Raw genomic sequence first — 57,108 nt, 5'->3', positions numbered from 1 at the left:
CGATGCGCCCTGATGGCGGCCTACGGCATTTAAGCAAATCGAGAATTACAGGCTGAGTTGCTGGCCGACGAGATGCGCGTAGAGGCTGCCCTTTTCGAGCAGCGAGGTATGCGTGCCGAATTCGACTATCGCGCCGCGGTCGAGCACCATGATGCGGTCAGCATTCTTCACTGTTGACAATCTGTGAGCGATGATGATGGTGGTGCGGCCGCGGCATGCGCCTTCGAGGTTGGCCTGAATCGCGCGCTCGGACTCGACGTCGAGCGCGCTGGTCGCCTCGTCGAGAATCAGGATATCGGGGTCGCGCAGGAGCGCGCGCGCGAGCGCGATACGCTGGCGCTGGCCGCCCGACACGCTCATGCCGCGCTCGCCAACCTTGGTGTCGTAGCCGAGCGCCATTTCGCTGATGAACTCGTGCGCGCCCGCGATTCGCGCCGCCGCCACGACGCGCTCGAAAGGGGTGTCGGGATCGCCGAGCGCGATATTGTCGCGCACCGTGCCGCTGAACAGAAAGACATCCTGCGGCACCACACCGATCCGGCGGCGCAGATTGCGCCGCGAGAGATTGCGCAAATCGTGGCCGTCGATAAAGACGCGCCCTTCCGACGGCGGATAGAGCCCGAGTATCAGCTTGGCGAGCGTGGTTTTTCCCGAGCCCGAGCGCCCGACCACGGCGACCTTCTCGCCCGGTTTGAGATCGAAGCTCAGGTTCGCGAGCGTCGGCCGATCCTGGCCCGGCGCGTAGCGAAACGAAACGTTCTCAAAGCGAATCTCGCCTTCGACCTTGGCCAGCGAAAGCAGCGTGCGCGAGTCGGACTCCTCTGGCGACGCATCGAAGATATCGTTGAGGCGTTGGACGGAATTGCGCACGTCCTGAAGGTCGGCCCATGAATCGCTGAGGCGAATGACGGGCTGGATCAGATTCGATGCGAGCGCGGTGAAGGCCACGAGCTGACCGATTGTCATCTGATCGGCCAGCACCTGCCGCGCCCCGTACCAGAGCATCAGCACCGAGGCGAGCGTGGACAGCAGGTTGGCGCCGGTCGAATAAGCATTTTCGAGGTTGGCCTCGCGGCGGCCGAAGATAACAGAATCGACAAACAGGCTCTCCCACTTCCAGCGCACCGGCGCTTCGACCGCCATCGTCTTCACGGTCGCGATTCCGGTGATCGATTCGATGAGATACGACCACTGCTCGGCGTGCTTGGTGAACCATTCCTTGCGATTGCGCCGAATCGACGGCGTGAAGGCGATCGTGAGCAGCGCGAATATGGGCAGGATCGACGCGACGACGATGGTCAGCTTCAGATTGTAGTAGGCGAGAAAGCCGAGGTAACCGAGCGCGAGCGATACGTCGAGGACGAGGCCCGGAATCGTACCGACCATCGCGGTGCGGATTTTTTCGTTCTCATCGACGCGTGAGATGACGTCGCCAACGCGGCGCAGATCGAAAAAGCGCATCGGCAGGCTCATCACGTGGCGCAGAAAGTTGCCGAGCAACCTCACGTCGGCGTGTGTCGCGACGTGGATCAGCAAAAGGCGGCGCAGGCCGTTAGTTGCGGCCTGGAACAACGCAATCAGGATCATCCCAACCAGCAGCATGTTCAGCAGATCGGCGGCGCGCAGGCCGACAACGCGATCGATGATGACCTGGGTGAAGAGCGGCACCGCGAGGCCGAACACGTTGAGCAGCAGCGACGCGGCAAGGATCTCAGCGATGAGCGCTCGATACGGGCGCAAGACCTCGACGAAGCGGCGGTACGAATTGCGGATTTTCGGGGTGCCCTTGAGACGCTCGGTCGGCGTCAGCTCGAGCGCGCGCCCGCTCCACTTGCGGCGGAATTCATCGACCTCAACCTTGCGGATGCCGATGCCCGGATCGCCGATCACGACGCGGCCGTTTTTCGCCTCATACAGGACAACGTAGTGAAATCCTTCCCAGAGTATGATCGCCGGCGTGTTGATTTCGGCCAGCGCTTCGAACGAAAGCTGCACGCCGCGGGCGTGAAAGCCCAGCGTTTCGGCGGCCTGCGCGAGCGACCACATCGACGCGCCGTCCTGATCGGTGTTGGCGAGGTCGCGCAGGCGCGCGACGCCTACCGGCACGCCGTAGAACTTCGAGATCATCGCAAGGCATGCGGCCCCGCAATCGGTCTCGTCGTGCTGCTGGACGAACGGATACGCGCGCAGAAAACGGCGCCATCCGGGCTGAGGATTGCTGAGCCGCGACTCCGCCTCTTCTTCGGGAGCGGGAGCGGGCCTGGAATCGACAACGTGCTCCGGCGCTCCGCGATGGTTGTTGTGATGGGTGTACGACGCGGCGACCTGCTCGAGATGGCGGCGGAACTGCGGTGCGCCGGCGGTGATCTTCGCGAAGGCCTCGCGCGAGAGCGTGTACAGATTCGTTTTCGTGCGCGCGACCACGGTCGCCGTGCGCAGGGAGTTGTGCGCGAAAGCAATCTCGCCGAAGAATTCGCCAGGACCGATGGCGCGGATAATGTGCTCGTTGCCGTTGTCGCGCGTTGCAACTTCGAGCATCCCCTCGCGCACGATATAGAAGCGGTCGGGAATCTCGCCTTCGTGAACTACCACCGCGCCCGCCTCGACCGTTCGCTCGTCAAGCTGCTCGAGCACCTGGCGCAGCAGCTCGGCGGGCACCGCCGCCATCGCGGTGAACTGGCGGAGAAAATCGCGCGTGCTGAAATCGCGCAGGAAGCGCTCGAGCGCGACGCGAACGTGAGGATGCGCGCTGACGAAGCTCAGGAAATCCTCGCGGCTCAGCCGCAGCAGCACGAGATCCTCGGCGGCCCTGACGGTCGCGGTGCGCGGCACGTTCTCGATGAGCGCGATCTCGCCGAAATGGTCGCCCCGCTTCATGACAGATAGTGAAATTTCGCGCCCTGCCGGATCGCGCCCGATCACGCGCGCGCGCCCCGACGCGACGACGTAGAAGGCATCGCCCGCATCGCCGCGCTCGAAGAGAGTCTCGCCCGCGCTCAGAAAGCATTCCGTCATCTGGGCCGCCAGATGCTCCTGCTCGTCCCTGGTCAGCAGGGCAAAGGGGGCGGCCTGTTCGAGAATTGCGCGGCGTAGCTCGAGATCCATCGGTTAGCTATCTGTGCATGATAGTATGAAATCCGTCAATTAGAGTCTGCTAGCCTAAGTTCGATTCATTTGGACACGTCGAAGTTAGCGCCAGCGAATTGGCGAGGTAGTTGCGCAATGGCCGAGATTGAGACTCCTGAAAAGTCATCAGCATACGTTCACGCCGGCGAGACCGGGATCGAAGCCAACGAAATCCTGCTCGAGTTGAAGTTCGATCCGGCGGGTGAGTTTCTGACCGCGCTTGCGCGGCGCAAGGTGGCCGTCGCGATCGCACGCAAACGGAACGTCAGCGTCGACGAAGATGAAATCGAAGCCGCGCAGATCGAGTTCTACACCGAGCGCGATCTGTTCGAGGACGAGCAAATCGCGCAGTGGCTCGCGATGATGCATCTCGAAGCCCACGACGTTCGCGCGCACGTGAGGGAGCTGGCGCTTATCGAGCGCGCCGCACTCGAGCTCTTCGACGATGCAAAAGTCGCCGACCGATTCGCCGGCGAGCTGCACTCCTACGAGCGCGTCACGGCCGAGGCTTTCGAGTTTTCCACGCTCGGCAAGGCGCGGGAATTCATTCTGGCTGTGCGGGAAAATGAACTGATCCCGGCCGGCGGCGCCGCGCTCGAGATGATGCGCCGCACCGCTCCCGAAGAAATCGCAGCCGAGCTCTTCTCGGCCGAGGCCGGCGATCTGTTTGGCCCGTTCGAGAAGGACAGCGGCGCCTTCGGGGTCTTGATCTTGCGCGAGCGCAAGGATGCCGTCCTCGACGACGATCTTGTCGCCGAGATTCGCGAGCAGATGTTCGATGAGCTGGTGGAGACGGAGCTGGCGCGAAGTCCGATACGCTTTCTTAAATAACAGCTTCAGGCAACCTCACTCTGAAATCGAGTAACCGCGCCGGATGCGCCGGATCGGGTCGAGCACCACGTCGAGGATCGTGCGCTTATCGACGACGATCTCGGCATTTAGCGCGAGCCCCGGCCGCACTGGCTCGGGGCCGTGCGCGCCCTCGAGGGTCAGCCGGTCGGGCTTTATCCAGGCGCGATACTTCCCCGATTCGTCGGCGTCCGGATCGACCGCAACCAGCACACCCGGCAACATCCCGAACTGCTGAAACGGGTATGCATCGAGCTTCATCCTGACGGGGAGCATCGGCTTGACGCGGCGCATCGAGGTGTTCGGGATCCAGATCTCGGCCATGAGCGGCTCGTCGCCGGGCAGGATCGTCGCGGCGACGTCGTTGGCGGCAAGAAAGCGTCCCGGGCGCAGCGCCGCGATCGTTGCGACGACACCGGCGGTGGGCGCGGTCAAGATAGTCTTCTGCTTGACCTCGACATCGCGCGTAAGTTTGATTTCGAGTTCCTTGATTTTTTGCGCCGTCTCCGCGCCCAGGCGCTGGTCCTGTCGCGCCTCGGCCGCCGAGCGGGCCAGATCGGACTGAAGCTGCGAGACATGCGCGTTGGCCTCGGCGACCTCGCGCTCCTTGGCCTGCAATTCGAACAGCGACACCGCGCCGCCATCGAAGCCTTCGTGCAGTTCCATCGCCTGCTCGGCGGCGAGCTTCGAAACCTTGCGCTCGCTCGCGACTTCCTCGCTCAGATTAGCAGTGGCGCCTTGGAGGGTTTCAGCGCTCTCGGCATAGCGAATCGATTCCGCGCGCGCCTGGTCGAGCTCATGGCGGTCGGCGGCGGCATCGGCGACTTCGCGAAACGAGTCGATTTCAAGAATTGGTTGGCCGGCGGCGACCTGGGCTCCCACCTCGACCATGATCTTTGATACGACCCCGCCCTGCGGCACCGATAACCTGACGGGCTCGGCCATCGGGGCGAGACGGCCATCGGCGCGCACAACGACGTTGAGCCGGGTGACTGAGGCCCAGGCGATGCCGACGACCAGCAGCAGCGCGACCAGGTAGAACAATCCGCGCGCCGCAAGCACGCTCAGCCCCGGCAGCGTGCGATCGTATGAGGCGGTTACGCTGGCTTCGATCGCCGCAGGTCCCGGCACTGAAACACCTCACACTGCCCTATGTTCCGGATAATCAAGCTGAACTCCGATAGGACGGTACGACTATTCGTAGGCTGCTTCAAGCTCGCTTATGCATTAGAATCGTTTAAGCTGCCTTGCCATCCGAACGATCCGTTAGAATGTTTCATAGTGCAGTCAAAGCATAAGAGAGCAAATTTAGTTGACACTAGATTCAAACAAATCCTACATTCCCTGACAGACCGCGATGCGCAAGTTAAAGTTCGAAGTTGCAGATTAGGGCTATAACCGCCGCAGGGGGGAGAGCCGGCGCACAACAAAGAGAGCTTTGATTGGACGACTCCAACCCTCTCGGTACGCGATCTCGCTCGATAGCATCGAAGCCACTCAACGCGCGCTCCTGCACCATCGCGCTTGCCTTCCACACTCAAACCAACGATGCGCGGCACTCGGCCGCGAGCGATTCGCTGAGTGCCGTCGCCTGCAAACATTCTGTTTACGTTCGCGGAAGCCGTTCCAGGACGAGCTTCGTGTTCGACAATCCCCAAGGAATGGACTGAGGAGGTCCGGCTATGAAGGCAAAAAGTTCGAAGGCAAAGACGCTGACCAGCAAGGCCATGAAGAAAACCAAGGGTGGACTGGCCGCCGGGGCGATCGAGCAGGGCAAACTCCAGGAATCATTGTCCGCGACGATGGACCAGAGTTTTGCCACCCCGCAAGACAGCGCCACGCTCAACGTCCTCAGAAGGCGTTAATCATCGGACGGCAATTCAAAACGGACCAAGGAGGTCCAGTTATGGCCAAGAAAATTTCCAAGAAACCCATGACCGGCAAGGCCATGAAAAAGACCAAGGGCGGACTCGCGGCGGCAAAATACGATCAGGCAATCGCCGCCAGCGCGGAGTCGATGAGCACGGCGGCAGCGCTCCAGAGCTCAATGGCGAACCCTTCCCTGGTCAGTCCGGCAGCGCTCAAGGGCAAAATCGCAACCAAGTAGCGGCGGTCACCCGGAGTTAAAGACCAAGGAGGTCCATGCATATGGCTAAAGCAACAAAAGCAAAGAAGAAACCCATGTCCACCAAGGCGATGAAGAAGACCAAGGGCGGACTGGCCGCTGCATCAATGCAGGCCGCGATAAAGAGACCCGTCGTAAAGGCGCTCTAAGCCGAGCGGATGGCTGGCCGGGGTCTGCCCGGCCAGTACTATCCAGACTACGAGCATCAGGCCCCACCGGCGCGCAGCGAGCGAACAGAACCGACGAGGGGAGTCGTTATGCCTCAGTCCGGAACGATCACGCTGCTTTTCACCGATCTCGTCAGCTCAACCGAGCATCTGCAGCGCGCGGGCGACGAGACCGGCGAACGCCTTTTCCGTGTTCATCACAAGCTGATCAATGATGCGATCGAAGCCGGCGGCGGTCAGGAGCTGCAATGGCTGGGCGACGGCGTACTGGCCGCGTTTTCATCGACCGCCGATGCGGTCCGATGCGCAATCACGATGCAGCAGACTGCGGGCCGCGGTGTCGGCAGCATCAAGTTCGAGATGCGGATCGGCATCCATCTCGGCGAAGTCCTGCGTCGCGAGGGCGGCTACTTCGGCACGCCGGTCGTTATCGCGCGACGGCTATGCGATCGCGGCGACAGCGGCCAGATTCTCTGCAGCAGGCTCGTCGCTGACTTGTTGTCAGCGCGCAATTCCTTCGGCTTCCGCGATCTCGGTGATCTCAAGCTCAAAGGCCTGGCAACCCCGATCGGAGTCTGCGAGGTCATTTACGAGCGTAACGATCCGGTTGCGATGCTCACCCGCACGCCGTTCGTCGGGCGCGCCGCGCAACTGAAACGGCTCACGAGCAAGCTGGACGAAGCTTTTCACGGCCGCGGCGCAATCACGATGCTGCGCGGAGAAGCCGGCATCGGCAAATCCCGGACGCTCGAGGAATTTTCCGACCACGCCCGCCAGCGCGGCGCCGTCGTGCTGCGCGGCGCGTGTTACGACGGCGAATGGCAATCGCCTTACGGTCCATTTGCCGAAGCAATCGTCGATTACTCGCATTCGGCGCCCCGCGCGGATTTCACTGCCGCGCTGGGCAAGCGCGGTTCGATCCTCGCGCGCATCGCACCGTCGATAAGCGACGCGATTGGCGACGAGGGCGAACCGGTGAGCCTCGACAAAGACGAAGAACGCTTTCGCCTCTTCGACGCCTTCGGCGAGTTTTTGAATTCGATCGCGCGGACTAACCCGGTGCTCCTCATTCTCGACGATCTGCACTGGGCCGATCGCGGCACGGTCGCGATGCTCAATCACGTTGCGCATTTCATCGCGGCCAGTCCGATTCTTATGATCGGCGCGTATCGCGACGCGGAGGTAAACCGCAGCCATCCGCTTTCGGCGACGCTGGCCACACTGAGCCGCATCCGAAACTCGGAAACGATCGCGCTCAAGGGATTGCATCAGGATGAGCTAGCGACCCTGCTCGAGTTGATAGGCGATGCCGGCGCGCCGACCGAACTGATCGAGGCATTGCTCGCCGCGACCGAAGGCAACCCGCTCTTCATCCGCGAGCTGCTGATGCATCTCGTCGAGGAACGCAAAATCCTGGGTGAGGGTCAGGGCTGGAGCATGAAGCTGAGCGTCGATGAGCTCGGCATTCCCGAAGGCGTCCGCCAGGTGATCGGCACACGCCTGGCGAAGCTCTCCGACGAGGCTAATCGCCTGCTCTCGGTTGCTTCGGCCTTCAACGGATCTTTTGCCTTCGACGTCGCCGCGGCCGCCGCCGAGCTCGATGAGCAGACGGCGCTCGGCGCGCTCGACGAGGCGCTTGACGCGCAGCTTCTGCGGCCTGGTGCGAATTCCGAGGTCTTCGATTTCACCCACGCGCTGATCCGTCACACGCTCTACTCCGATCTGAATCCAGCGCGGCGCACGCGGTTGCATCGCCGGATAGCCGAGGAGATGGAGCGCACGTGGGGTGAGCGCGCGTCACATCATGCGGCCGAAGTTGCGTTCCAGTTCTGGCGCGGCGCGGCGGCCTCGGGCACCGAGCGTGGCGCCGAATACGCGATCTCGGCGGCCGACAATGCCGAGTCGGCGTACGATCACGACGACGTCGCGGCGTTCCTGCGTATCGCGCTGGAACTGCTGCCGGAGAAAGATCGCCGGCGCACGAAGCTCTTGATGCGGCTCGCGTCGGCATTGGCCTGGACATTCCGCGGCGAGGAGTCGGTGAGCATCGCGCTCGAAGCGGCGTCAAGCATCGCGGCTAGCGAGGGAAGTGATCGCGCCGCCGATTATTGCGAATCGGTCGCGCGCGAGCTCTTACGCGGGGGCAGCATCGAGAGCGCGTGGGCGCTTGCGCGCGAGGGTCTCAACTACATCGGTCCGCGTCGCGATATTACGTGGGCGAGCCTCGACGAAATCGATTGCTATCGCGCCGACGGCGAGGATCCGAACAATCCGGGCACCACGATGGACACGCCGCGCACGCGCGAGCGGCGCGCGGTGCTCAGGAAAATCTCGTCCCAGCAGGCGTCGTCGCGGCGCATCGACCAGTATCCGTACGACTCGCGCGAGGAGATCCTCGCCGATCCGTATCGTGAAGGAATCCCGCTGCTGCTGCTCGCCGGCGATTGCCGAGGCAGCCTGCCCGTATGGGCACAGCGCGCGGCCGAGGCGGAGCGGAGCGGGCGTATCGCCCTGGCGATGGACTCGTGGACGTTCGTCGCGCGGTGCCAGATCTCGCTCGGCGATTTCGCAGCGGCGCGCGCATCTTACGATCGCGCGATTGCGATGGCGGCGCGCGTCTCGGGCAATCCACTCCCCCTGCTCAACTTGCTGTCAACGCGATTCGACTTCCTGCTGGCGCTCGACGATGGTTATGACGAACTGACGCAGCTGCCCGGCGAAGCCGAACTCTTCGCCAATCCGCCTCCGCAGTTCAAGTGGGCGTTCGCCGCGGCCTGCGCCACCAACGCGCTGTTGCTGGCGCGGCGCAATCTGCCTGAGCCTGCGCTCCAGGTCATGCCTCCTGCGATTGTAGGGCTACAGCGCGGCGCGCCATGGGGACTGACGTACAGCCTGATGGCGGCGGACTTGGCCAACGTGCTTTGGGAGCTCAACCGCATCGAGCACATTGACGCGATCGAAGCCGCGCTGCGCGACAAGGCGCTTCGCACCGATTTCCGTTTCCCGATGCGTGAGTCGCGCCTTTCATTGGCCCGCATCTGCGCACTCCATAAGCACTACGACGAAGCCGTGCAATGGTTCGATAGATCACGCCTCGTGCTGGATGAAATGGGATGGCAGCCGCTGCGCGCGATCGTCGATTACGATCAGGCCGTCATGTACCTGCGCCGCAGTTCTGACGGTGATGCTGCTCGCGCCCAGCAATATCTCAAGCTTGCCCAGGAACAGTTTCGCCGCATGGGAATGACCGGCTTCATCAAGCGCGTCGAGGCGCTCGAAACGGGCGGCGCGTATCGTACGGCGCCGAGCTCCGTTCACGCCTGAACCGCAGAGCCCGCGTGATTGATCTGTGACCGCATCAGACTCGATGACACTGATGTTCACCGAGCTGGTGAACTCCTCGCTCGGTCCGAACGCAAACGAGGAAGCTGAGGAGCATCTCTTCCACGTTCATCGCAAACTACTCACCGACGCGGCGCAGGCGGCGAACGGTCAAGAGCTGCAATGGCTTGGCGAAGGCATGCTCGCCGGATTTCAATCGAGTGCCGACGCGGTGCAGTGCGCGATCGCGATCCAGCAGTCCGCGCGGCGGCAGATCGAAGGATTTCGTCTCGAACTGAAGATCGGACTCCACTTCGGCGAACTACGTCGTCGCGATGGCGGTTATTTCGGCAATGCGCTCGGCGCCGTGCAGCAGTTGTGCGAACAAGCCAAGCCCGGGCAGATCAGATGCAGCGCCACCATCGTCGAGCTGCTGAGCGCCCGTTCCACCTTCTCCTTCAAGAAGGTCGGCGACACCGAATTGCGAGGAATGCCCTCGCGCAGTGCGATCTACGAGGCTGCATACGACTCAAACGATCCGGCGGCGATGCTCAATCGCACGCCGTTCGTCGGCCGCCAGAGCCAGGTGAAGCGTCTTTCGGCGCGGCTCGAAGAAGCGACCAACGGACGCGGCAGTATCGTGATGCTGCGCGGCGAGCCAGGCATCGGCAAGAGCCGCCTGCTCGAAGAGTTCAGCGACCTCGCGCGGCGTAGCGGCGCGACAGTTCTGCGCGGCGCCTGCTACGACGGCGAATGGCAGGCGCCCTACAGCCCCTTCTCCGAAGCAGTGACGGAATACGCGCGCCATGCTGACCGCGCCGAGTTGAGCGCGACGCTCGGCAAGCGCGCGTCAATCGTCGCGCGCATCGCGCCGACCTTGCACAGCATCATGCGCGATATCCCCGAGCCGCCGCGGCTCGAGCCCGAAGACGAGCGCTTCCGGCTCTTCGATGCGGTCGCGCAATTTATCGTCGCCGCCGCACGCAACACGCCGCTCGTGCTGATACTCGACGACCTGCACTGGTCCGATCGCGGCGTAGTTGGGATGCTCAATCACGTCGCACGAATCGTTGCCTCGAACCCAATTCTCGTGATCGGCGCGTATCGCGACGCCGAGGTCAATCGAAAACATCCGCTGTCCGGCGCACTTGCCGCGATTGCCCGCTTGCGCAACTACGAAAACCTCAAGCTCGACGGCCTCAGCGACGAAGCGCTCGCCGACATGCTGGAAATCATCGGCACCCAGGGCGCACCGGACGCGCTGATCGCGGCGCTGCGCCAGGCGACTGAGGGCAATCCGCTTTTTATCCGCGAGCTGCTGCTTCATCTGCGTGAGGAAGGAAAGATCCTCTCCGGCGGCCAAGGCTGGGGTTCAGAATTCAGGGGCGACGATCTTGGCATCCCCGAAGGCGTGCGCCAGGTTATCGGCCGCCGCCTTGCGCGATTGTCAGAGGATGCAAACCGGCTTCTTTCGGTGGCAGCCGCCTTCAACGGATCGTTCGCATTCGACGTGGCAGCGGGTGCCGCTGGCTTTGACGAGCGCACCGCGCTGACGGCGCTGGATGAGGCGCTCGAAGCGCAACTGCTGCGTCCGAGTGCGATTGCTGACAGCTTCGATTTCACGCACGCGCTGATTCGGCAAACCCTTTACGCGCAGCAAAATCCGGCGCGCCGCGTCAGACTACATCGCAAGATCGCCGAAGAGATGGAACGGAGCTGGGGTGAGAAGGCGACGCATCACGCCGCCGAAGTCGCCTTTCATTTCCATCGCGCAGCGGCGGCATCCGGCACCGGGCGCGGCGCCGAATACGCCATCGCGGCGGCAGACAACGCCGCGGCCGCATTCGGCCACGACGATGTCGCGGGCTTCCTGCGTATCGCGCTCGAGCTGCTCGCGCCGAGCGACTCCCGCCGCGCCTCACTCCTGAGCCGTCTCAGTTTCGCGCTGACCTGGTCACTCAACGCAGAAGAGGCCCTTACTACCGCACGCGAGGCAGGAGCCTTGATCGTGACGACCCAGGGCGACGACGCTGCCGCCGACTTCTATGAGCAAGTCGCGCGGGCGATGTTCAATGCGGGGCTGACTCGCGGCGCCTGGGAACTCGCCAAGGAAGGGCTGCGCTTTATCGGCGACCGGCGCGACATTGTGTGGGCGAGTCTCACCGAAATCGACATCAACCGCGCGGAGGGCGAAGATCCCGATAACCCCGGGATCATGGTCGATTCACCGAACGGCCGCCGCCTCGCCGAAGTCTTGTGGCAACTACCCCACGATCAGTTGGACGCACGAAACATCGAGTTGATCCACCTGTCGCGTGCGGAGATCTTCAAGGATTCGGCGCCGTCGGCGCGCATCTACATGCGCACCGGCGCCTACGCCGCGGCCCGGGAACGCTGGCAGCGCGAAGCCGTCGATTGTGAGATGCGCGGCGCGTTGGCGCGGGCGCTGCGCGCGTGGGCAGGAGTCGCGCGATGCCATACCGCACTTGGGGAATTTGCCCAGGCGTCTGCGGCGCTGGACCGCGCCTTGGCGGTCTCGGCGCGGATGCCCAATCCATCATTTGGCGCGATGGCGTTGCAGGGTGCTCGCGTCGAATACTGTCTCGCGCTCGAGGAAGGATGGCATCAACTGGACGCGCAGGTGCGCGGCGAGTTCAGCGTGGCTCGCGACTTGCCCTTGATGGCCATTTTCAGAGCGTTCGGACCTGAGGGTAAGTGGATGCTGTCAGGATCCTATGCCTACTGCGCCGGCTTGTACGCATGTATAGGACAGCGCGAGTTGTCGCTGGAGCATCTGAACCTGGTGCCCGAAGCGATAGAGCGCGGCGCCTCATGGGGCGCGAACTACATAATCACGGCTTGCATGGCCGCGACGACACTGTGGATTCTGGGCCGCACAGACCACGTCGAAGTCATCGAGCGCAACATCCTGAAAAAGGTCGTCGAACCCGACTTTCATTTTCCGATGAACGACGGCCGCCTGTCGCTGGCCCGTCTGAGCGCGCTCCAGGGCCGCTTCGAGGAAGCATCGCAGTGGTTTGCGAAATCACGCCAGGTGCTGGATGCAAATGGCGCGCGGCCGCTGCGGGCAATCTCCGACTACGATGAGGCCCTGATGTACTTAAGGCGCGGGATGGCGGGCGATCGGGAGCGCGCAACCCCCTGCCTCGACCGAGCTCTCCGGCAGTTTCATGAGCTGCAGATGAGTGGATGGATTCTTCGTGTGGAACAGCTTGCGATGATGGACACTTGAGCGCGCGCCTGATAGCTAGCATCGGCGCACCGAGCGGAAGAAAGTTTGCCGCGTGCCATTGAACCAGTGATCCAAAGCCGGCCGTCGCTCTTCATCAGCGTTATCGTCTTTCAACTTGTTGCCCTGGTGCTTGCGGCGGTCGCCTGCGCGGCGGCTCCTCTCGGGGCAGATCCTCCAGCGTCGGCGGCCGACGATTTCAAGCCGCGATACACGGAGCCCGATACTTCTATTGTGCCGCCGCCCGGCGCGACGCGTCTTCCAGTGCGCGTTGGTCTATACGTTCTTAATCTCGTGTCGCTCGACGAGGTCCATCACACATATATATGTGCGGGCTACCTGACCGAGACCTGGAACGACCCGCGACAATCGTTCACCCCCAGGCCAGGCGAGGGCGCTGTCCGCTATTACCAGAAAACCGACGTATGGTTTCCGCTCGTTCAATTCGACAACTCAACGGAGCCGCGCACCGTCGCCGCCTTCACTCTGGCGGGCAGCGCGGACGGCACGTTGCGTTACACCGAAAAGTTCAGCGTCAAGCTGTCAACGAATCTCTTCTTGCGATCGTTCCCGTTTGACGAGCAGGAACTCGAGGTTTATGTGCATCCCTTTACGGAGCAGACCCGGCAGCTCGTGATCACCGCCGATCCCGAGTCGACGGGCGCCTCCCATGCGTCGTACACTCCCCTGCCACTGTGGACGACCGGCCCAGTTACGTTCCGCTCGATCGCGGGCGAGGTGGGCGAAGGCGATCGCGCGCCGTCGCACGTGGTCTTCGGAATCCATGTGAAGCGGCATTCCGAGTATTACGTGTTCAGGATTTTCCTGCCGCTGTTTTTGATGGTGTCGATTTCGTGGGGTGTGCTGTGGATTCCACCGAGCGATCTCAACAGCCAGCTCCTGATCTCGGTCACGACGGTGCTGACGCTGGTCGCCTTTTCGGTCGCGGTCTCTAACGTGCTTCCGCCGGTTCCCTACCTCACCTTCTACGACAGTTTCTTCCTGGTCAGCTTTTTCTTCATCATGCTGACGATTGGCGAAGCCATCATGGTGCATCTGATGCACGGACGAAACCGCGCGCAGGCGCTCAAGGTGCGTAGCCTGACGCGGCGGTTATTCCCGCCGGCGTTCATCTTCACGGCATTGTTGATGGCGGTCATTTTCCTGCACTGAATTTCTTGTCCATACCGCGCCGGGAGCTTCACTCCGTGGCAGAGCGCGTGCTAATCGGCATCCTGAAGCACGCATTGCAGGAGGTCGTCGCATGAAAGCCGCAGTCTATTACAAAAATGGCGCGCCCGATGTTCTCAAGTACGAGGACGTTCCTGATCCCAAATGTCATCCGAGCGGCGTTGTGATTCGCGTCGAGGCCGTCAGTATCGAAGGCGGCGACACGCTCAATCGATGGCGCGGCGCGCTCACCAGCGTCCCACATATCGTCGGCTACCAGGCGGGTGGCGAGATCGTCGAAGTCGGCAAGGATGTGAAGCATCTACGCATCGGACAGAAAGTCACGACCGTGTTCGGCGCGGGCTCGCATGCGGAACTGCGCGCGGTCGCGGCGCGCAACGCGTGGCCGGTGCCTGATGGATTCGACATCAAGCTGGCGTCGGCGATCCCCGTTCCGTTCGGCACTGCCGACGATTGCCTCTTCGAGTTCGGCCATCTGAAGGCCGGGGAGACCGTGCTCGTGCAGGCCGGCGCGAGCGGCGTCGGCGTCGCTGCGATCCAGCTCGCCAAGCGCGCGGGCGCCACTGTTATCGCGACCGCGTCGAGCGACGAGCGCCTCGAACGGCTGCGCCCGCTCGGCATGGATCACGGCATCAATTACAAGAACAGCGACGTCGCCAAGTCGGTGAGGAAGCTGACCGACGGCAAAGGCGTCAACCTCGTCGTCGATCCGGTCGGCGGCTCCACCCTCCAGGGCAGCATCAACTCGCTGGCGTATCGCGGCCGCATCTCAATGGTCGGCGCGGCCGGCCGCGAAGCGATGACGGTCGACGTGGGTCCCCTGATGGGCTTGAACGCGAGTCTCAGCGGGGTGTTCCTCGGCGCCGAGATCGGCACCGATCGCGCGCACAACATGATCCAGCGCCTCGTCGATGAAGCCGCGCGCGGCGAACTCAAAGTCGTAATCGATAAAACCTTCCCGCTGTCAGAAGCAGCCGCCGCACACGCATACATAGAAAGCCGCCAGGCCGTGGGCCGCGTCCTGCTCATTCCATAGTCGAATCGCGCGCTCTTAGCGAAGCGAGAGCTTGTCGCCGATGTCTATGTGTTCGCACGAGTCGTGATCCATTCTTCGTCGCGTTCGCTTAGTTCTCGAACGCTCAGGTCGTGGAAGATCAGATCTAACGTGTGACCGTTGGTTTCGATTCGGACTTCGTGCATCGGCTTGCCCAGCCGAGCGGCCCATTCCCGGGCGGGCGCTGATTCGTCGACATAGCTCGCACCTGGGTAGGCAAGCAGACAGCGGACTCCCCATACCTTGCCGTCCGGAGCACCGGCCTGACTCCAGGCGCCGTAGTCGGTATAGATATCCTCCCATGATTCTTGCCAACACCGATCGGTAACCGAAGTGACTACTGCGACAGAGGTGCAATGGGTGAAGCGATAGAGGAATTGGTACTTGTTGATTTCCGCGACGATATCGTAGTCGCGCAGAAACGGCGCGAAGCCATGCCTTATGATGCTGCTATCGAACAGCGGCTCCTGAAGCGCCTTTCGCATCTCATCGATAGTCATAATAATCGCTCGCCTCTCCTGCGTGCTCGATGGATCAATCTCAACTCGAGTGCCATCATGAGCCATCTGCGCCTCAATGCGTAGCAGGTGACCGTTTGAAGATTGCGTAATTGAATGAGTAATCCGCCGCGCCGCTTACCTCAGAAGTAATTGATGACATTCGCGCTCATGCCTACTCATAGGCTGAACGCGGCTCGTGGAGCCGCAATTCAGCAAAGGAGTATGGCTATGAGCAACATCGCCGAGTTGGTCGCAGGATACATCGCAGCGTGGAACGAGCGCGACGCGCGCAAGCGTCACGATATCATCGCGCGCACCTACAGCAACGATGCAGTCTATATCGACGCGCATCGCAACGGCGAAGGTCACGAGGGCATCAGCACGATGATCGCGGGCGTGCAGGAGCGCTTCGTCGGCTACAACTTCAAATTGAGGGGCGCGATCGAAGAGCATAACGGCAGAATTCGCTTTCAATGGGAAGCGGGCGGCACGAAAGACGCCCCGCTCCACTTCGTCGGCACCGACTTCGGCATCGTCGGCAACGACGGACGCCTGAAATCGATCACCGGCTTCACCGACGAAGCCCCCGCACAGCCGCAACAGTAAAGCAGAAATGGCGGATGAGGCGCGAAGTGCCTCATCGGCCGCTCGTCGGGTGCCGCTAGCCCAGTTTTGAGGGTCGCTTGGGGCCCAGCCTTTTTACGCCCGCTAACCGGACGGCTTTGCGCGCACGCCCGAGATCGTATTGCTGTTGCATCGAGAGCCAACGCTTCGCAGACAGATGGGCGATGTGAAATCAGCGGTCAGCTTGCGCTGCGCGCCTGGCTTCGTTTTCTGACGGGTGGAACGGGCTCACAGGCGGGGCCGTCGTTGACGGCGAACAAGTTGCGGTGCTGGTCGATTTCGGCGATGGCCCAGTCGCACCAGCGGATGTTTTCTGCCATCCAGTCGAGGCCGCGGCGCAGCGTGAAGTAGGCGAACATCATGTTTGCGTTCCCGTACTCGGTCTTGCGCGCGAATACGGCCTGCTCGATATCGCGATAGAACGCGAGGTACTTCCGCCAGCCCTCGCGCTCCTCGACGAGCTTCTCGCGCGCGCCATCCGCGCCGAGATGTCCGAGGAAGCGGCACCTGAGCAGCGGCGCGTGCTTGAGTTTCACGCCTTCGAACGGGCTCTGCATCCATTCGAGCAGCATCGCCTGGCCCGCGGGCGTGATCGTGAACAGGCGCTTGTTCGGACGCCCGCGCTGGATCACTTCGCGGCTGCGAATCAGTCCCGCCTGTGCCATCCGCTCGAGCGTCGGATAAATCTGCCCCGGATGCGCATGCCAGTAATGCACCATCGATTCGTTGAAAATCTTGACGATGTCGTAGCCGGAGATCTCCGGCACTTCGGCGATAACGCCGAGCAGCGCGTGCTCGAGCGTCGCCTTGATTGCGCGCGGCGCGCGCCGCGGCTTCGTCGCCACGGCGCGCGCTGCTACGTGTGAGGTCTTTCTTACTGCCATCGATTCCTTACGCGGGAACCCAGTTACCGTGGAAGCCGAACGGCACGCGATGCGGAGCCTTGATGCGCGCGACCGGCGCGCCGCCGAAATTGCGCGCGTCGAGGATCGCGAGCTCGCTGGAATTGACCGCCGGATCGTACCAGACGGAAAGCACCCATCCGTCGTCCTCGTCAGATGCAGCATTGCGCGGCACAAACACGGGCTCGCCCGGCTGCTTATTGCCGCCGAGATCCTGATTCTCAATCTTGCCGGTCTTGTAGTCGCGCTTGGTCACGACGTTAAAGCCAACCAGTTCCTTGCCGTTCTGAGCGTGATGCGACCCGAAGTAGCCATAGCGATGCTTCCTGCCGGCGAGGCGCTCGTCAAACCGCGGGAACTCGCTTGACTGATCGTCAACCTGGTTCTGCTTGAGCGATCCGTCGCTGAGACCGAGCGTCCATCGCCACGGCAGGGGAGGATTGCCGAATGAGTTGCCGGTCATGTCGAGCGCGCCCATCCGGCATCCGTCGACGATGAGCTTGCCGTCCTCTTCATATGCGTTGAGGAAGTGAAACACGTAGAACGCGTCGTCGTGAAACCACTTCACCTCGCCCGTACGACGATCCATCGCGCCGATCCGAGTGCCGTGCTGCGGCTCCCATTGCAGCATCGGCCCGCCGTTAGCCATGTTTTCAATATGGAACACAGAAGGACACACGAAGAATATCGCGTAGTTATCAGTCGCGATGAAGTCGTGCATCATCACGGGCAATCCGCTGTCGATCGGACGCGACTCGACGAGCTTGCCCTGCCGATCGGCGCGGTACCAGGTGACGTAGGGCGGAAACGGCTGATAGCCGAAGAACAGCAGATCGCCGCTCACCGGATCGAACTTTGGATGCGCGGTGACCGGGCCGGTCATCTTGCCATCGAAGTCGTACATGCCGACCGTCTCGAGCGTCTCGGGCTTGAGTTCGTGCGGCAGTCCCGCTTCCCACAGCGCGAGGAGGCGATTGGCATAGCCAATGATGTTGGTGTTGGCCGCGTTCTTCATCGGCGGCATATCGGGCGGCAGCTCGCCTTGCTGCTGGAGCAGTCCGCCGTAGATCGCCCGGCCCGCTTTCATCTCACCGTTGAGCCCGGCCGTGTGGACGTAGCGATTGCGATACGCGGCGCGGCCGTCGCGCAAGATGAACGCATGCGTCATGCCGTCGCCGTCGAACCAGTGGTAGCGGCCGAGCGGCTGGAAATGCGGATTCGGCCCGATGCGATACAGCGCGCCGCGCAGCTCGCGCGGGATCTCGCCTACGACCTCGAGGTCGTAGGCATCGCCCTCTTCGCGCCACGGTGCGTAGTTGCCGTTGAGAAAAGGATTATCCGAGTTCCACATTTTGAGAGTCTCCTTGCGATGGCCTCAGTTCAACCTTTTCATAGTTCAATATTGAACTAGAGGCAAGTGGTTAAGCGCAAATGCTTCCGCATGTCGAAGTGATCAACTGCCGCAGCGCGATTGCATGCACGCAGCGGGGATCATGCGGTTGAAGCGGACACGGGCGACCTTTAAGATCGGATCATGATGCGCGATGCGATCCTGCTCGTCGCGGGGCTCTTCTCGTGGACGATTGTCGAGTACGTCGTTCACGGCGCGCTTGCGCATTCGCATCGTACCTTCGTTACGAAGATCCACGGCATCCATCATGGCGATCCGCATCGCGTGTTCACGATTCGCGCCTGGCCGTGGGTCGCGATCGTTTACTTCACGAGCCTCGCCTTTCTCGGAATCTCTGCGCCGACGATCTACCTCAGCGGAATCATCGCGGGCTTTCTGGCGTACGAGTTTCTGCACTACCGCTTTCATTTCGCGGAGCCCAGCAGCAATCTCGAATCGTGGCTGCGCGCGCGCCATCTGGCGCATCACACCGGCGCGCCGAACGCTTATTTCGGTGTAACGACTCCGCTCTGGGATCGTGTCTTCGGCAGCGAGCCCGAGGCCGCGCGTCGCGCAGAGCTCGAGGCGCGCGCATCTAAAATGGCGCCGCTGACGGGCCGCACCAATATCGAGCGCATCACGCGCCGCTTCAGATTCAGCAACTAGTATTCAGCCGCACTGAAGTTGACTGGCAGCTATCTTGCTTCATGTCTCAAGTCGAGATATTGAGGGCTAATCGTGTACGAAGGATCGATCAGAGGCTCGCGCGGCGCCGCCGCCGCAGGAGCAAGACTGCATCTGATGCAATCGCGGCCGGCGCCGGAGACCGTCGAGGCATCGCGCCCCAGGATGGACATCAAGTTTCCGATCCTGGGCTTTCTGATGGAGCACGAGGCGACGGGCTACGACTTGCGTCGTCGCTTCCTCGATCCGATCGGCTTCTTCTATCGCGTCAGTGACGGCTCGATTTATCCCGCGCTGAAGAAGCTCGCGCGCGAGGGGCTCGTCACGGTGCGCAACGAAAAACACGGACACCGCACGCGCAAGGTTTACTCGATCAGTCCCGAGGGCAGAACCTGGTTCAAGCGGATGCTGCGTCAGCCGGCCGAGCCGGTTTTCGTTTTCGACGAGATGCAGATCAAAGTGTATTTCGCCAACAACGATCCGGCCGCCGCGCTCAGTCATATCAACAACACGATTCGCGAGGAGACGGTCCACGCATCGAACCTGCGCGCGCTCGTCACCAAGATGCGCCGCGAGAAGGCGAGCCCGTTTCGCCGCATCGTCGTCGAGCTCGGCCAGGCCGTGCTCGAAGCCAAGGCTCGCGTGCTGACGCGGCTGGCAACGGAATTGCAAAACGAAATCCGGTCATTCGCGAAGAAGCCGCAGGCGGGACGCACTCCGCGCGCGGCAATCGCGAAGTAGATCGTAGATGGGGAGGGACTGATGGATACCAAGTTCGCTGTCGATCTCGAGCACGTGATTCGCACCTACAAGCGCGATGAGTTTGAAGTACGCGCCCTCGACGACGTTACGATCCAGATTCCGGAGGGCCGCTTCGTCGCGATCATGGGGCCTTCGGGCTCGGGCAAGACCACGATGCTGAACCTCGTCGCCGGCATCGACCATCCGACCTCGGGCCGCGTCGCGGTCGGAGGCGAAGAGATCACCGGCATGAAGGAGCGCGATCTCGCCGCGTGGCGCGCGCGTCATATCGGATTGGTATTTCAATTCTACAATCTGATTCCGGTGCTCACCGCGTTCGAAAATGTCGAGCTGCCGCTGCTGCTGACGCATCTGAGCAAGGCCGAGCGGCGCGAGCACGTTGAGACCGCGCTCAAGGTCGTCGGTCTCGCCGATCGCATGGATCACTATCCGCGTCAGCTCTCGGGCGGACAGGAGCAGCGCGTCGCGATCGCGCGCGCGATCGTTACCGACCCGACGATCGTCGTCGCTGACGAGCCGACCGGCGACCTCGACGCCAAGTCGGCCGAAGACATCCTGTCGCTGCTGGTCGAGCTTAACCGCCAGTTTCACAAAACGATCGTGATGGTCACGCACGACCCGCGTGCCGAGCGCTACGTCGATACCGTTTATCGCCTGGACAAGGGCATTCTCGCAGGCGTCGAGCCGGGCAAGGGCGGCGGCACTCCGGCCGAAGCCGCGGGAGCCACGGCCTGAGCGGATGGAGTTCGCGTGATGAAGTACGCGATGCTGGTGCTGAAGAATCTGACGCGCAGCAAGCGGCGCACGATCCTTACCGTGTTGTCGATTGCTGTCTCGCTGTTTATTTTCTCGGCACTGGTCAGCCTGCCGACCGTCGCCAATCAGATTCTGAGCGACACGGCCTCTTCGGTGCGCGTGTCCTGCCACAACAAGGCCGGCCTCACCTACAGCATGCCCGAGGCCTACAAGCAGCGCATCCAGACCACCAGGCATGTCGTCGCGGTAGTTCCCGAGAGCTGGTTCGGCGGGATCTACCACGAGATGTCCGATCAGTTTCCCAATCTCGCGGTTGATCCGGATAGTGCCGAGGCAATGTGGCCCGACTGGGGCGTCACGCACGATCAGTGGGAGCAGTTCCGTTCGCTGCGCACGGCGTGCCTGGTCGGCTCGGGTACGATGAAACGCTTCGGATTGCACGTCGGACAACAGATTCAGCTCCGCGGCACGATCTACCGCTTCAACGTCACGCTCAATATCGTCGGCGAGCTGCAGGGCAAGGCGCCGCCCAACTTCCTGATCTTCCGCCGCGACTATCTGGAAGAATCCGAAGGCCGCCCTGGTTTCGTCGATAACTTCTGGGTGCGCGTCGACAAGTCCGAGAACGTGCCGACGGTGATCGCCACACTCGATGAAGGCTTCGCCAATTCTTCCGCCGAGACGCAGACCGAGACTGAATCGGCGTTCGTCGGACAGTTCCTGAATGGCTACCGGCTGTTCTTCCGCTTGGCCGAGATCCTGGGCTTCATCGTGGTCGTGACGATCGGCATGGTTGCCGCGAACACCGCTGCGATGTCGATTCGCGAGCGCCGCGGTGAAATCGCGGTGATGCGCTCGATCGGCTTCACTTCGAGCACGATCCTCTCACTCCTGCTGAGCGAGTCGCTCGTGATCGGCCTCATCGGCGGAATCATCGGGTGCGGCGCCGCCTTCGTGGTGCTCAAAGTTTTCTCGGTAGGGGCGCCCGCGATGGGCGCACTCAGCGCGATCCAGATGCCGCCTTCGATACTGATCGAAACTCTGATCATCGCGGCGATAATCGGGATCCTGAGCGCGCTGTTTCCGGCGCTCTCTGCCTCCCGCCGCAACATCGTCGATACCCTGAGGACGGTTGCCTGATATGGCAGTGCCGCTGAAATACAACCTGCGCAGCCTGCTGGTGCGCCGCGTCTCGACCCTGATGACTGGTGGTGGAATCGCGCTGGTGGTCGCGGTGTTCGTGATGGTCATGGCGATGGTGGCGGGACTCAACTCCGCAATCTCCGACACCGGCTCGCCTGACAATCTTATCGTCATCCGGCGCGGCGCGACGACCGAGACCTACTCCTCGATCCAGCTTCCGCAGTTCGACGCGATGAAGTTCCTGCCGCAGATTCGCCGCGACAAGGATGGCGCTCCGCTCGCTTCGCCTGAGCTGCCGGTGCAGATGCTGATGCAGAGGATCGGCGGCGGAAGCGACAATATCGTCATGCGTGGCGTGCTGCCGGTCGCGCTCGAGGTTCACGACAAGGTTCATATCGTCGAGGGCCGCATGTTCAACCCCGCGGTCAACGAAGTAATCGTCGGCAAGGGGCTCGTCGGGCGCTACGAGAACTGCGCGATCGGCTCGACGCTTCATCTCGGGCGCGGCAACTGGAAAGTCGTCGGAATCTTCGACGCCGCGGGCAGCTCGTTCGAGTCCGAAGTCTGGGGCGACATCCATAATGTCCAGGACGACACGCAGCGCGGCGCATATTACGCCGACGTGCGCCTCAAGCTGCAGCCGGGCGCCGACCAGGATGCGCTGATTCGCCGCATCGCCGACGATCCGCAGATCAACCTGCAGGCTGAATCCGAGCAGGAGTACTACAAGGACCAGGCGGTCGTCGCGAACCAGATGCGCGTGCTGGGGATGGTCGTCGCCATCGTCATGGCAGTCGGCGCGATCTTCGGCGCGATGAATACGATGTATGCTGCGGTCTCCACGCGCACCACCGAGATCGGAACTTTGCGCGCGCTCGGTTTTTCGCCTGCGGCTGTAATGACGTCGTTCCTGACCGAGGCGTTGATGCTGGCGCTGGCGGCAGGCGCGCTCGGAATCGTGCTGGCGCTGCCGATTAACGGGTTGTCAACCACGTTCGGCAACTTCATCACATTCTCAACCCTGGCGTTCAGCTTCCGTGTAACGCCGCGTATAATGACCGAGGCAGTTGTCTTCGCCGCCGTGATGGGCGTGTTCGGTGGATGGTTGCCCGCCCGTCAGGCCATGAAGATGCGCGTCGTCGACGCGCTCAGGAGCGTATGACGTGGCAGCAGATCCCCCGCGCAGCCCCAATATCCGTGAGCTGGAATCGCTCAGAATCTCGCGCGCGCCGAAAGCCGTGCCGCCGAGCCGGCTTCTGCCCTATGTGATAGGGGCAGCGGCTCTGATAGTCGTCGGGGTGATCGGATTCGTCGTCTATCAGCGCACGCTCGGCCGTCCGCCCGAGGTGCAGACTGCGGTCGTGACATTCAAGCAATCGGGTCAGCCGGGAGTATTACTCACCGGCTCGGGCTATATCGTCACCAAGGACAAATACATCGTTATCGGCACCAAGATTCAGGGCCAAATTGTGCAGGAGCCGATCGAAGAGGGAAAAATCGTTCACGTCGGCGACTTGCTCGCCAGGATCGACGATCGTGACTATCAGGCTAATCTACGCCAGGCGCGATCCGACAAAGAACTGGCGCAGGCCAATCTGGTTCTGAAACAGGTGCGGGCAAGACGCTATCGCGATCTCTACACACAGAAAGTCGCGACCAAAGACGAGCTTGACGACGCCGAGAATCAACTGGCAGTGGCGCAGGCGACGCTCAATCATGCCAACAATGCGATCGACTACGCCAAATACTATGTTGATCTCTGCGTAATTCGATCCCCGCTCAACGGAATCGTGCTTACCAAGTATCGCGAAGTTGGCGACACGATTAACTACGGTGGCGATATCCAGGCTGGCGGTGGCACGTCGGACATCGTGCAGCTCGCCAACACCGACGACATGCGCGCCGAAGTCGATATCAACGAAAGCGATATCGCCAAGGTCACGATGGGCGAGCCGGCCGAGGTTATTCTCGACGCATATCCGGACAAGCCATTCGCGGCGCAGGTCGTGAAATTGTATCCCGAAGCCGATCGCCAGAAGGGAACGGTCAAGGTTGCAGTGCACATCATCGATCCGGATCTCGCAATCATCAAACCCGAGATGAGCGCGAAAGTGACCTTCCTCGCGAGCACACCGCAGACCCAGGAAACGCCTCTGGTACTCGTACCGAAAAAGGCGCTCCTCTCGGACGGCAATCCCAACGCGGTCTGGGTAGTGCATAATGGCGCGGCGATTAAGACCACAGTCACCACCGGCCGCGAATTCCAGGATGGCGTCGAAGTAAAATCCGGCCTGAGCGGCGGCGAGATGGTGATCGTCGTACCGCCACCGAATCTGCGCGACGGCCAGCAGGTAACTCCGGTTCAATCGTAACGCTCGACCTCTTTAGCTCGATCGTTAAGCTCGCCCGCCAAAAACGGGCGAGCTTATTTTTTTCGCCTTCGCTGTAATCCCTCTCCCTGACCAGGGAGAAGGCTGGGTTGAGGGTATTCTGGATCTGGGTTTCACATGCTCAGAGAAAGATCCAGGCGACCCTCACCCGGCGCCGCGATGCGGCGCCGACCTCCCTCTGGTCAAGGGGAAGAATTCCGGGGGGAGCGAAAATGTAGTTTTACAAAGCTCTCCTGATCAGGTCTTAAGACGACGCGGTAGTTGGGGAACCTCTGCGGCGAATTGTACTATTGACCTGCTCTATTGTCGCAATAGCGTCTGTTCGCAGATTTCACGACATATAATTTATTACTGTAGTAATAAATACCTATTCACTTAATCGCGTTAGTGCACGATACAGAAAAGTTGTTTCAGGAACGCAACTTCCGTTGACCTCATTTATCCTCCTCAGTATAAGGGCCTCCCTTGGGATCAGGCTCGGGTTCTGAGATTGGCCGAATTGTAAGCGAGTCGGCATTGTTTGAACGGGGTCGCGCCGCTTCTCGAACCGAATCGAGACTCGGCGCGGTATTGGGGGAGATTGTCATGCGGAGAGCGTGGGTTACTCGGTTCATTCCGAGGGTGGTTTCGTGTCTGTCTTCCGTTCTTTTGATTTCCATCACATTTGCAGCCGGTAAAGCGCTCGCGGGACCTGCCAACAAGCAGGCGTCGCAGCAACCGATGAATGTGCCGGTTAATCTCGATGGCTTTGGCGCGCCGCTGCCAGGTGTCGCGAGCAACCAATCGGATCTGAACATATTTGCGACCGGACAACTCAACTTTAAGGAAGTCGAGTCGCTGCCGCAGGTGGGGCCGGTGATGAATGGGATCTCATGCGCGGGGTGCCATTCGCAACCGGCGATCGGCGGCGGGGGCCTCACCATCAATGAGATTCGCGTGCGCAATAACACGCAGCCGGGTCCGGTACATATTTTCGCGGTCGATAATTTCCTTCGTAATGGACCGGAGACGCAGGGCTCGAACACGATCTTCGCAGAGGGCGTCGAAGCCGAGCCGCTCGGATGCCAGATAACTGCGCCCGGATGCCAACTGAGCGCGTGCCAGCAACTCGAGGCGCAACGCACTACATTCCAAGCGGGGCTGCCGACCTGCGACACCACAAGCGCCAACTACCAAGGCGGAGAAAATTGCATCGTCGGCCGCGCCGCAGTGCAGGTGTTCGGCGATGGTCTGGTCGAAGCCGTCGCCGATTCGACTTTCGTCCAACTCGCCAAAAATGAGCCGAACCCGATTCAGGGCACGGTCAAATACGTCACTGAAAATTTCCTGAACACCGCGCACGTCGGGCGCTTCGGATGGAAGGACGATCACGCCATGCTGCGCGGCTTCGCTGGCGATGCGTATCTAAACGAGATGGGCATCACGAATCCTGACAATCAGCAAGAAGTCAGCGAATGCGCTGCAAACCTCACAGCATTCGGAATCCAACTTGAAACGCCATCCAACCAGGAACCCGAGGACACGATCGATCCTGATGGACGCGCCGATATCGATCGCTTCGCGGACTTCATGCGAGCACTCGCGCCTCCACCGGAACTCACGCAGACCACGGCGGCGAACACCGGCTCGGCGCTATTCAACAAACTAGGATGCGCGGGATGCCATGTCGCAAACCTCACGACGGCCTCCAATCCCGCGAATTTCATTCCCCCTTCGACTGGCGGAATCGCGATTAGCTCGTCGCTTAACAAGACGCTCGCCAACCAGACTTTCCATCCCTATTCGGATTTCCTCTTGCACGACATGGGCTCGCTCGGCGACGGTATTACATCAGGCGCAGCCGGTCCTACGCTGATGCGCACCGCTCCGCTTTGGGGAATTCGCGGCAAATCTCAGTTCTTACACGATGGACGCGCGGGCGATATTCCGACCGCGATCAGTCTTCACGACGGACAGGGCAAAGCCGCCGCACGGGCCTTCGAGGCGTTGTCGACGCAACAGCAGCAGAACCTGGTGAGCTTCCTCAACACGCTCTGAGTGACTTCGGGGTTCACTTGGTGACTATCGGACTGCGCGATTCGAGCCTGGGCGCGCTTATCAGCCGCGCCCAGGCAGGATCGCATGAGGCAATCGAGGAAATAGTCATTCGCTACCGAGATCGGCTGATGCGTTTCGTTCGTGTTCGCGATCGAGGCGACGCGACCGAGGACATTTGCCACAGTATTTTAGTCAGCGTGATGACCGGGATCTCGAGTCTGAAGGAACCGGAATCATTCGAGTCGTGGTTATTTCAGATCGCGCGCAACGCCTGCCTGGAATCGGCACGCCGCGAGAGGCTCCGTCGCATCTTCATTCCGATCGAGCGCAAGCATGAAGACTTTCCGCTGACGGCTTCGGAAATCGATGCAAAACTCGACGAATTCAAAGCCGTCGTCGATAAGATGCCGGATTCGCAACGCGAACTGATCCTGATGCTGCTGGATCGCGATCTGTCGTACGAGGAATTAGCCACTGTAACCGGAACCACAGTCAGTTCAGTAAAATCAAAACTGTTCCGCGCCCGCGCATTCCTGCGACAGAATCTTTCTGTGAACTGATAATTCCGTAACCCCCTCTCCTTATCCTAGGAAAGGTCCATGGAGAGGTTACAATCTGGTAGTCAGGAAATATGTGCCATTTCACAACTGAGTTTCTGAGGATCGCTGGGCAAAAGAGCAAGGCGTTAGTTGAATTCGATACGTTGAACCTCTCCCTTGCCCTCTCCTGGGATAAGGAGAGGGGACCAGAAACATCAGGAGAGGGATCAGAATAGGATAGTCCGAGAAGATACTAGTTCCATGGAAATACTAGTGAAGTTGCGCAGCGAGGTTTAGTAATTCCTGGAGGGTTTGGTTGTAGCGGTAGAACTTGTCTTCTCTTAGTTGGTCGGTCGATTCGAGCCACATTTCTTCGCCTACCAGGGCGAGCGAGCTTAGCGTGTGGCGTAGCGACGGGCGGCCCGATTCGGTGATCTCGCTCAGCATCCTATTCCATACTGAGCGCTTTGCGCAGATTACGAAGTCGGGGTCGAATGCTTCGAGGTCAGTGACTATCTGCGCTTCCAGAACGCGATAGCCGTCGATCGCGACTCCGACCAGCGTCTCGCCGCCGTTGCCCGATTCATCGGGCATCACGCGAATGACGAAGCGCGTCTCGGCGTAGCCGAGGCGCTGAAACAAAGCGCCCTGGGCCTCCATCAAACGGCCCAGGGCGAGAAACCAACCTGGCTCAGGAAACGACGGCATCTTGTTTTACTTCAACCAACTTCGAAAAGTCCGTCGGCAGGATGCATCGCGGGCGCCGATCGAGTCCGGCTGAATCGCAGCGCTGCAGATACTCGTGAATGATCTTGCGCCAGAGCTGCCCCTGCAGCTCCATGCCCTTGTCGAAATTCTTGACGCCGCCGCCCATCAGAATCGCCATCGGCTCGACGAGCTCGGGCACGCTAAAGGTCTCGAGCAGTATCTTTTCCGCATCGTCGAGCTGCTCGTGGATCTCCTCGGCAACCGCGGGATTCGCCTTGAGCTGCGCCCGCAGATGCATCGTACCGTAGCCGACGTGACGCGATTCATCCTGCATGCAGCGGCGGAAGATCTCCTGGTCAACGCGGCTCGGCGCGATGAACTCGCCTTGGCGGAACATCGTGAGCACGAAGCCCTCGCCAAGGAGATGCAGGCGGCCGGTCTGCGCCGAGAAGCTGGGAGCATCGAAGATGCGCTTGAGCGAGAGCTCGCTGAGCGGGCTCGCGGTTCCAAGGCCACCGCCGTTGGCGAGCGCGCGCTTGCGGAACACGTCGGTATGGCGCGCCTCGTCCATCGCCTGCGTCGCGAGGAACATCTTCACTTCGAAGAAATCCTGGTTCATGTGGCTCATCCATCGCGTCGGCGCGTCGGCCGCGATGAATTCAACTTCGGTCAGGAAGGTGCAGAGCTGGCACATCGCGCGCTCGAGATCGTCGGGCAGCGGCTTGAGCTCCGACCATGGGATATCGCGCGCCGAGCTCCACTGCCGTGCGACGGCTTCTTCGTAAAGCTCCGCCGCGTTCTCGGCCCACACTTCGGCCTTTTCGTTGAGGGTGAAGCCGAGCGACGGGAGTCCCTCGGGAATCACCGCGCCGCGCGGCGCCATCGAGCGATGCTCTGAGCCGTGCTCGGGAACGACGCCATAGCTGCCGATCTCGATGTCCTTGAGGCGCAGGCCGAGATTGCCGGGCTTCGCACGCATGCCCCACTCGCCCATGTTGTTCATCCAGGCGAGGTCGGGCGTACCAGTCTCGTATAGCTTCTGCAGATAGCCGGAAGGCTGCAATTTGATCCGCGCATCGGAGCCGATTCGTTCCTCGTCCTTGATATGCACCGCGCCCATCAGACACCTCCTGGAGCGTCGTAGATGAAGAAGCCCTTATACTTTGGAGCTATCAAACGAATTGTTTGATTGTCAAATGATTTACTTGAGCGGGTCCCTTGCCGACGCCGCGTCGGTTGAGTCTCGCGATTTGCGCGCCGATTTGCGATGTGGTTATTGAGGACAACCGGAGGAATCGACGATGGCGGAGACATTCGTACTTGTTCACGGCGCATGGCATGGCGCGTGGTGCTGGGCCGCGGTTATCAATCAGCTCGAGCAACTGGGCGATCGCGCTTATGCGGTCGATCTGCCGGGACACGGGATGAACTACGCCAATCGCGCCGAGGTCACGCTCGACAGCTACGTGAACTCGGTCGTCGACTTTATCGAGAAACGCAACCTCACTGACGTCGTGATTGCAGGGCACAGCCTCGGCGGTTTGACGATTCCTGGCGTCGCCGTGAAGATTCCCAAGCGCATAAAACAGGTCGTATGGGTGACGGCGATCGTCGCGCTCGACGGCCAGCCGTTCGTTGATCCGCAGTCCGCGATAGTTCAAGGAGCGGCGCAACTTCCTGAGCGATCGACGCCGATCGCTGCGATGGGCGACGATTTCCTGAAAGGACTCGCCAACGACATGGATCCGGCGGTGCGAAAATTCGTGCTGAGCGCGCTGAGCCCGCAACCAATCGGGCCAATGACCGGCATCGTGCCGATGAACGCATACTTCGCGACGGGAATTCCGTCGGGCTACATCGTATGCGAGCGCGACGCGACGCCGATCGACGGCGGCAAGGAATGGCATCCGCATTTCACGAGCCGCCTGTGCAACCCGACGCTCAAGTTCATCAACTGTGGTCATGAAGTGATGTTCACGGCGCCGGTCGAATGCGCAAAGGCGCTGCACGAACTGGCGATGGGCAAATAATTCGTCGCGTCAGCGACCGACGATCACGCTGACGAACTGGTCGGCGTGAGCCGCGATCGAGAAATCACGTTCCACGAATTCGCGCGCGACGCGGCCCATGCGCTGGCGAACCTCGGGATCGTCCAGGCGTGCGATTGCATCGATCCATTGATCGGTCGTGTCGGCGAGAATTCCGGTGATACCCGGCTTCACCATCATCGGATGAACGCCGACGCGATTTGCGATCACCGGCAGACCCACGGCGTAGTACTGTAGGATCTTGAATCCGCACTTACCCCGGCTCCATCGATCGTCAGGGATCCAGCTCACGCCAATATCGCTCGCCGCAAGATCGCCGGCTTCGGTTTCGAGACTCCAAGTCTTGCGAATGAGCGGTGGGCGCTCAAAGTCCGGGAAGCGATCGCAAATCAGTTTCAAGCTGAGCTTCGGAAAGCGCGCGCCGATCGCCTCGAACAGCGCGCGCTTCTGCTCGATACCCTGGAGCGTGCTCGACGATCCGATCCATACGAGCTCGAGGTTCTCGCGTTCGCGAGGATTCGCGAGCTGGTAGTGCGCCGGATCGAGACATGTCGGAATCACGCGGACCGCGTCGCGCCGCCCCCCGCTTGCGATCGCCTGCTCTTTCAGAAAATCGTTACCCGCGATTACCGCATCGGCCGCCGCGACGGCATTTGCGAAACGCCTCTCTTTTTTGCGTGAGGCGATCCCCTTTGCACTGTACGAATCGTTGCAGAACACGGCGTCGTCGAAATCGAAGATGAGCCGCTTCGAGCGCGAGCGCAGGACTTTAAGTTGATATCCGGGGAGCAGGCGGCGCTGCAGGATTACCGCGTCGAAACCCGGCACGATTCCGAACAGGCGCATCCGCTCGATCGGACCGCGCGGTATCGCCTCGACGCTCAAGTCGCATCCGCCCGCGCGAAGCGCAGGCGCGAACGCCTCGATACGATAGCGCGAGCTGACGTGACCCGGAGTCTCGATTAACGCAAGCGCCTTCAAATCAGGCGCAAGTTATACTCGCGCCGCGCCTTAATGATAATAACGCCCACCCGCGCTCATCGCCTGTTGCACCTCGCCCATCGGGTAGTTCATGCCGCTGCGTAGGCCATTGATCATGCCGGTTATCTCCCGGATATGAGCCTGGTAGTCACGGCCTTGCCAGTGTCCCGGTGAGTTGCGGAAGTCGATCTCGTCGCGTTCCTTGGCCTTCTCGAGCTGGCCAATGAGGTTGCTCTTCTGCGAGCTGCTCAGCGCCGCGGTTGTCCCTTGCGGTCCGTAACCGTAGCCAGGACCGTAACCTGAATGGGGCTGCCATTGCGCGAACGATACCGCGGGCGCGGCAATACAAGCGAGCAACAGAGCGGCGGAGATTTTCATACGATACTTCATTGACCCTTCCCTCCTAGCACTTCCATCACAGCGGATAGCGCGCGAGCAGGCCTTTGGCTATTACCAGCGCCTGGATTTCGTTGGTCCCCTCACCGATCATCATCAGCGGCGCATCGCGGTAATAACGCTCGACCGGGAACTCCTGCATGAAGCCGTAGCCGCCCAGCACCCGCATCGCATCGAGCGAGATTTTCGCGCACGCCTCGGAGGCGAACAGCTTCGCCATCCCGGCTTCGACGTCGCATCGCTCGCCCGCGTCTTTTTTTCGCGCGGCGTTGGCAACGAGGAGCCGCGCCGCCTCGATTCTCGTACCCATGTCGGCGAGCAACAACTGCACCGCCTGATGCTGACAGATCGGTTTGCCGAAAGTGGTGCGCTGCTGCGAGTAACGAATCGCGGCCTCGAACGCGGCCCGCCCTACTCCCACAGCTCGGGCCGCAACGTTGATACGGCCGACCTCGAGTGCGCTCATCACCTGTTTGAAGCCTTCGCCCTCGCGCTCGCCGATAAGATGCGCCGCTGGAACGGCGACATCCTCGAACGTGACCTCGCACGTATCGACGCCCTTGTAGCCGATCTTCTTGAGGCCGGCGCTGACTTGCGGCCCACTCGCGTTTTTCTCGACGGCGAACATGCTGATACCAGCGTAGGCTGGCTTGGCGCGCGGATCGGTCTTGGCCGCGACCGCCAGCATCGTGCCGTTCTTTGCATTGGTTATGAACATCTTGCTGCCGTTGAGCACATAGTCGTCGCCGCGGCGCACCGCCGTGGTCTTAATAGATTGTACGTCGGAGCCGGCGTGAGGTTCCGTGAGCGCGAGGCCGCCGCGCTTTTCGCCGCGCGCCATCGCGGGCAGGAAGTATTTGCGCTGCGCGTCGGTGCCGTGGTGCGTGATAACAAACGCCATGATCAGATGGCTGTTGATCACGCCCGCCAGGCTCATCCATCCCCGCGACAGCTCCTCCATCACGCGCGCGTAGGTCTGGAAGCTGAGGCCGAGGCCGCCATGCTCGACCGGTATCGTCGCGCCGAAGAGCCCGAGCTGTTTCATCGTCGCAACCATCGCATGCGGATACTCGTCGCGATGCTCGAGGTCCGACGCCGCCGGAATTACATCGCGCTCAACAAAGCGCCGCACCGCCTCGACTATGTCCCGGTCAATCTGCTCTTCCATCAGAATCACTCCAGGTTGTTCAGCCTCACACGAAATTCGTTTAGCAGATCGTTACGCGGGCTTGCACGGTTGATGACGATGCCCTAGAGTAAGTGTCAATCTGACGCAAAGTAACGCCGGGAGGATGCTGCGGAAGCGGGATACGGGCGATGCTTGCAGGGGACGAAACATGGAAGCCACTTCGGATACGATCCTCACCGGAAGCGCGTTGCGCGACAAACTCGCCGTGCTGGGCCAGGACCAGTACAGCCTCGACGCCTGCGAGCATTACGCGGATATCATTGCCGAGATCAAACGGCTGAAGGCGCAGCGCCGCGCCGTGATCCTCGCGCACAATTATCAGCGGCCGGAAATCTTCGAGGTCGCCGACTTTATCGGCGATTCGCTGGAGCTCGCGCGCAATGCTCGCGACGTTCGCGACGCGGACATTATCGTGTTCTGCGGCGTGCATTTCATGGCTGAGACCGCCAAGGTGCTGAACCCCGAGCGGATGGTGCTGCTGCCCGATATGCGCGCCGGATGCACCCTCGCAGACAGCGTCACGGCCGAGGCTCTCGCCGAGCGCAAGGCCGAGCTGCGCAAGATTTATCCCGACCTGCGAGTCGTTTCTTATGTGAACTGCACCGCCGACGTTAAGGCCGAGTCCGACTCCTGCTGCACGTCGGCCAATGCGGTCAAGATCGTCGAGCGGATCGATTCCAACAATATCCTGTTCGTGCCCGACCAGAACCTCGCCGCCTACGTTCAGAGCAAATCCTCCAAGAACATCATTTCATGGGACGGCAACTGTTACGTTCATCATCAGATAACTCCGGCCGAGGTAGAAAAGGTCAAGCGGGCGATCCCCGGGATCAAGGTCCTGGCGCATCCGGAATGCCGCCGCGACGTGCTCGAATTGGCTGACGCGGTACTCTCGACAAGCGCGATGGTTCGCTATGCTACCGAGAGCGACGCCGACAAGTTCCTGGTGGTGACGGAGTGCGGACTTTCAGATCGCCTGCTGATGGAGATCCCGGGCAAGCACTTCTACAAGGCGTGCAAGCTATGCCGCTTTATGAAGATGATCACGCTGGAGGGGACGCTCGACTCGCTGCGCAACCTGCGGCACGAGATCGTGCTGCCGGAGGACGTGCGCCTGGGCGCGAAGCGCGCTCTGGAGCGGATGCTCGACCTCAGCGCGTAAGCGGCCGCACGGGCGGCGCCGCTGCAGTCTCGACCGCGGGCGACACGGGCGGCCTCGCGCGCCCGATGGTCGCGGTCGATACCGTTCTGTTCGCGATCAAGGACGGTCGTCTCAAGACCTACCTCGTTGAGCTGCGCGGCGGTCCGTCGCGCGGCAAATGGGCGTTTCCCGGCGGACTGGTTCGCGCGGGCGAGATGCTCGACGAGGCGGCGCGACGCGAGCTTTACGATTCGACGCGGCTCTCCGAGGCATACCTGGAACAGCTCTTCACCTTTGGCGATCCTTCGCGTGATCCGCGCGCGCACGTCGTGTCCGTCGCTTACATGGCGTTGATTTTCGATCCCGCCGCAGTTGGCGCGCCCTCATCGAGCAAGTACGTGGGAGGCGAATGGTTCGAGGTAGGCGATCTGCCACCGCTCGCGTATGATCACGCGCAGATGGCGGCCTATGCGCTGAAAAGGCTCAAGTCAAAGCTCGAATACACTAATATCGCCTATGCGCTGCTGCCGCGTGAGTTCACTTTTGCCGAGTTCGAGGACCTTTATGCGATGATCCTGGGACGCCCCCTCGATCGGCGCAATTTCCGCCGCCGCGTGATGACGATGGGCCTGCTGCGCGAGCTGCCGCATACACGGCGCGGACCGCATCGTCCGGCGGCCCTTTATTGCTTCGCGCAACAGAGTCTTAAGTTCATCCAGATGCTATAATAAACTTTGGTAGTAGATGATGTTTAAGGGCAACAAGCTCGTCATGGCACTGCTAGGCGGCCTGATGGTCGTCGGAGCAGTCGCCTATTTCTCCTACGGCACTTCTCATCCTGCTCCCGCCCAGGCTGCCGCGCCGAGCGAGGCCGCGGCGGCCGAGCAACTTCGCTTGACCCTCGATCCCGCGCGCTTCATTGGCGATGTGCGCAAGGCATATCAGGTCGCGCAGGACGATCCCGCCCTGCTCGCTCAGCTTCATTGCTACTGCGGATGCGACAAGGCTGACGGGCACAAGAACCTGCTCGATTGCTATCGCGACGAGCACGGATCGCATTGCGAGATCTGCGTCGGCGAAGCGCTCGACGCGGAAGCGATGGCCAAGCGCGGGATATCGGTCGGGCAGATTCGTGATGCGCTGCGCGCGCGATACTCCCACGGAGATTGAGGCTTGGTCGGACTGGTTTCGGCGTACATCGAACACTTCACGTATGTGGGGCTGTTCGCCGTCCTGATGATGTGCGGCCTCGGCCTGCCGCTGCCTGAGGACGTTGCGCTGCTCGCGGGCGGCTATCTCATTCATCGCGGGATCACCCGCTATCCGCTGACGCTCTTGGTATCGCTGCTCGGCGTCGTGTCGGGCGACAACTCGCTATTCTTCCTCGGCCGGCGCTTCGGCTCGGGCCTGGTCCGATATTTCGGCGTGTCGCGGCCCGGCAGCCAGATGCAAATCGAGCGCATCAAGGGCTTCATGGAACGCCATGGCCATCGCGCCATTTTCTACGCCCGATTCCTGGCCGGTTTACGCGCCCTCGTGTACCTCTCGGCCGGCTCGTTCGGCGTGCGGCCCGCAGTGTTCCTGATCTATGATTTGCTGGGCGCGTTCATCTCGGTTCCGATCGTGGTGTCGCTCGGATACCTGTTTGGCAAGCAACTCGAGATGGTCGTGCATTATCTCGGCGGCTTCGAGCGCTTGTTGCTGATCGTGGCGGTTCTCTGCATCGGGCTGTATGCGACTCGGATGCTGGTGCTGGCGGAGCGGAGAGAGCCGCAGGCATAGACCGCGCGCGATCGCGCCTGGGCTCGGACGGCCGGGCACAAAGCGATGAAACTCAAATTTCCCGCCCTCAACCTCAAAGCCAAGCTGATCGTACTGATCGTCGCGCTCCTCGCGCTGACCCTGGGCGCCGAGGTTTGGGTCAGTCTCGGCACGCAGCAGGCGATCGTCGATACCACCCAGGAGAAAGTCAAAGACCTGGCGCGCGCGATCCAGATCAGCGTCGAGCAGCTCACCTCCGTCGGCCCCGTCGATCGCGACCGTTTGCACGACTACGTAAAGAGCCTGCACGCGAGAGGTTTCGAGGTTTCGATCGCGTCGTCGCAGAACCTCATCATCAACAGTTCCAACCCGCACCTCATCGGCGCCGCGCTCAACACTCATACCTCGGATCTGCTGACCCCCGACCAGCTCAAGCATCCCGATGAGCTGGTGAAGATTCCCGGCGATCGTTTCGGCGACGAAGAAAATCGCACCACGGTGTACCTGATACCGGTCGAAGTCGAAGACCACTTGCTGGGATATGTGCAGGTCGCGGCGAACTTTGCCGACTTCGCGCAACCGCTCGCGGAAAATCGATCGCATCAGATTGCGATCGCGCTGGCGATCTTTGCGCTGGGCCTCGTCTTCGCATACGTGCTCGCCGATCGCTACGTCGGACCGATTCACGCGGTCGCATCCGCCGCACAGAATATCGCGGCGCGCGGCCTCGAAACCGTGCCCGAAGCCAAACGCGGCGACGAGATCGGACTGCTCACCAGATCGTTCAACGAGATGGTCGGGCAGTTGCGCCGCGCGCGCGAGCGCGAGCAGGAGCTCAACCGCCTCGAACGATTCACTGCGCTGGGCCAGCTCGCCGGCGGCCTCGCCCACGAAATCAAAAATCCGCTCAACTTTCTGAGCCTCGCGCTCGATCAGCTTCGCGCCCGCTACTCGCCGGCTGAGAAGCCGGGCCGCGACCAATTTGTGCGCCAGATCTCGATCATGAAGGATGAGCTGCATCGGCTCTCAGAGCTGGTGCAAAGCTTCCTGCAATACGGCAAACCGATCGAGATTCATCCGGCCCCGACTGACGTGAAGCAGCTCGTTGACGGCGTCGTCGCGCTCTCGGAATCGAAAATGAAAAGCCAGGGCATCGAGCTCGTCGAGGACATGGACGGCGTGCCGACCGTGCTCAACGTCGACGCGGAAAAGCTGCGCGCCTGTTTTATCAATGTCGTGGCGAACGCGATCCAGGCGATGCCCGACGGCGGCACGATGCGAATCGGCTTTGAGCGCAACAACGGCAGCATGGTGCTCAGGTTCTCCGACACCGGCGAGGGCATTGAGCCCGAGGTGGTCAACAAAGTCTTCGAGCCCTTCTTCACCACCAAGCGCGAGGGAATCGGGCTCGGCCTCTTTCTCTCCAAGGCGATCGTTGAAAAGCACGGTGGCACGATCCAAATCGGCCCCAATGGCGCTGAACGCGGAACGACGGTAACCTTCACCTTCCCGCTTTCGCGGATGAGCAGAAACTGATGAACCAGGCCTCGGTACTCGTCGTCGAGGACAACGATCTCGAACGGCAGATAACAGTCGAAACGCTGCGCGAAGAAGGCTTCGGCGTTGAAGAAGCCGCGATGGGCAAGCGCGCGATGGAACTGCTGGCGCTCTCGCGCTTCGATGTCGTCCTCACCGATCTGATGATGCCGGGGATGTCGGGTGACGAGCTCCTTGGCAAGGTGCGCATGACCTATCCCGGCAGCCAGGTCGTGATGCTGACGGCGCACGGTACGATCGAAAGCGCCGTGCAGGCGATGAAGAACGGCGCGTTCTACTACCTGACCAAACCGACCGATCGCGAGACGCTCGTGATGACGGTCGCGAAAGCGGCGGAGCTCGCGAACCTCCAGCAGGAGAATCTGCTGCTCAAGCGCCGCCTCGAGGGCAAGCTCGAAGCCGAGGGAATCGTCGGGCAGGACCCCGCCATCCAGGAAGTGATTCGGATGGTGCGGCGCGTCGCGCCTTCCAACTCGACAGTTCTGATCCAGGGCGAGAGCGGCACCGGCAAGGAAGTCGTGGCGCGCGCGATCCATCGCCTGTCGCCGCGGGTGGCGCGCCAGTTTGTCGCGATCAACTGCTCGGCAATTCCCGATACGCTTATCGAGAATGAGTTGTTCGGCCACGAGCGCGGCGCGTTCACAGGCGCCAACGAGCGCAAGATCGGGCTCTTCGAGAGCGCCGACAAATCGACGCTGTTTCTCGACGAGATCGCCGACCTGCCGCTTGGCTTGCAGGCCAAGATTTTGCGCGTGATGCAGGAGCGCGAGATCCGCCGCGTCGGCGGCAACGAATCGTTCCGTGTCGATGTGCGCCTGGTCGCCGCGACCAACAAGAATCTCGCTGAAGAAGTTGCCGAGGAGCGCTTTCGCGAAGACCTCTACTATCGCGTGAACGTCGTTACGATCACGCTGCCGCCGCTGCGCGATCGTCGCGGCGATATCCCGCTGCTCGCGAATCACGCGCTCGCCAAGTTCGGCCATCTCGCGGAAGGACGCGCGATCGAAATCAGCCGTGAGGCGATGGAAGTGATGCTCGATTACGCCTGGCCCGGCAATGTGCGCCAGCTCGAATCTGCGATCGAACGCGCGATCCTGTTGTGCGAAGGCGACAAGATCATGCCGCGCGATCTGCCGCAGGAAGTGCTGTCGCGCAAGACAACGGTGAAGCCGGGCGAGCGTCAGCGCAGCGACAAGTTCGAGATCCCGGCCGACGGAATCAACTTCGAAACCTTCGAGCGCGACCTCATCCTGCAAGCCATGGAAAAGAGCGACTGGGTAATCGCCAAAGCCGCCAAGATGCTCGGCATGAGCTACCGCACCCTCCAATACCGCCTCGACAAATTCGATCTCAAACGCGGCGAATCAAAACCCCCTCCGGCCGAAGTGAAGTAGTCAACGACGGCCCGGATTGTCTTGTGCCAAAAATGTGGCGGTTGATTGTCTTTCTGTCGGGTCCGCGTCAGGGCGCGTTCAGTGCCGTTACAGGTGAGCGGGTGTCGCTGCGGCTGGCGGCTCTCTCCAGCTTTGGCCCCTGCTCGCTAATCGTTTGCGGCGTTGCGCCGATCCACAGCTAGTCACATTCCGGGCACGTTGGTTGCACCGGTGGACAGGGCTGCGGGTTGGAACTTTGCCGGACGCGGGAGGAGCTGCCAATGCTCTATCGAACGCTCCAACGTAAAGATGACGAGCCTGGGCTCGACATGACCCATTTGCAGGCGGCCTATGCCCCGCGCGGTCTCGGACGAGTCGTCGCGATTATCAGGCAACTGGTTTTTGCCGGCGATCCGCTGCGCTCGCGCCGCGCTGTCGAACGCGAGCTCGAAGACCTTTACCATCCGTTCGATTAGCATCGTTCGAATTTCAGAATCGGCGCGGAGAATTCAGTCAGCCCAATCGGTTGGTAGATAGGTCCAGCATTCGATTTCATTGCCTGCGCCATCAAGCACGGTGACTCGCACGCGATTGTAGAGCGCCGGCAGTTCTTCGTATTCGTCGAGTATCTGAAAATCTCGCTCGGTCAGCCGCAGCAGGATCTTACCTTTGGTCTCGGCTCCTTTCTCCGCGGTGACGAAGAAATAGCGCTTCCGTCCGCGCGCATATCCGACCAGGCGCGCCGGAATCGTCTCGACGTGCCGCCCTAACAGGCCATCTCTCAGGTCTGGATCCAGCAGCGTGCCGTAAACGAACAGGGTCGTGATCTCGACGCGCGCGTTCATCACCTCATGTTGCCGCATCGGGCGGCTTCGCTTACCCTCGCTTGAACGTCAGGCGGATGCTCGAAGCACTATACCGTTTCCTCGACCAGCTGGGCGAAATCGGCATCCTTACGCGCGACTTCGTCCGCTACCTGCTCCGCCGTCCATTCGAGACGCGCCTTTTCCTCGACCAGCTTGACTCTATCGGCGTTCGCTCACTCAACGTCGTCAACCTGACCGCGATCTTCTCAGGAATGGTGCTGGCGCTGCAGATGGGCGAGTTCCTGGCGAAGTTCGGCGCGAAAATCTACGTCAGCCGGATCATGGGAATCTCGCTGCTGCGCGAGATGGGTCCTGTGCTCAGCGCCTTGATGGTCGCCGCGCGTGTCGGAGCCGGCATCACCGCCGAGCTCGGCACCATGAAGGTGACCGAGCAAATCGACGCGATGCGCTCGCTCGCGACGAGCCCCATTAAGAAACTCGTCGTGCCACGCGTGCTCGCTTCGATCATCATGCTGCCGGTGCTCACGATACTGGCCGACGCGATCGGGTTGTTGGGCGGGCTGGTGATCTCGATCACTCAACTCGGAGTGAGCGGCCATTTCTTCTACTCGACGCTATTGCAGAACGCGGCGCTTGGCGATCTGTTCAGCGGGCTCGGCAAGTCGGTTTTCTTTGGTTATCTGATCTCGATCGTGGCCTGCTACAAAGGATTGACTGCGAGCGGCGGCGCCGACGGCGTCGGCCGGGCGACTACTTCGGCGGTCGTGATCGCATCGATCAGCGTGTTGATTTCCGATTTCTTCCTGACCAAGTTTTTCCTTTCTCTGCCATGAACAACGGCGGCCGCGCGACGTTTATCAAGGTTCGAGGCCTGACCAAGAGCTTCGGCCCGAAGCACGTGCTGAGGGTCGTTGATCTCGACGTCTTCGAAGGCGAAACACTCGTCGTGCTTGGCGGCAGCGGCGAAGGTAAATCGGTCCTGCTCAAGCATCTCAATGGTCTCGAACGGCCCGACGCGGGTGAGATAATCGTTGCGGGGCATAATCTTGATCAACTCAACGAGGATGAGCTTGCGATCGTGCGCAAGCAGGTTGGGATGGTGTTCCAGGGCGGCGCGCTGTTCGATTCGCTAACTGTGTTCGGCAACATCAGCTATCCGCTCAGAGAGCATAGCGGGATGGACGAGGCCGCGATCGCGCGGCGCGTCAAAGAATTGCTCGGGATGGTGGAGCTCGATAGCGTCGAACAACTTTATCCCGCCGAGCTTTCCGGCGGTATGAAAAAGCGGGTTTCACTCGCGCGCGCGATCGCGCTCGAGCCGCGATGCGTTCTCTACGACGAACCGACGACCGGCCTCGACCCGATCGTCACGCTCAAGATCAATTCAATGATTCGTAGTCTGCAGCGGCAGCTCGGCTTCACGTCGGTCGTGGTGACGCACGATCTGCACAGCGCGTTCCAGGTCGGCGACCGTTTCGCGCTTCTGGACCAGGGGCGGATTCGATTCAGCGGCAGCGCCGAAGAAGTTCGGCACAGCTCTGACGAGTTGATGCGCGAATTCGTGAATGCCGCGCTATAAACGGGAGGCATCGTGAAAGATTCTGTCTATTCGACGATACGGGTAGGAGCAATGATCGCGGTCGGGATCGCGGTGCTCTGTTTTGCGATCTTCCAGATGGGTCATGGGCTCACCGTTTTCAGCTCAACCGAAACCATCGAAGCGCACTTCCATCGGATAAATGGCCTCCAGAAAGGCGCTCCGGTTGCGCTCTCCGGCGTCAATATCGGCAACGTCGATGACATCAGCTTTCCCGCCGCGCCGAGCGCGACCTACGTGATCGTCACGTTGAAAATCGCAAGCGAAGCGGCCGCGCGCGTCAAGGCCGATTCGGTCGCGCAGATAAGCTCGATGGGTCTGCTTGGCGACAAGTTTGTCGAGCTTTCGGCCGGCGCTCCGACTGCGCCTTCTGCCGCGCCGGGCAGTATCCTCGCGGCACGCGATCCAATTGACTACGAGGCGCTCATCCAGCAGCAGGGCACCGATGAGATGCTGGTGAATCTGATCTCGATTTCGGGCACCCTGCGCAAGCTCCTTGAGAACATCGCAAATGGCAACAGCATTCTCGCGCAGCTCGTCAACGGCCAGAACGTGCCGCCTGACAAACGTCTCACGCTCGAATCGATCCAGGAGGCGCTCGCCAATGTCTCCGAGCTCTCCTACCAGCTAGACAAGATCATGATGCGCGTCGATAACGGCACGAGTATCGCGGGCGCGCTGCTCAGCGACAAATACGACGGCCGCAGCTTCGTGCAGAACCTGCAGCAGATGACGCTGTCGGTGCGCAACACCAGCGACCGCATCAACCACGTCATGGCGCGCTACGACAACGCTCACGGCCTCTTGCCGCAGATGATGGAAAACCAGGAACTCGGCACCGACGTGCTCGGCAACCTGCGCTCCTCTTCGCGCGATCTGAAAGACATCTTGCAGAAGATCGACACGAGCCAGGGCACCGCCGGGATGCTCGTCAATGACCCGACGCTTTATATCGAGTTGCGCGAGATCCTCGAGGATGGCGGCGGATGGGGTATCCGCTTCGTGCGCAGCTTCTACACGCTGACCCATCCGTGGGCCGCGCCGGTGCCGTCGACTCCCGTGCAGTCCATCTCGACAACGAACGCATCAGCGCCTCTTGGCGCGACACAAACCAATACGGCTGTGGGGAAATGATCGCGAATGGCGCTTCCGCTGCCTGGTTGATGCGATCATACTGGTATGTTAGCTGAATGCCCTGTCCGGGGAGTTAATCGATGACGTTGCGCTCGATCTTGCGCTTTCTACCAATCGCGATATTGCCGTTGATGGTCGCGGCTTGTTCGACGGCCAACAGTCAGGGCGATCTGCGTACCGGAATGACGCCGGACGAAACGGTTGCCGCGATGGGTCAACCCGACCTTACCGACAACGTCGCGGATCCCAATCACAGCGGCGCGAGCGTGCTGCGTTACACCTGGATCGATCAGGGCAAGTCGGCGATCTTCGGTTCTGATAACAAACTGGCCAGCGTCCAGAATGTGGATATCGCCAAGAAAGTACCGCAGCAAGAGGATCGCGCCAACCTGTCACCGAACCCGCCCTTCGATCCGATCAACACTCCGCTTAACTATCTGTTTTTTCCGGTCAAGGCGGGCTTCACTTATCTCGGCGCGGGCTTGAATTGCGTCGGTGGCGGCGAATGCCGCAAACCTCAGATCGCGCCACCCTCCTGATTTCCTTCCAGATTGGTCTTTAATGCGCGGCGGCCGAAAGCGACCGCCGCGCTGCTTTTTGGGCGTCAAATGGACGCATGAAATGACGGAACTAGGCGAAATAGTCAGCTCGACAATTCTGCGCCTACGTGAGTTTTAGACATTCTGCGATAGTCTTGAGGCGCTTGCGTTTCCAGGCAACAACTCTGTAAACTGCGTGACAATATACGGGAGCTTTGAGTGGCAGCGCCTAACCCTATCGAAACCTCGAGCCTCGATGCCCTCGTGGACGAGATTCTTGTCAAGTGCACTTCGCGTAAGGCGGATCGATCCCGAATTGATCAATCAGAAGTTTGGCGCATCGCGAGACACGATTACTCGTCCAGCGTTCGGGAGCATCTGTCAGAGTCATTTGTTCGCCACCTCATTCGCGCAGCGCGGCGGCTGTGGCCGGCGATCAACAAACGGCCGGTGCGCCATTCAGCACCTGAGGTTTTCAAACGCGAGGTCGCACGCCTTGGAGTTGATCTCTGCGCGCGTCCATACGGCGGACCACGAGGCCTCGCCCTGCGTGGCTTTTATATCGACAGCGAGGCGACAGGACTTCGCCGCCCGCTTATCTACCTCAATACGGCGCACGAGCCGGCGGCGGTTTCGGCCACTTATTGCCACGAAGTTGGCCACTTCCTGACCACAAAAATCACCAAAAGTTACGACTCAAAGGTGAATTTCTTCTTTTCGTCAGCCTACTCATCGCATCTTAACGATCGTTCTGAACTTGCTGCGGACGCGATGGCTAGCCTGGCAGCGTATCCTTATCCGCTCGCCCGGAGAATTTTTTCCAAACCCGGCTGGGAACTGTCAGCCAAACCGGATAAACTAATTGATGCTGCATTGGAGAAGGCCTTCGCGCATGTGCGAGGGTTGACTGGGTTCGAGTTCAAAACGAGTTTACCAGCCGGACAGAATCTCAATTACCTGGCCGGCTTGATTCATTATGCAAAGTTGAGGTCGGCCCTATTGGCCGCGTACAATCTATGACGAAAAAAGAATCCCTCGGTTCGGTCATCAAGCAGCGCCGCGAGGCCTTCGCGCTAACTCAGCGTGAACTCGCGCAGAAACTCGGTGTCAAGGCGAGCCACATCGCCTACCTCGAGAACGGCCGGCGCAGACCCTCCCTCTCGCTGCTCGCGCGTATCGCCGATACGCTCGATCTCGACAAGCAGCGGCTCTTCCTCCTCACCCATCCTGAGGCTGAGGCTCTCCTTGGCGGACGGCGCGAAGCGGAGCGTCCCAAAGCGGGCAAAGAAGCGTGGCGCACCTTCGCTGCCGATCGCGCGATGATCTCGCGGCACAAGATTTCCGACCAGGAACTGAAGGTGCTGCAGAAGATCAATCTGCTCGGCCGCGTCTCCACGCCCAAGCAGTTCCTATTCATTCTGAATTCGATTCGTCAGGCCTGCGACGAAGAGGAATAACCTCCTCGCGCGCGGCCCGTTGCGGCGGGCACCGATTCCACGCTGAATCCGGTGCGTGCCGCTTCGGGCCGTGGGCCTGTGTATCGGAGCCTCCAGCTCTCGGCACTCCTGCCAGAACGATCAACTAATGTGGCGGCGTTCGTCTGCCCTTCGCGGCCGAAGTCCAATTCGGCTGAGGAACTTCCTGCGCGCCGCCATCGCGTCCTTCGCCGTCAAGACAAAGACAATTGATGCGGGCGTGGCGCATGGACTACGCTCGCATCAGGTGCGCCGCAAATGAAAATCGACATCGACCTCAAGAGCGGATTTCTCCAGGGCCTCAAACGCGAGATGCTCGCGAGCCTGAGTCCCGAGGAGCGCGCGATCATCGAAGTCTCAACCGGCGAGATGGGCAACAAGCCCGACGCGGTAAAGCTCGGATGGCTCAAGATGCGCACCAAGGAAACCTGGACCAAGCAGCGCTACACCCGCGCCCTCAAAGCCACGATGGCAAAGCTGACCGCCGCAGTCGCGGAAGCTGAGAATAAGAAATGACCGTTGCAGAGCGCATATTTGGTCGATGCCCTGGCCTGCTTTGATGCGTCCGAAGTGACGCACTTCGGCGCTGCGCGCAATGAAGGATCTGTATCTCTCTTCCATTTACCGGCGGCCGTCGGCAGAGTGCTCCGATTCTTTTCCATGGACGCTGCCGATCTTCAAAAACCTGGAGCACCTGGATTTCACTTCGCGCGTGACTTTCTTCGTCGGCGAGAACGGTTCGGGCAAGTCCACTTTGCTCGAGGCGCTCGCGGTCGGCATGCAAGCCATCGCGGCGGGCAGTGATCAGCCCGAACATGACGCAACGCTGTGGGTGGCTCACGAGTTTGCGCGGGCGTATCGATTCGTACGGCATCGCCATGCAAAACGCGCGATGTTTCTGCGGGCCGAGGATGTCCTCGGTTACACGCTCACCGCGGCCCGGCAACGCAAGGAAGCTGGAATTGCTTACAAAGGCGGCTTCGGAGCGCTGGAGGCGGCGCGGCGGGCCGAGGAACAAGCGGAACTCGCTGATATCGACAAACCTTCGATGGCTGAAGCACCCGAGCGGCTGAAACGGCGCCTGACGAGAAAATACAGCTCCGATCCGGTTAACCGCTCTCACGGCGAGACCTTTCTCGGCGTGCTCGATGACAGGCTGCGTCCCGGCGGCCTCTACCTGTTGGACGAGCCGGAAACGCCGTTATCGCCAAACCGGGTGCTGGGTCTGCTCTCGCTAATCAAGGAGCGAGCGGGAATGAACTGCCAGTTCATCGTCGCCACTCATTCTCCGATCCTGATGGCGATCCCGAACGCGCAGATTCTCCTGTTGGAAGACGCAAAGATAGAGCCGGTCGCCTACGACGACGTCGAGCACGTGCGAACCACGCGAGCCTTCCTCGCCAATCCGGAAAAGTTCATGCGCCATCTTTGATGGCTCACCCTTCGATGCGGGCGACGCGGCGTTTGCCGACTTCGATGACCTTGTGCTCGCCGGGGACGAAGCGGAAGTTCGCGTCGGAGATCGTTTTGCCATCGACGCGCACCGCGCCCTGGCTCACGAGGCGGCGGGCTTCGCTGTTGGACGGCGCAAAATTGAGCTGTTTCATCAGCTCGCAGATCCAGATCTCTTCGGCGATGCGATAGGTCGGGATGTTCTGCGGGATCTCGCGGCGCTGATGCTTTGACTCGAAGTATTCCTGCGCCGAACGCGCCGAATTCTCGTTGTAGTATTCGTTCACGATCATCGAGGCGAGGCGCTTTTTCGCCTCCATCGGATGGATCTTGCCCGCCTTGATCGCGGCGATCTGCTCCGCCGGCGTGTCGGTTAACAATTCGTAGTAGCGGATCATCAGCTTGTCAGGCACCGACATCAGCTTGCCGAACATGTCCTCCGGCTTGTCCGTGAGTCCCACGTAGTTGCCCAAGGACTTCGACATCTTGCGCTCGCCGTCGAGGCCTTCGAGCAGCGGCATCGTCATGACCGCCTGCGGCGGCTGCCCGAAATGACGCTGCAGCTCGCGCCCGACGAGCATGTTGAATTTCTGATCGGTACCGCCAATTTCGAGATCCGCTTGCAGCGCGACCGAATCGTAGCCCTGGATCATTGGGTAGAGCAGCTCGTGCAGAAAGAGCGGTTCCTCTTTGGCGAGGCGCTTTTCAAAATCGTCGCGCTCGAGCAATCGCGCGACGCTGAGCTTGGCTGCGATCTGAATTAACTGGCTGATGCTCAGCTCGTTCATCCATTCGCTGTTGAAGCGAACTTCGGTGCGCGCCGGATCGAGAATCTTGAACGCCTGGCCGCGATAGGTCTCGGCGTTGGCGCTGATCTGCTCGCGCGACAGCGGCTTGCGCGTTTCGGAGCGCCCGGTCGGATCGCCGATCATGGCGGTGAAATCGCCGACCAGGAACACCACCGTATGCCCCGCGCGCTGGAAGTCGCGCAGTTTCTTGAGCGTGAGGCTGTGACCAAGATGAAGGTCCGGCGCCGTCGGATCCATGCCGAGCTTGATCCGGAGCGGCCGCTCGAGCTTGAGCTTGTCCGTCAGTTCCGCAAGAGAAATCACCTCGACGGTATGGCGCGCCAGCGCCGCCGCCGTTTCCGCCGCAGTCTTATCGTCCACAGGTTCCATCAACTCCAGGTCGCGAGGATCAAGGGTACCGGAAATAAGTACCTTTGGAATACAGCTTCAACATTTTAGCCACTCGCCTTGGTGCTTGTCCCCTCTCCTTATCCTGGGAGAGGGATTCAGAAATAAGGGAGAGTAACTGCTTGTTACTAGCGATCGTTGCGCTGGTTGAATTTGTTCATAGCGCGCGTGAGGTCTTCTCGCACTATCGTTTCGACCGCCTCGGCGGCTCGCGCAATGCTGTCTTCGAGTAGCTGCGCTTCGGCCTTGCTCAGCGGCCTGAGCAGGAAGTCGAGGCCTTCGTCGCGGCGCCCTTCGCGGCCGGTGCCGATACGTACGCGGATGAAATCGGGCGTGCCGAGCGACGCCGCGACCGATCTCACGCCCTTGTTGCCGGCGTCGCCGCCGCCTTTGCGCACCTGCAGGCGCCCCTCGGGCAAATCGACTTCATCGTGCACGACGATCAACCGCTCGAGCGGCACCTTGAAGTATCCGAGGATCGCCGAAACGCATTCGCCGCTCAGGTTGTAGTACGTCTCCGGCTTCACCAGCATCACGGGCGTGTCGTCGAATCGCACCTCACCGGTCGCGCCCTTGAAACGCTTTCGATTGAGATCGATTCCTTTGCTCGCCGCGATGCGATCGATCGCCATGTGTCCCGCGTTGTGCCGCGAACGAGAATAGTCGCCGCCCGGATTTCCGAGGCCCGCGACGACCCACATCCCCTCGCTGCGGGGCGCGTCGTCCTCACCTCCCGAATCGGACTTTTTGCGGAACGACTTGAACAGTCCGCGGATTGGACTCATCCGCGCGATCCGTTGCGATGCTCGGGCGCGAGTTTGAGGAGTAGCGGCTTCAGGGCCGCGAACAACGCGGCCATTTCGGCGGGCGTACCGATCGAGATGCGGAGCGCGTCGCGCAACAGCGGTGTCGCGAAGTATCGCACCAGGATTCCTGCGCGCCTGAGCCCGCTCGCGATCGGACTCATGTCGCGCCCCACCATCCGCGCGAGCACGAAATTCGCCGACGATTCCGGCACCTCGAAGCCGAGCTTGCGGAGCCGCGCCTCGGTCGCGATGCGCGTCTTGCGCACGCGTTCGACATTGCGGCGCATCCACGCCGCGTCAGAGAGCGCGGCTGCGCCGCCCGCCAGCGCAATACGGCTCAGGTTGTACGAGTCCTTCACCTTCATCAGGCCTTCGATAACTTCCTGATGCGCGAAGCAGAGGCCGAGCCGCATCCCGGCCAGCGAAAACGATTTCGAGAGCGAGCGCAGGATCACGACGTTGCGATTTCGCTTGAGGAGCGGCAGCGCAGTCTCATTAGCGAAATCAACATAGGCTTCGTCGATCACCAGCATGCGGCCGCGCAGGCTGCGCGCGAGGCGGTCGAGACTCTTAAGCGGCGTCAGCGTGCCACTCGGCGAATTCGGATTGCAGACGATCGTGAGGTTCGCGCGGCATCGCGCCAGCTCATCCATCGGCATCTCGAATCCGGGCTTGAGCGGGAGACGAATCACCTTCGCTTCCTGCACTTCGGCGAGCGTGTCGTAGAGCGAGTAGGTCGGCACAGGATACACAACGCAGTCGCCCGGGCTCAGCGTCGCGCGGAAGACCATCGCGAGCAGCTCATCCGATCCGTTGCCGGCCACGATCATGTCGACGGGAATCTTGTAGAGCTTCGAGGCTGCCGTGACGAACTCATCGGCGCGCGGCGCGGGATAGAGTCTGAGCGTCGCACTCGCGGCCTTGGCGACGGCCTGGCGAACCTTCGGCGACGGCGGGTAAGGATTCTCGTTGGTGTTGAGCTTGATCAGGCGCTGCCCGGGACGCGGTTGCTCACCGGGAGTGTACGCCGCCATTTTCTTGATCGATTCGCGAAACATCAGTCGTTTATCCTAATCGTTCAGCGGCAGCGCGATACGCGCGCCGGTCCGCGAGGAGCGGTAGCACGCGTCGATCACTTCGACTGCGCGCAGGCCGTCGAGGCCGGTGGGCGCCGGCGGCGTGCCGCCTTCAATCGCGGCGATGAAATTCTGCGCGAGTGCGCGAAACGGCGCCAGTAGGTCGCGCGGGTCGAAGCGGCTCACTATTTCGTCGCGCGTGTAGCCGGGAGCTTCGCTGCCATCAGCGCGGAGAATCGCAACATCGGTGCGCGGATAGCCCATCATGATGCGGCCTTCGCTGCCGTAGATTTCGATCGCCGAGAGCGGAGGCTGCGAACTCCAGCTCGCTTCGACCACGCCGATCGCGCCCGACGCGAACTTGAGAATCATCGCGCCAGTATCATCGACGGCGATGTCCTTGCCCAAAGTCGCCACCTCACCACTGACCGAGGTGACCGCGCCCAGGTACCAGATCGCAAGGTCGGCGATGTGCACGCCCAGATCAAGCGAGGCACCGCCGCCCGCATCGGTGGCGTCGGTAAACCATCGCTGCCCCGGCGCCCAGAATTCGGGGCCGCCGTGCGAGAGCCGCCCACGAAAGAAATAAGGCTTGCCGATTGCGCCCGAATCGATCGCCTCCTTGATTATACTTTGCAGCCCGCCGTAGCGACTCTGCATCGCGACCATCAGGATACGCCCTGCCCGTTCGGCCGCATCGACCATCGCGCGGGCGTCGGCCGCGCGCGGCGCCATCGGCTTTTCGACGAGCACGTGCGCTCCGGCGGCGACCGCCTTCAGCGTGTATTCGCGATGGAACCGATTCGGCGTAAAGATACACACAGCGTCGGGCCGCTCGCGCGCGAGCATCGCGTCGAAGTCGTCGTGGATTTTCGGACGGCCCGCGCCGGACGGCCAAAGAGCCGAAGCAACGGCAGAGGCTTTTTCGGAAGTGCGGCTTTGGATCGCGACGATCTGCGCATTCGGCACGGTCATTAGCGCCGGGAGGTGAGCACGAGCCGCAATCGCGCCAGCACCTGAGATTGCAACTTTCACCATCGCATTTATTGCCGTTTCTTGCGCCGCCGCCGACGCGGCTCGGCGGTCGAATCGAGCAGCCATTTCACATAAGGCGGCGAGCCGCGATCGATACTCGCGGAAATCACTTCTGGAACGTCGTAAGTGTGCAGCGCGCCGATTCTTTTTTCGAGCTTCGCATAGTGCGCGGCGCGCGTCTTGATCAAGAGCAGGTATTCGCGGTCATCTTCAATCGCGTCGCGCCACTTGTAGATCGAGCGCATCGGGCCGACGATATTCACGCACGCGGCGAGCTGCTCGGTGACGATAGTGCGCGCGATCGAAAGGGCCTGCTCTTCGCTCGAAGCGGTGGTAAAGACCAGGCGCAGGCGTGGCGATCGCTGCGGCATGCTAGCGCCTCACCTCGCGCAACAGGCGCTTGCGCAGCTCGCGCGGGGTGCATCGATACTTGAACGCCTTGCGCTGATTTACGAACAGAACCGGCACCTCGGTTCCGTAAAGCGCTTCGAGCTCGGGCCGGCCGTCGATTTCGATTCGCTCGAAGCGCGCCTCAAAGCGCGGCAGCTCGAAGGCGAGCACGGCTTCCATTTCGTGGCACAACTCGCAGTCGTTGCGAGTATAAAGAACGACTTCCAGCATGGCGCGGATGATTCTTCGAGACGGGTACTGTAGCGGGAGCGTCGCCGCACTGAAAGCGAGTCCTGTGAATTACTGATTCATTAGGCGCTCCATCAACTTCGCGGTCGCGGGACAAGGATGCGATTCGATCGCGCGCGGCATCAAGTCGAGGTGACGCGCGAGCAGCAGCACATCATCCCAACGATCGATGTCATACCACGCCGGCCCGAGCGCATACGCGATCTTCTTCTGCGCGAGGCGCTTCAGAGTCGCCGCAAGCACGTTGCTACCGCCCCATCGGATACCCGTGAAGATCGTTGGAATTGCACCATGCACGCCGATGCCCCAGTAGCCGCCGTCGAGGCTTGGCGCGATCACGACCCGCTTGGGTTGGACGAGCACAAGGCATCGCGCGAGCAAATCGATTGGAACAGTCGGAGTGTCGGCGCCGATCAGCAGCACGCCGTTGTCCGCGTATGGCTCAAGCGAGCGCGCCATCTTTGCTCCCAGCGAGCCTTTTCCCTGGTCGATCAGCTCAGATCGGAACTCATGCGACAGGCGGCGGAAGTATTTACTTCGCGCAGCGCCGTCAGGAGCGCTGGCCGCGATGATCAACCTGCTCGGCTTCACGAGCTGCGCCTTGCGGAGCGCATCGCGGATGAACGCATCGGAAAGCGCGGCGGCAGCGCGAGCCGTTACGTGGCCGATCAAGCGGGTCTTGGTCTCGCCCGCGATCGGCTCGCGGCAGAAAACGATCAGCGCGGCACGGCGCGTCCTCACTTGATAGTGTTGGGCCGGATGATGTTGATCGGCATCCCGAGCGTCTTCTTAATGAACTCGGCGACCGAGGTGATCGGTTTCGGCGTGATCTTCGGATCGCTGACCGGACCTCTCACGTCGAAGTACGCCGCGACGAGGTTGCCGGTGCCGCTGCCGAAGCGCTCACCAACTATCGGGATGTGATTTAACACCCAGTTGACGGTGTCGAACGGAAACATCCCAACCTCCATATCGAGATCGCCGTCGCCGAGTTTGACGGTGCCGTTTGCGGCGATTTCCATCACCGGGCCCTGCAACCTGAAATTGTCGGTATAGAAGAGGCCCTTGTTGCCCTTGAAATCAGCCAGGATCGTTTTGAAGGGAACCCCGGCGACGCGCGGGTCGGGAATCCGCGCGGTCAACCAATTCTTGATGTCGAGGAATGCCAGCAAGCGCGAGAGCAGCGTGAACTTGTTGAGTGTGCCATCGCGAATCGTCACCGAGATTTGTCCGGCCAGCGTGTCGTAGAAGTTGGTATCCATGTTGGCCCACAGGTCTTCGCCCATGGATAGTTGACCGAGGATTGGCGAGTCTTTGCGCTTGCCGGTCATCATGAAAAGCGGGGCCGGGTCCATGTTCGCAACCTTGCCCACCAGGTGCACCCAGTTGTCAGGGCCGCGGCCGCGCAGATCGAGATTGAGCTTGCCGCGAAACGCAGTTGCGGCAAAGTTGTAGACGCGCCAATCGCCGCTCGGCGAGCGCGTGAAATCGCCGTCGAGGTCCTGCATCGGGAATTTGCCCAGGTTCGCGGTCGCCGCCTTGATATGACCACTGGCGGGGATCGGAAACTTGACTGGAGGTGTTGCGGGCGACCAGGGCATGCGGATGAAACGCATGACCTCGAAATCGAGATGCTGCAGGTTCGCGTCCATCCGCACCGTCGGTGCGACGATGTCGGGAACCGTGATGCGAAAATCGATCGGCGAGCCTTCGAGCTTCGACGCCGGCATCGACACCACCAGGCGCCGCCTGGTGAGCTCGATCGTCGCGGCGGAGACAATCATCGGCGCGCGCAGGAAGTTGAATTGCACCTGGCCGCCTGCGAGCGTCAGCTTGCCGTTGCCCGAGTAGGTCTCCTTGATCTTCGGGTTTCCCGAAATCGTGAGCGACCCGCCTATCGGCCCCTTCACTGCAAGATCGCTCGGATCGACGACCAGGCCCAGCCACGACTCCGAGGGCATGTGATGGAAATCGAGCGACAACGTCTTGATCAGAAAACCCTTGGCGCCGTACTGGACTTCGCCGTTGAGGTTGGCGTCGCCGCCCGTCGCCGCGGCCACAATCTTCTGAATCTTCGCATCACCGGGTGAAAACACAATCGCCCCGCGGCGGACCGTCACCGGACCGGGAGCGCCATCCAATGTGAAAACGGCACCGTTGGCTGCAACCGTCAGGACGTAACTAGCCGGCGGCGTTGGCGCATTCAGATCGAAGCGGCCCTGCACGCGACTCTCGAAATCGAGCACGCCCGATAGCTGCTTCAGCCGATCATAGTTGGGCACGTGATTGTTGCGGAGCGCGAGGCTAATCGCGGGAAACAATTCGCCGAGGTCGGTGTCGGCAGACGCCTGCAGCGTATAGGGCGCGTCCTGGAATCCTTTGCGCAGATCGATACGTCCGGCGACGCCTTTCACCTGCGTGCGGCCGAGCTTTGCCGAGCCCTGGGCGAATGTGACGACGCCCTTGGCGTAGTTGATCTGCACCGTCAGTGCAGAGATGTCGGGCAACTTGAGCTCCGGCGGAAACGCGAACGCCACGCCCTGCAGGGTGCCGAAGATGGTCAGGTTTTCGCGCAGCGCTAAGAGCGGTGCCGCGCGAATCGTCTCGACCGGCGCGCTGAACGAGGCCTGCCCGACGCGCACGCTGCCGGATGCGATGCGCCTCACCCATTCGAGCGTAGCGCGCGGGAGGTTGCGCACTTCGAGCACCTGTTTCTTGAGCCGGCCTAGCTCAAGCTCAAAGCCCTGCAGGCTGATTCCGAGGCGCGGATTGCCGCTGTACGGCTGCGAGACCTGCGTTTCGCCGGTGAGCACGTGCTGGCCGACGCGTTGCACGGTCAGCTGAGTTATCGAGTAGTTGGTCTCGTTGAAGTCGAACGATCCGTTGACCGAATAGTCGCCGAGCTGGATTGGCGTTGCGAGCCGGGGCCCCGCCAGCGCGAGATTGCCAATGCCGAGGGTGCTGGTGCCGCTCAGCGAGCCGTCGTCGTGAATGCTCGCGGCGACACTGCCCTGCATCTCGCCGTCGATGTCGAAGCCTTCGGCGTGAAGGTTGGTAATCGGGATTCCCCAGACCCAGAGCTGCGCCTTGCCAACGTCGTGCGAGTCGGTCGGCTGGTCGCTTTGCGCGCTGATTCGTCCGGCGAAATGCGCACCAGCGTAGGGCGGGAGCTGGATCGTCGCGTCGAACGCGAAATACCAGTTGAGCCCGTGACGCCTGCGATAGGCGAGGAGCCCGACCCGATCGAAGAGCACGCTGCCATCGCGATACGCAAGCGTGGCGTTGATGATCTCGATACGCCGTGCAATCTGCGAGAGCGCTCGGAGCGCCTTCGCCATCCGCTCGATCGCGGCCGCCTCGGGACGCGGCAACGCGATCTCGGGCGTGCCCGGATGATTGCGCGGCACGATCATCAGCGGCGTGTCGACGGTGACCGAGTAAAGCGGCAAACCGTTGGAACTGAAGATCGAGTGATAGCCGACGCTCGCGTGAATCGACTTGATCGTCGAGATCTCTTTGCCGTTCTGACTGATGTGGACGTCCGTCAGGACGACGCCGAGATGGCGCTCCAGATGCACTTGCGCCTTGCCCACGGTGAATCCCAGGTGGATTCGCGCGTGGATCGAGTCCATCACGAACGCAATTACTTTGTCCTGGTAGATCGAAAGCAGCGTCGCAGCGCTGCCGATGAGAATCGTAAGCAGGATGAGGATATAAGCGGTGATCCGGACAAGTCGTCTCATCGTTGGCGCAGCGGCGCGGGCAGAACCACCCGCGAGGCCGCCGTCCGGCCCGGCGCTGTAATTTGCTCAGTCGCCCTCGGCCATCTCCGCGGGCGGACCATCGCTGAAACCGACCCGATGCTTGTTGCGCAGTGCCGTGCGGAGCACGCGGTTGCGTAGCCGTACCGATTTCGGCGTGACCTCGACGAGCTCTTCCTCGTCGATCCATTCGAGCGCCGCATCGAGCGTCATCAGGCGCGCTGGCGTGATACGCACGGCCTCATCGTGACCGGAGGCGCGCATGTTGGTGAGCTTCTTTTCGCGGCAGCAATTGACGGGCAAATTGATCTCGCGCGCGTACTCGCCGACGATCATGCCCTCGTACACGGGCTGACCGGGATCGACAAAGAAGATGCCGCGCTCCTGCAGATGGAAGATCGCATAGGGCGTTGCGACGCCTTCGCGATCGGAAATCATCGCGCCGTTGGCGCGCGAGCGAATCGTTCCCGTCCAAGGACCGTAGCCGTTGAAGAGAGTGTTCATCAGGCCGTTGCCGCGCGTGCTCTCGAGGAAGCGGCCGCGAAATCCGATCAGTCCGCGCGCAGGAACGTCATATTCGAGCCGCACACGCCCGCCCGCATGCGTCACCATCGTGCGCATCTTGCCTTTTCGGGCAGACAGCATCTGCGTGACGGTTCCGATGTAGTCCTCGGTGATATCGATCACGAGCAGTTCCATCGGCTCCAGGACCTGGCCTTCCGATTGCCGCGTGATAACGGTCGGTTTGGAAACCTGGAGCTCGTAGCCCTCGCGGCGCATCGTCTCGATTATCACCGCGAGCTGCAATTCGCCGCGGCCCATCACGCGCCACGAATCCGGCGAGAGCTGCTCGACGCGCGTGCTGACGTTGCGGCGTGCCTCGAATTCGATACGCTCGCCCAGCTTGCGCGAAGTAACGAATTCGCCTTCGCGGCCCGCCCACGGCGCATTGTTGACAAGAAAGGTCATCGCGACCGTAGGCTCGTCGATTCTAATCGGCGGCAGCGGGCGCGGGTTTTCGAGATCGGAGATCGTCTCGCCGATCGCGATATCCTCTATTCCTGCAACGACGACGATTTCGCCGGCGCGCGCGGTTTCGAGCTCGACGCGCTTAAGCCCCTGCCATCCGTAGATGTGTGCGACCTTGCAGGTGGCGATTTTCCCGTCGCGGCGGCATAACGAATAATTCGAGTTGGGCGTGAACGATCCGGAAATGAGCCGCCCGATCGCGAGGCGTCCGACGTAGTCGTCGTAATCGAGATTGTTGACCTGGAACTGCAGCGGCGCTTCGGAATCGACCTCCGGTCCCGGCAGATGCGCCAGGATCGTTTCGAACAGCGGCCGCAGGTCCGTCCCGGGCACTTCGAGCTTGTGCGTCGCCGTCCCGGCGCGGCTCACCGTGTAGAGGACGGGAAAATCGAGCAAATGCTCGTCGGCGCCGAGGTCGATAAACAGATCGTAGATCTCGTCGAGCACTTCCAGCGGGCGCGCGTCGGAACGATCGATCTTGTTGATGCAAACAACCGCCGGCAAGCTCGCTTCGAGCGCTTTCTTGAGCACGAATCGGGTCTGCGGCAGCGGTCCTTCGCACGCATCGACGAGCAGCAGCACGCCGTCAACCATCGAGAGCGTGCGCTCGACCTCGCCGCCGAAATCGGAATGGCCGGGGGTATCAACGATATTGATGCGCGTGTCGTTCCACACGATCGAGGTGTTCTTGGCCATGATCGTGATTCCGCGCTCGCGCTCGAGCGCGTTGGAATCCATCACGCGATCAACCACCTGCTCGTTGACGCGAAAAACGCCCGACTGACGCAGCATCGCGTCGACCAGCGTGGTTTTGCCATGATCGACGTGGGCGACGATCGCGAGATTTCTAATGTCCTGACGGCGCATTTTGTTTTGAATACTAAAACGCGGTCGAGCCGAATGGTTCGTCCGCGCAGCGCTAGTGTACCTGTGAAGCCGGGAGGAGTAAACGCGCCGCTCTACGGCGGATGAAACCTGCGCGAAACAATCCCGTAGCCTGCCGCGTCAAGGGATCACGGGGTAGAGAACTGCTTCTGCTCGTGCTCCTTGAGTTTTTGCAGGAGCTGATCGACGTTTTCGACCTCGGACACGCGCCAGACGCCGTCGGGCTCGCGCCGCAGGTGAACTTCGTAGGTTTGTCCCTTCGGGTCGGTCCACTTGGTAAACGCCGCGTCGCCGTCGCGATGCATCAGGACGATCGCGCCCGCCATCGCCGCGTAGGGCATCTGCAATTCCTTGCGCCCCTGGTTGACCTGGTCGATAGACCACGAACGCGCGATCTGCGCCATCGGTCCGGTGAGCGCGGCGATGACGGTCGATCCCAACATCGCTGAGAGCGGATCGTTCGCGGCGCGCTTCTTCACCATCTGCTCGCCCGCGCTCTGGACCACGCTCTGGAAATCAACGTATTGCGCCGCACCGTCGCCATTGCGCGCATCGATCGCACTCTTGAGCCGAATAACAGACCAGGCCGGTGTGGTAGGCAGATAGAGCCCCGCCCACGCACCAATCACGACCAGAATCAAAATCGCCGTGAAGTGGCGAAACAAGAATCGAAGCATCGCCGATTATCTTGAACTGCGGGATGGGTTGCTGTCGAGATACTGAGCAAGAAAGGGTTTGCAGGCGCAGAATCTCACACCTCCATCCAGCCGCTTTGGGCCCGCTTGGTGCCGGTTCCGAGGTCTGGGAAATTCGTGCTCGACACGTCAATCCAGAACTCCGAGCCCTAGGACGATTCGCGCTGCGCGATACGTTTATCGCGCTCAGTTTGTACGACACGCAGATAAAGGACAGGACGGTGGGGAGCTCGCAAAGCTACGCTGCCAAACGGATTGGGAGCGATTGTTCGCTCACATTCCGCCCAGTGTTCGGGAAGGTGATCGATGATTACATTCCGCCAGCGTTTACTCTTATCTGAACTACGCCAAACGCCCCTTGCAGAGGCACCGCTCGTAGAGCGGCGACTTTATTGCAATGGACACTCAGGGCCAACGGCGGATGAAATCAGCGAACTAAACGCTTCGGTTTTTCAGTTTGATGATGCGATACCAGATGCCGTTCAGAAATACGCGCTTCGGGTCGGGGCGTCCCTTTAAACCGATTGTTCCATCGGGTCGAAGATATTGGTGAGCGCGAGCAACTTCTTCATTGGTGGCTGGGTCTATGTACGATACTTCTTGACTGAACGTACAGAACGGTTCATTTGCCAATGGCAACGAGGGATGCCGATTGGCTGAAACATTAGCGTGAATGCGTCCGGCTAAAATGTCGTCCAAATAATTGTCATTGAAAAGGCGTCTGAGTTCCGTTTCCGACACGCGGACAATTTGTGATATAGGCTGTTTCGACATGATCACTGTATCCGAAATACGCGCACGGCTGTGCGACTATTTGAACCGCCAGATTACCTTGAATGAGTTTGAAGATTGGCTGGTCATCCGCAGTTGGAATATGCACCAAGACAGCACCGAATCGGCTCGTCGATTGGTCGGCGCTATAGAATTGCGCCTCTCGGAATATTCGGATGACCACTTGACTGATGATGGGCTGGAACGGGAGTTCAAAGGCCTAATCT

General features: G+C 61.1%; 57 protein-coding genes (1 of these 57 only partly in view). 35 read left to right on the top strand and 22 right to left on the bottom strand.

Annotated elements, in window-relative coordinates:
• On the top strand, nt 1-33 hold the 3' portion of the coding sequence (locus VMA09_00285) for a hypothetical protein (GenBank protein ID HUA32013.1). It extends 738 nt beyond the left edge of the window; the window shows 33 of its 771 coding nt (coding positions 739-771); its start codon lies off the left edge, out of view; the stop codon is at nt 31-33.
• A gap of 12 nt (nt 34-45) precedes the next feature.
• Here VMA09_00285 and VMA09_00280 read toward each other — a convergent pair whose 3' ends face one another.
• Complete coding sequence (locus tag VMA09_00280) at nt 46-3,105, bottom strand: peptidase domain-containing ABC transporter (protein ID HUA32012.1); 3,060 nt, start codon at nt 3,103-3,105, stop codon at nt 46-48.
• Between the two features lie 117 nt (nt 3,106-3,222).
• On the opposite strand from VMA09_00280, the gene VMA09_00275 reads away from it, so the two are divergent.
• Complete coding sequence (locus tag VMA09_00275) at nt 3,223-3,957, top strand: hypothetical protein (GenBank protein ID HUA32011.1); 735 nt, start codon at nt 3,223-3,225, stop codon at nt 3,955-3,957.
• A 15-nt stretch (nt 3,958-3,972) separates the two neighbouring features.
• Here VMA09_00275 and VMA09_00270 read toward each other — a convergent pair whose 3' ends face one another.
• Complete coding sequence (locus tag VMA09_00270; protein HUA32010.1) at nt 3,973-5,106, bottom strand: HlyD family efflux transporter periplasmic adaptor subunit; 1,134 nt, start codon at nt 5,104-5,106, stop codon at nt 3,973-3,975.
• A 551-nt stretch (nt 5,107-5,657) separates the two neighbouring features.
• Here VMA09_00270 and VMA09_00265 point away from each other — a divergent pair.
• The 7 genes from VMA09_00265 to VMA09_00235 all read left to right on the top strand — a co-directional run bounded on the left by VMA09_00265 (nt 5,658) and on the right by VMA09_00235 (nt 15,065).
• The gene (locus tag VMA09_00265) at nt 5,658-5,840 is read left to right on the top strand and encodes a hypothetical protein (protein HUA32009.1); all 183 of its coding nucleotides are present in this window, start codon (nt 5,658-5,660) and stop codon (nt 5,838-5,840) included.
• 41 nt (nt 5,841-5,881) lie between these two features.
• Nucleotides 5,882-6,082, top strand: a complete 201-nt coding sequence (locus tag VMA09_00260; GenBank protein ID HUA32008.1) for a hypothetical protein — start codon at nt 5,882-5,884, stop codon at nt 6,080-6,082.
• Nucleotides 6,083-6,123: 41 nt separating this feature from the next.
• Nucleotides 6,124-6,249 (top strand): hypothetical protein, encoded by a 126-nt coding sequence (locus VMA09_00255; GenBank protein HUA32007.1) that lies wholly within the window; start codon nt 6,124-6,126, stop codon nt 6,247-6,249.
• Nucleotides 6,250-6,357: 108 nt separating this feature from the next.
• Entirely contained in the window at nt 6,358-9,591 is a 3,234-nt protein-coding gene (locus VMA09_00250) for an AAA family ATPase (GenBank protein HUA32006.1), read from the top strand.
• A 43-nt stretch (nt 9,592-9,634) separates the two neighbouring features.
• A complete protein-coding gene (locus VMA09_00245; protein ID HUA32005.1) occupies nt 9,635-12,841 on the top strand; it encodes an AAA family ATPase in 3,207 nt (1,068 codons plus the stop codon).
• A 66-nt stretch (nt 12,842-12,907) separates the two neighbouring features.
• Nucleotides 12,908-14,011: a hypothetical protein gene (locus tag VMA09_00240; protein HUA32004.1), complete on the top strand. Its 1,104-nt coding sequence runs from the start codon at nt 12,908-12,910 to the stop codon at nt 14,009-14,011.
• Between the two features lie 91 nt (nt 14,012-14,102).
• Nucleotides 14,103-15,065, top strand: a complete 963-nt coding sequence (locus VMA09_00235; GenBank protein HUA32003.1) for a zinc-binding alcohol dehydrogenase family protein — start codon at nt 14,103-14,105, stop codon at nt 15,063-15,065.
• A gap of 44 nt (nt 15,066-15,109) precedes the next feature.
• Here VMA09_00235 and VMA09_00230 read toward each other — a convergent pair whose 3' ends face one another.
• Nucleotides 15,110-15,583: a hypothetical protein gene (locus VMA09_00230; protein ID HUA32002.1), complete on the bottom strand. Its 474-nt coding sequence runs from the start codon at nt 15,581-15,583 to the stop codon at nt 15,110-15,112.
• 228 nt (nt 15,584-15,811) lie between these two features.
• On the opposite strand from VMA09_00230, the gene VMA09_00225 reads away from it, so the two are divergent.
• Nucleotides 15,812-16,189 carry a nuclear transport factor 2 family protein gene (locus VMA09_00225; protein ID HUA32001.1) on the top strand — a complete coding sequence of 126 codons (378 nt, stop codon included), beginning with the start codon at nt 15,812-15,814 and terminating at the stop codon, nt 16,187-16,189.
• Nucleotides 16,190-16,386: 197 nt separating this feature from the next.
• Here VMA09_00225 and VMA09_00220 read toward each other — a convergent pair whose 3' ends face one another.
• Complete coding sequence (locus VMA09_00220) at nt 16,387-17,091, bottom strand: PadR family transcriptional regulator (GenBank protein HUA32000.1); 705 nt, start codon at nt 17,089-17,091, stop codon at nt 16,387-16,389.
• Nucleotides 17,092-17,098: 7 nt separating this feature from the next.
• On the bottom strand, nt 17,099-18,460 hold the full coding sequence (locus tag VMA09_00215; protein HUA31999.1) for a carotenoid oxygenase family protein: 1,362 nt from the start codon (nt 18,458-18,460) through the stop codon (nt 17,099-17,101).
• Nucleotides 18,461-18,646: 186 nt separating this feature from the next.
• Between VMA09_00215 and VMA09_00210 the strand changes: the two genes are divergently transcribed.
• The 8 genes from VMA09_00210 to VMA09_00175 all read left to right on the top strand — a co-directional run bounded on the left by VMA09_00210 (nt 18,647) and on the right by VMA09_00175 (nt 26,831).
• Nucleotides 18,647-19,165, top strand: coding sequence for a sterol desaturase family protein (locus VMA09_00210; GenBank protein ID HUA31998.1), 519 nt, complete (start codon nt 18,647-18,649; stop codon nt 19,163-19,165).
• Between the two features lie 72 nt (nt 19,166-19,237).
• Nucleotides 19,238-19,924 carry a PadR family transcriptional regulator gene (locus VMA09_00205; GenBank protein ID HUA31997.1) on the top strand — a complete coding sequence of 229 codons (687 nt, stop codon included), beginning with the start codon at nt 19,238-19,240 and terminating at the stop codon, nt 19,922-19,924.
• A 21-nt stretch (nt 19,925-19,945) separates the two neighbouring features.
• Complete coding sequence (locus tag VMA09_00200; GenBank protein ID HUA31996.1) at nt 19,946-20,680, top strand: ABC transporter ATP-binding protein; 735 nt, start codon at nt 19,946-19,948, stop codon at nt 20,678-20,680.
• 18 nt (nt 20,681-20,698) lie between these two features.
• Entirely contained in the window at nt 20,699-21,841 is a 1,143-nt protein-coding gene (locus VMA09_00195) for an FtsX-like permease family protein (GenBank protein ID HUA31995.1), read from the top strand.
• A gap of 1 nt (nt 21,842) precedes the next feature.
• Nucleotides 21,843-23,006 (top strand): ABC transporter permease, encoded by a 1,164-nt coding sequence (locus tag VMA09_00190; protein ID HUA31994.1) that lies wholly within the window; start codon nt 21,843-21,845, stop codon nt 23,004-23,006.
• 1 nt (nt 23,007) lies between these two features.
• A complete protein-coding gene (locus VMA09_00185) occupies nt 23,008-24,216 on the top strand; it encodes an efflux RND transporter periplasmic adaptor subunit (GenBank protein ID HUA31993.1) in 1,209 nt (402 codons plus the stop codon).
• Between the two features lie 738 nt (nt 24,217-24,954).
• The gene (locus VMA09_00180) at nt 24,955-26,271 is read left to right on the top strand and encodes a di-heme oxidoredictase family protein (GenBank protein HUA31992.1); all 1,317 of its coding nucleotides are present in this window, start codon (nt 24,955-24,957) and stop codon (nt 26,269-26,271) included.
• Nucleotides 26,272-26,291: 20 nt separating this feature from the next.
• The gene (locus VMA09_00175; GenBank protein HUA31991.1) at nt 26,292-26,831 is read left to right on the top strand and encodes an RNA polymerase sigma factor; all 540 of its coding nucleotides are present in this window, start codon (nt 26,292-26,294) and stop codon (nt 26,829-26,831) included.
• Between the two features lie 249 nt (nt 26,832-27,080).
• Here the strand turns inward: VMA09_00175 and VMA09_00170 are convergent, their stop codons facing one another.
• Complete coding sequence (locus tag VMA09_00170) at nt 27,081-27,518, bottom strand: hypothetical protein (GenBank protein ID HUA31990.1); 438 nt, start codon at nt 27,516-27,518, stop codon at nt 27,081-27,083.
• Entirely contained in the window at nt 27,502-28,638 is a 1,137-nt protein-coding gene (locus tag VMA09_00165) for a hypothetical protein (protein ID HUA31989.1), read from the bottom strand. The genes VMA09_00170 and VMA09_00165 overlap by 17 nt, the downstream gene beginning before the upstream one ends.
• Before the next feature lie 181 nt (nt 28,639-28,819).
• Between VMA09_00165 and VMA09_00160 the strand changes: the two genes are divergently transcribed.
• A complete protein-coding gene (locus tag VMA09_00160; GenBank protein ID HUA31988.1) occupies nt 28,820-29,548 on the top strand; it encodes an alpha/beta fold hydrolase in 729 nt (242 codons plus the stop codon).
• A gap of 9 nt (nt 29,549-29,557) precedes the next feature.
• Here VMA09_00160 and VMA09_00155 read toward each other — a convergent pair whose 3' ends face one another.
• The 3 genes from VMA09_00155 to VMA09_00145 are packed head-to-tail and all read right to left on the bottom strand — an operon-like array spanning nt 29,558 to nt 32,111.
• Nucleotides 29,558-30,547, bottom strand: a complete 990-nt coding sequence (locus VMA09_00155; protein ID HUA31987.1) for a glycosyltransferase family 4 protein — start codon at nt 30,545-30,547, stop codon at nt 29,558-29,560.
• A 30-nt stretch (nt 30,548-30,577) separates the two neighbouring features.
• A complete protein-coding gene (locus VMA09_00150) occupies nt 30,578-30,937 on the bottom strand; it encodes a hypothetical protein (protein HUA31986.1) in 360 nt (119 codons plus the stop codon).
• A 25-nt stretch (nt 30,938-30,962) separates the two neighbouring features.
• On the bottom strand, nt 30,963-32,111 hold the full coding sequence (locus VMA09_00145; protein ID HUA31985.1) for an acyl-CoA dehydrogenase family protein: 1,149 nt from the start codon (nt 32,109-32,111) through the stop codon (nt 30,963-30,965).
• Between the two features lie 169 nt (nt 32,112-32,280).
• Between VMA09_00145 and nadA the strand changes: the two genes are divergently transcribed.
• The 7 genes from nadA to VMA09_00110 all read left to right on the top strand — a co-directional run bounded on the left by nadA (nt 32,281) and on the right by VMA09_00110 (nt 38,440).
• On the top strand, nt 32,281-33,294 hold the full coding sequence (nadA, locus tag VMA09_00140; protein ID HUA31984.1) for a quinolinate synthase NadA: 1,014 nt from the start codon (nt 32,281-32,283) through the stop codon (nt 33,292-33,294).
• Between the two features lie 65 nt (nt 33,295-33,359).
• Nucleotides 33,360-34,001, top strand: a complete 642-nt coding sequence (locus tag VMA09_00135) for an NUDIX domain-containing protein (protein ID HUA31983.1) — start codon at nt 33,360-33,362, stop codon at nt 33,999-34,001.
• A 43-nt stretch (nt 34,002-34,044) separates the two neighbouring features.
• Nucleotides 34,045-34,443 carry a CYCXC family (seleno)protein gene (locus VMA09_00130; protein HUA31982.1) on the top strand — a complete coding sequence of 133 codons (399 nt, stop codon included), beginning with the start codon at nt 34,045-34,047 and terminating at the stop codon, nt 34,441-34,443.
• A gap of 3 nt (nt 34,444-34,446) precedes the next feature.
• The gene (locus tag VMA09_00125; GenBank protein HUA31981.1) at nt 34,447-35,055 is read left to right on the top strand and encodes a DedA family protein; all 609 of its coding nucleotides are present in this window, start codon (nt 34,447-34,449) and stop codon (nt 35,053-35,055) included.
• 45 nt (nt 35,056-35,100) lie between these two features.
• Nucleotides 35,101-36,570 carry a HAMP domain-containing sensor histidine kinase gene (locus VMA09_00120; GenBank protein HUA31980.1) on the top strand — a complete coding sequence of 490 codons (1,470 nt, stop codon included), beginning with the start codon at nt 35,101-35,103 and terminating at the stop codon, nt 36,568-36,570.
• On the top strand, nt 36,570-37,985 hold the full coding sequence (locus tag VMA09_00115; protein ID HUA31979.1) for a sigma-54 dependent transcriptional regulator: 1,416 nt from the start codon (nt 36,570-36,572) through the stop codon (nt 37,983-37,985). Before VMA09_00120 ends, VMA09_00115 begins: the two co-directional genes overlap by 1 nt.
• Nucleotides 37,986-38,245: 260 nt before the next feature.
• Nucleotides 38,246-38,440 carry a hypothetical protein gene (locus VMA09_00110; GenBank protein HUA31978.1) on the top strand — a complete coding sequence of 65 codons (195 nt, stop codon included), beginning with the start codon at nt 38,246-38,248 and terminating at the stop codon, nt 38,438-38,440.
• Nucleotides 38,441-38,473: 33 nt separating this feature from the next.
• On the opposite strand, the gene VMA09_00105 is transcribed toward VMA09_00110, so the two are convergent.
• Nucleotides 38,474-38,827 (bottom strand): gamma-glutamylcyclotransferase family protein, encoded by a 354-nt coding sequence (locus VMA09_00105; GenBank protein ID HUA31977.1) that lies wholly within the window; start codon nt 38,825-38,827, stop codon nt 38,474-38,476.
• Between the two features lie 38 nt (nt 38,828-38,865).
• Between VMA09_00105 and VMA09_00100 the strand changes: the two genes are divergently transcribed.
• From VMA09_00100 to VMA09_00065, 8 genes are all read left to right on the top strand, one after another.
• Nucleotides 38,866-39,624, top strand: coding sequence for an ABC transporter permease (locus VMA09_00100; GenBank protein HUA31976.1), 759 nt, complete (start codon nt 38,866-38,868; stop codon nt 39,622-39,624).
• Nucleotides 39,621-40,370 (top strand): ABC transporter ATP-binding protein, encoded by a 750-nt coding sequence (locus VMA09_00095; protein ID HUA31975.1) that lies wholly within the window; start codon nt 39,621-39,623, stop codon nt 40,368-40,370. Before VMA09_00100 ends, VMA09_00095 begins: the two co-directional genes overlap by 4 nt.
• Nucleotides 40,371-40,382: 12 nt before the next feature.
• Nucleotides 40,383-41,522 (top strand): MlaD family protein, encoded by a 1,140-nt coding sequence (locus tag VMA09_00090; protein ID HUA31974.1) that lies wholly within the window; start codon nt 40,383-40,385, stop codon nt 41,520-41,522.
• A gap of 80 nt (nt 41,523-41,602) precedes the next feature.
• Nucleotides 41,603-42,061 carry a hypothetical protein gene (locus VMA09_00085; GenBank protein HUA31973.1) on the top strand — a complete coding sequence of 153 codons (459 nt, stop codon included), beginning with the start codon at nt 41,603-41,605 and terminating at the stop codon, nt 42,059-42,061.
• A 219-nt stretch (nt 42,062-42,280) separates the two neighbouring features.
• Nucleotides 42,281-43,081: a hypothetical protein gene (locus VMA09_00080; GenBank protein ID HUA31972.1), complete on the top strand. Its 801-nt coding sequence runs from the start codon at nt 42,281-42,283 to the stop codon at nt 43,079-43,081.
• The gene (locus tag VMA09_00075) at nt 43,078-43,518 is read left to right on the top strand and encodes a helix-turn-helix transcriptional regulator (GenBank protein HUA31971.1); all 441 of its coding nucleotides are present in this window, start codon (nt 43,078-43,080) and stop codon (nt 43,516-43,518) included. Before VMA09_00080 ends, VMA09_00075 begins: the two co-directional genes overlap by 4 nt.
• 276 nt (nt 43,519-43,794) lie before the next feature.
• Nucleotides 43,795-44,052, top strand: a complete 258-nt coding sequence (locus VMA09_00070) for a hypothetical protein (protein ID HUA31970.1) — start codon at nt 43,795-43,797, stop codon at nt 44,050-44,052.
• 79 nt (nt 44,053-44,131) lie between these two features.
• Nucleotides 44,132-44,968, top strand: a complete 837-nt coding sequence (locus VMA09_00065) for an AAA family ATPase (protein ID HUA31969.1) — start codon at nt 44,132-44,134, stop codon at nt 44,966-44,968.
• A gap of 4 nt (nt 44,969-44,972) precedes the next feature.
• Here VMA09_00065 and tyrS read toward each other — a convergent pair whose 3' ends face one another.
• The 11 genes from tyrS to VMA09_00010 all read right to left on the bottom strand — a co-directional run bounded on the left by tyrS (nt 44,973) and on the right by VMA09_00010 (nt 56,884).
• Nucleotides 44,973-46,157: a tyrosine--tRNA ligase gene (tyrS, locus tag VMA09_00060; GenBank protein ID HUA31968.1), complete on the bottom strand. Its 1,185-nt coding sequence runs from the start codon at nt 46,155-46,157 to the stop codon at nt 44,973-44,975.
• A 155-nt stretch (nt 46,158-46,312) separates the two neighbouring features.
• Nucleotides 46,313-46,969 carry an aminoacyl-tRNA hydrolase gene (gene pth / locus VMA09_00055; protein HUA31967.1) on the bottom strand — a complete coding sequence of 219 codons (657 nt, stop codon included), beginning with the start codon at nt 46,967-46,969 and terminating at the stop codon, nt 46,313-46,315.
• Nucleotides 46,966-48,048: a histidinol-phosphate transaminase gene (gene hisC, locus VMA09_00050; protein HUA31966.1), complete on the bottom strand. Its 1,083-nt coding sequence runs from the start codon at nt 48,046-48,048 to the stop codon at nt 46,966-46,968. The genes pth and hisC overlap by 4 nt, the downstream gene beginning before the upstream one ends.
• Nucleotides 48,049-48,060: 12 nt before the next feature.
• Complete coding sequence (locus VMA09_00045) at nt 48,061-49,104, bottom strand: Gfo/Idh/MocA family oxidoreductase (protein ID HUA31965.1); 1,044 nt, start codon at nt 49,102-49,104, stop codon at nt 48,061-48,063.
• Between the two features lie 5 nt (nt 49,105-49,109).
• A complete protein-coding gene (gene cutA, locus VMA09_00040; GenBank protein ID HUA31964.1) occupies nt 49,110-49,472 on the bottom strand; it encodes a divalent-cation tolerance protein CutA in 363 nt (120 codons plus the stop codon).
• Between the two features lies 1 nt (nt 49,473).
• Nucleotides 49,474-49,722, bottom strand: a complete 249-nt coding sequence (locus VMA09_00035; GenBank protein ID HUA31963.1) for a glutaredoxin family protein — start codon at nt 49,720-49,722, stop codon at nt 49,474-49,476.
• A gap of 69 nt (nt 49,723-49,791) precedes the next feature.
• The gene (locus VMA09_00030) at nt 49,792-50,481 is read right to left on the bottom strand and encodes a TIGR04282 family arsenosugar biosynthesis glycosyltransferase (protein HUA31962.1); all 690 of its coding nucleotides are present in this window, start codon (nt 50,479-50,481) and stop codon (nt 49,792-49,794) included.
• On the bottom strand, nt 50,478-53,483 hold the full coding sequence (locus tag VMA09_00025; protein HUA31961.1) for an AsmA-like C-terminal domain-containing protein: 3,006 nt from the start codon (nt 53,481-53,483) through the stop codon (nt 50,478-50,480). Before VMA09_00025 ends, VMA09_00030 begins: the two co-directional genes overlap by 4 nt.
• Before the next feature lie 66 nt (nt 53,484-53,549).
• The gene (gene typA, locus VMA09_00020; GenBank protein HUA31960.1) at nt 53,550-55,397 is read right to left on the bottom strand and encodes a translational GTPase TypA; all 1,848 of its coding nucleotides are present in this window, start codon (nt 55,395-55,397) and stop codon (nt 53,550-53,552) included.
• Nucleotides 55,398-55,543: 146 nt separating this feature from the next.
• Nucleotides 55,544-56,092, bottom strand: a complete 549-nt coding sequence (locus VMA09_00015; GenBank protein HUA31959.1) for a DUF2939 domain-containing protein — start codon at nt 56,090-56,092, stop codon at nt 55,544-55,546.
• Between the two features lie 453 nt (nt 56,093-56,545).
• Nucleotides 56,546-56,884, bottom strand: coding sequence for a hypothetical protein (locus tag VMA09_00010; protein ID HUA31958.1), 339 nt, complete (start codon nt 56,882-56,884; stop codon nt 56,546-56,548).
• On the opposite strand from VMA09_00010, the gene VMA09_00005 reads away from it, so the two are divergent.
• Nucleotides 56,883-57,108: hypothetical protein (locus tag VMA09_00005; protein ID HUA31957.1), on the top strand; the 226-nt coding region annotated here is incomplete at its 3' end. The genes VMA09_00010 and VMA09_00005 overlap by 2 nt on opposite strands.

It is taken from the genome of Candidatus Binataceae bacterium (assembly GCA_035508495.1).
In the GTDB taxonomy this organism is placed as follows: domain Bacteria; phylum Desulfobacterota; class Binatia; order Binatales; family Binataceae; genus JASHPB01.
This window is presented reverse-complemented; position numbering and strand designations above follow the sequence as displayed.

Excerpts from the sequence above, each read along its gene's own strand:
- VMA09_00280 (HUA32012.1), bottom strand. The coding sequence starts at position 3,105 with ATGGATCTCGAGCTACGCCGCGCAATTCTCGAACAGGCCGCCCCCTTT.
- VMA09_00275 (HUA32011.1), top strand. The coding sequence starts at position 3,223 with ATGGCCGAGATTGAGACTCCTGAAAAGTCATCAGCATACGTTCACGCC.
- VMA09_00265 (HUA32009.1), top strand. The coding sequence starts at position 5,658 with ATGAAGGCAAAAAGTTCGAAGGCAAAGACGCTGACCAGCAAGGCCATG.
- VMA09_00260 (HUA32008.1), top strand. The coding sequence starts at position 5,882 with ATGGCCAAGAAAATTTCCAAGAAACCCATGACCGGCAAGGCCATGAAA.
- VMA09_00255 (HUA32007.1), top strand. The coding sequence starts at position 6,124 with ATGGCTAAAGCAACAAAAGCAAAGAAGAAACCCATGTCCACCAAGGCG.
- VMA09_00250 (HUA32006.1), top strand. The coding sequence starts at position 6,358 with ATGCCTCAGTCCGGAACGATCACGCTGCTTTTCACCGATCTCGTCAGC.
- VMA09_00245 (HUA32005.1), top strand. The coding sequence starts at position 9,635 with ATGACACTGATGTTCACCGAGCTGGTGAACTCCTCGCTCGGTCCGAAC.
- VMA09_00235 (HUA32003.1), top strand. The coding sequence starts at position 14,103 with ATGAAAGCCGCAGTCTATTACAAAAATGGCGCGCCCGATGTTCTCAAG.
- VMA09_00230 (HUA32002.1), bottom strand. The coding sequence starts at position 15,583 with ATGACTATCGATGAGATGCGAAAGGCGCTTCAGGAGCCGCTGTTCGAT.
- VMA09_00225 (HUA32001.1), top strand. The coding sequence starts at position 15,812 with ATGAGCAACATCGCCGAGTTGGTCGCAGGATACATCGCAGCGTGGAAC.
- VMA09_00220 (HUA32000.1), bottom strand. The coding sequence starts at position 17,091 with ATGGCAGTAAGAAAGACCTCACACGTAGCAGCGCGCGCCGTGGCGACG.
- VMA09_00215 (HUA31999.1), bottom strand. The coding sequence starts at position 18,460 with ATGTGGAACTCGGATAATCCTTTTCTCAACGGCAACTACGCACCGTGG.
- VMA09_00210 (HUA31998.1), top strand. The coding sequence starts at position 18,647 with ATGCGCGATGCGATCCTGCTCGTCGCGGGGCTCTTCTCGTGGACGATT.
- VMA09_00200 (HUA31996.1), top strand. The coding sequence starts at position 19,946 with ATGGATACCAAGTTCGCTGTCGATCTCGAGCACGTGATTCGCACCTAC.
- VMA09_00195 (HUA31995.1), top strand. The coding sequence starts at position 20,699 with ATGAAGTACGCGATGCTGGTGCTGAAGAATCTGACGCGCAGCAAGCGG.
- VMA09_00190 (HUA31994.1), top strand. The coding sequence starts at position 21,843 with ATGGCAGTGCCGCTGAAATACAACCTGCGCAGCCTGCTGGTGCGCCGC.
- VMA09_00180 (HUA31992.1), top strand. The coding sequence starts at position 24,955 with ATGAATGTGCCGGTTAATCTCGATGGCTTTGGCGCGCCGCTGCCAGGT.
- VMA09_00170 (HUA31990.1), bottom strand. The coding sequence starts at position 27,518 with ATGCCGTCGTTTCCTGAGCCAGGTTGGTTTCTCGCCCTGGGCCGTTTG.
- VMA09_00165 (HUA31989.1), bottom strand. The coding sequence starts at position 28,638 with ATGGGCGCGGTGCATATCAAGGACGAGGAACGAATCGGCTCCGATGCG.
- VMA09_00160 (HUA31988.1), top strand. The coding sequence starts at position 28,820 with ATGGCGGAGACATTCGTACTTGTTCACGGCGCATGGCATGGCGCGTGG.
- VMA09_00150 (HUA31986.1), bottom strand. The coding sequence starts at position 30,937 with ATGAAGTATCGTATGAAAATCTCCGCCGCTCTGTTGCTCGCTTGTATT.
- VMA09_00145 (HUA31985.1), bottom strand. The coding sequence starts at position 32,111 with ATGGAAGAGCAGATTGACCGGGACATAGTCGAGGCGGTGCGGCGCTTT.
- nadA (HUA31984.1), top strand. The coding sequence starts at position 32,281 with ATGGAAGCCACTTCGGATACGATCCTCACCGGAAGCGCGTTGCGCGAC.
- VMA09_00135 (HUA31983.1), top strand. The coding sequence starts at position 33,360 with ATGGTCGCGGTCGATACCGTTCTGTTCGCGATCAAGGACGGTCGTCTC.
- VMA09_00130 (HUA31982.1), top strand. The coding sequence starts at position 34,045 with ATGGCACTGCTAGGCGGCCTGATGGTCGTCGGAGCAGTCGCCTATTTC.
- VMA09_00120 (HUA31980.1), top strand. The coding sequence starts at position 35,101 with ATGAAACTCAAATTTCCCGCCCTCAACCTCAAAGCCAAGCTGATCGTA.
- VMA09_00115 (HUA31979.1), top strand. The coding sequence starts at position 36,570 with ATGAACCAGGCCTCGGTACTCGTCGTCGAGGACAACGATCTCGAACGG.
- VMA09_00110 (HUA31978.1), top strand. The coding sequence starts at position 38,246 with ATGCTCTATCGAACGCTCCAACGTAAAGATGACGAGCCTGGGCTCGAC.
- VMA09_00105 (HUA31977.1), bottom strand. The coding sequence starts at position 38,827 with ATGCGGCAACATGAGGTGATGAACGCGCGCGTCGAGATCACGACCCTG.
- VMA09_00100 (HUA31976.1), top strand. The coding sequence starts at position 38,866 with ATGCTCGAAGCACTATACCGTTTCCTCGACCAGCTGGGCGAAATCGGC.
- VMA09_00095 (HUA31975.1), top strand. The coding sequence starts at position 39,621 with ATGAACAACGGCGGCCGCGCGACGTTTATCAAGGTTCGAGGCCTGACC.
- VMA09_00085 (HUA31973.1), top strand. The coding sequence starts at position 41,603 with ATGACGTTGCGCTCGATCTTGCGCTTTCTACCAATCGCGATATTGCCG.
- VMA09_00075 (HUA31971.1), top strand. The coding sequence starts at position 43,078 with ATGACGAAAAAAGAATCCCTCGGTTCGGTCATCAAGCAGCGCCGCGAG.
- VMA09_00070 (HUA31970.1), top strand. The coding sequence starts at position 43,795 with ATGAAAATCGACATCGACCTCAAGAGCGGATTTCTCCAGGGCCTCAAA.
- VMA09_00065 (HUA31969.1), top strand. The coding sequence starts at position 44,132 with ATGAAGGATCTGTATCTCTCTTCCATTTACCGGCGGCCGTCGGCAGAG.
- pth (HUA31967.1), bottom strand. The coding sequence starts at position 46,969 with ATGAGTCCAATCCGCGGACTGTTCAAGTCGTTCCGCAAAAAGTCCGAT.
- hisC (HUA31966.1), bottom strand. The coding sequence starts at position 48,048 with ATGTTTCGCGAATCGATCAAGAAAATGGCGGCGTACACTCCCGGTGAG.
- VMA09_00045 (HUA31965.1), bottom strand. The coding sequence starts at position 49,104 with ATGGTGAAAGTTGCAATCTCAGGTGCTGGCGCGATTGCGGCTCGTGCT.
- cutA (HUA31964.1), bottom strand. The coding sequence starts at position 49,472 with ATGCCGCAGCGATCGCCACGCCTGCGCCTGGTCTTTACCACCGCTTCG.
- VMA09_00035 (HUA31963.1), bottom strand. The coding sequence starts at position 49,722 with ATGCTGGAAGTCGTTCTTTATACTCGCAACGACTGCGAGTTGTGCCAC.
- VMA09_00025 (HUA31961.1), bottom strand. The coding sequence starts at position 53,483 with ATGAGACGACTTGTCCGGATCACCGCTTATATCCTCATCCTGCTTACG.
- typA (HUA31960.1), bottom strand. The coding sequence starts at position 55,397 with ATGCGCCGTCAGGACATTAGAAATCTCGCGATCGTCGCCCACGTCGAT.
- VMA09_00015 (HUA31959.1), bottom strand. The coding sequence starts at position 56,092 with ATGCTTCGATTCTTGTTTCGCCACTTCACGGCGATTTTGATTCTGGTC.
- VMA09_00010 (HUA31958.1), bottom strand. The coding sequence starts at position 56,884 with ATGTCGAAACAGCCTATATCACAAATTGTCCGCGTGTCGGAAACGGAA.